The organism is Enterobacter bugandensis, assembly GCF_900324475.1.
Classification (GTDB): Bacteria; Pseudomonadota; Gammaproteobacteria; order Enterobacterales; family Enterobacteriaceae; genus Enterobacter; species Enterobacter bugandensis.
Window position 1 is genome coordinate 1 of record NZ_LT992502.1, and the last position, 56,387, is coordinate 56,387.

General features: G+C 56.6%; 55 protein-coding genes and 1 other annotated feature (1 of these 56 running past the window's edge). Of the genes, 39 read left to right on the forward strand and 16 right to left on the reverse strand.

Annotation, left to right across the window (positions count from 1 at the left end):
- Positions 1-446 precede the first annotated feature (446 nt).
- From dnaA to gyrB, 4 genes are read left to right on the forward strand one after another with little or no spacing between them, the layout of a single operon-like run.
- The gene (gene dnaA, locus DG357_RS00005) at positions 447-1,841 is read left to right on the forward strand and encodes a chromosomal replication initiator protein DnaA (protein WP_032644944.1); all 1,395 of its coding nucleotides are present in this window, start codon (positions 447-449) and stop codon (positions 1,839-1,841) included.
- A gap of 4 nt (positions 1,842-1,845) precedes the next feature.
- Positions 1,846-2,946 carry a DNA polymerase III subunit beta gene (dnaN, locus tag DG357_RS00010; RefSeq protein ID WP_008500170.1) on the forward strand — a complete coding sequence of 367 codons (1,101 nt, stop codon included), beginning with the start codon at positions 1,846-1,848 and terminating at the stop codon, positions 2,944-2,946.
- Positions 2,946-4,019: a DNA replication/repair protein RecF gene (gene recF / locus DG357_RS00015; RefSeq protein ID WP_045260850.1), complete on the forward strand. Its 1,074-nt coding sequence runs from the start codon at positions 2,946-2,948 to the stop codon at positions 4,017-4,019. Before dnaN ends, recF begins: the two co-directional genes overlap by 1 nt.
- A gap of 28 nt (positions 4,020-4,047) precedes the next feature.
- Complete coding sequence (gyrB, locus tag DG357_RS00020) at positions 4,048-6,459, forward strand: DNA topoisomerase (ATP-hydrolyzing) subunit B (protein ID WP_028014934.1); 2,412 nt, start codon at positions 4,048-4,050, stop codon at positions 6,457-6,459.
- Between the two features lie 34 nt (positions 6,460-6,493).
- On the opposite strand, the gene DG357_RS00025 is transcribed toward gyrB, so the two are convergent.
- On the reverse strand, positions 6,494-7,429 hold the full coding sequence (locus DG357_RS00025) for a LysR family transcriptional regulator (protein ID WP_045630889.1): 936 nt from the start codon (positions 7,427-7,429) through the stop codon (positions 6,494-6,496).
- Positions 7,430-7,538: 109 nt separating this feature from the next.
- Between DG357_RS00025 and DG357_RS00030 the strand changes: the two genes are divergently transcribed.
- The 8 genes from DG357_RS00030 to DG357_RS00065 all read left to right on the forward strand — a co-directional run bounded on the left by DG357_RS00030 (position 7,539) and on the right by DG357_RS00065 (position 15,726).
- On the forward strand, positions 7,539-8,564 hold the full coding sequence (locus tag DG357_RS00030; RefSeq protein WP_088204439.1) for a zinc-dependent alcohol dehydrogenase family protein: 1,026 nt from the start codon (positions 7,539-7,541) through the stop codon (positions 8,562-8,564).
- Between the two features lie 115 nt (positions 8,565-8,679).
- Positions 8,680-9,492, forward strand: coding sequence for a sugar-phosphatase (gene yidA, locus DG357_RS00035; RefSeq protein ID WP_047363227.1), 813 nt, complete (start codon positions 8,680-8,682; stop codon positions 9,490-9,492).
- 226 nt (positions 9,493-9,718) lie between these two features.
- The gene (gene dgoR / locus DG357_RS00040) at positions 9,719-10,408 is read left to right on the forward strand and encodes a D-galactonate utilization transcriptional regulator DgoR (protein WP_003861109.1); all 690 of its coding nucleotides are present in this window, start codon (positions 9,719-9,721) and stop codon (positions 10,406-10,408) included.
- On the forward strand, positions 10,405-11,283 hold the full coding sequence (locus DG357_RS00045; RefSeq protein WP_088204440.1) for a 2-dehydro-3-deoxygalactonokinase: 879 nt from the start codon (positions 10,405-10,407) through the stop codon (positions 11,281-11,283). The genes dgoR and DG357_RS00045 overlap by 4 nt, the downstream gene beginning before the upstream one ends.
- The gene (locus DG357_RS00050) at positions 11,267-11,884 is read left to right on the forward strand and encodes a 2-dehydro-3-deoxy-6-phosphogalactonate aldolase (protein WP_028014939.1); all 618 of its coding nucleotides are present in this window, start codon (positions 11,267-11,269) and stop codon (positions 11,882-11,884) included. The genes DG357_RS00045 and DG357_RS00050 overlap by 17 nt, the downstream gene beginning before the upstream one ends.
- On the forward strand, positions 11,881-13,029 hold the full coding sequence (gene dgoD, locus DG357_RS00055) for a galactonate dehydratase (protein ID WP_028014940.1): 1,149 nt from the start codon (positions 11,881-11,883) through the stop codon (positions 13,027-13,029). The genes DG357_RS00050 and dgoD overlap by 4 nt, the downstream gene beginning before the upstream one ends.
- Positions 13,030-13,107: 78 nt before the next feature.
- Positions 13,108-14,445 carry an MFS transporter gene (locus tag DG357_RS00060; protein WP_080351169.1) on the forward strand — a complete coding sequence of 446 codons (1,338 nt, stop codon included), beginning with the start codon at positions 13,108-13,110 and terminating at the stop codon, positions 14,443-14,445.
- 51 nt (positions 14,446-14,496) lie between these two features.
- Positions 14,497-15,726 (forward strand): DUF3748 domain-containing protein, encoded by a 1,230-nt coding sequence (locus tag DG357_RS00065; RefSeq protein ID WP_197710697.1) that lies wholly within the window; start codon positions 14,497-14,499, stop codon positions 15,724-15,726.
- On the opposite strand, the gene DG357_RS00070 is transcribed toward DG357_RS00065, so the two are convergent.
- Positions 15,723-16,055, reverse strand: a complete 333-nt coding sequence (locus DG357_RS00070) for a YceK/YidQ family lipoprotein (protein ID WP_014881914.1) — start codon at positions 16,053-16,055, stop codon at positions 15,723-15,725. The two genes, DG357_RS00065 and DG357_RS00070, sit on opposite strands and share 4 nt — an antisense overlap.
- Before the next feature lie 250 nt (positions 16,056-16,305).
- Positions 16,306-16,377: a sequence feature (ROSE (Repression Of Heat Shock gene Expression) occurs in the 5'-region of heat shock genes and acts as an RNA thermometer to modulate expression.), on the forward strand.
- Between DG357_RS00070 and ibpA the strand changes: the two genes are divergently transcribed.
- The 3 genes from ibpA (at position 16,371) to DG357_RS00085 (ending at position 19,137) form a co-directional block, all read left to right on the forward strand.
- Positions 16,371-16,781 carry a small heat shock chaperone IbpA gene (gene ibpA / locus DG357_RS00075; protein WP_008500162.1) on the forward strand — a complete coding sequence of 137 codons (411 nt, stop codon included), beginning with the start codon at positions 16,371-16,373 and terminating at the stop codon, positions 16,779-16,781. (Overlaps the previous feature by 7 nt.)
- Positions 16,782-16,917: 136 nt before the next feature.
- Positions 16,918-17,346, forward strand: coding sequence for a small heat shock chaperone IbpB (gene ibpB / locus DG357_RS00080; RefSeq protein ID WP_028014943.1), 429 nt, complete (start codon positions 16,918-16,920; stop codon positions 17,344-17,346).
- A gap of 129 nt (positions 17,347-17,475) precedes the next feature.
- Positions 17,476-19,137 carry a putative transporter gene (locus DG357_RS00085; RefSeq protein ID WP_047366728.1) on the forward strand — a complete coding sequence of 554 codons (1,662 nt, stop codon included), beginning with the start codon at positions 17,476-17,478 and terminating at the stop codon, positions 19,135-19,137.
- Here DG357_RS00085 and DG357_RS00090 read toward each other — a convergent pair.
- On the reverse strand, positions 19,105-19,851 hold the full coding sequence (locus DG357_RS00090; protein ID WP_088204442.1) for a GntR family transcriptional regulator: 747 nt from the start codon (positions 19,849-19,851) through the stop codon (positions 19,105-19,107). The genes DG357_RS00085 and DG357_RS00090 overlap by 33 nt on opposite strands.
- A 221-nt stretch (positions 19,852-20,072) precedes the next feature.
- Here DG357_RS00090 and DG357_RS00095 point away from each other — a divergent pair, with 221 nt between their 5' ends.
- The 4 genes from DG357_RS00095 (at position 20,073) to DG357_RS00110 (ending at position 23,791) form a co-directional block, all read left to right on the forward strand.
- Positions 20,073-21,695, forward strand: a complete 1,623-nt coding sequence (locus tag DG357_RS00095) for an alpha-glucoside-specific PTS transporter subunit IIBC (RefSeq protein ID WP_108780309.1) — start codon at positions 20,073-20,075, stop codon at positions 21,693-21,695.
- Complete coding sequence (locus DG357_RS00100; protein ID WP_045260840.1) at positions 21,692-23,014, forward strand: 6-phospho-alpha-glucosidase; 1,323 nt, start codon at positions 21,692-21,694, stop codon at positions 23,012-23,014. Before DG357_RS00095 ends, DG357_RS00100 begins: the two co-directional genes overlap by 4 nt.
- A gap of 92 nt (positions 23,015-23,106) precedes the next feature.
- Positions 23,107-23,454: a YidH family protein gene (locus DG357_RS00105; RefSeq protein WP_088204444.1), complete on the forward strand. Its 348-nt coding sequence runs from the start codon at positions 23,107-23,109 to the stop codon at positions 23,452-23,454.
- Positions 23,444-23,791, forward strand: a complete 348-nt coding sequence (locus DG357_RS00110) for a DUF202 domain-containing protein (RefSeq protein WP_023309822.1) — start codon at positions 23,444-23,446, stop codon at positions 23,789-23,791. Before DG357_RS00105 ends, DG357_RS00110 begins: the two co-directional genes overlap by 11 nt.
- A 17-nt stretch (positions 23,792-23,808) precedes the next feature.
- Here DG357_RS00110 and dsdA read toward each other — a convergent pair whose 3' ends face one another.
- Together dsdA and dsdX are read right to left on the reverse strand one after the other, a co-directional pair.
- Entirely contained in the window at positions 23,809-25,095 is a 1,287-nt protein-coding gene (gene dsdA, locus DG357_RS00115) for a D-serine ammonia-lyase (RefSeq protein WP_088204446.1), read from the reverse strand.
- A 17-nt stretch (positions 25,096-25,112) separates the two neighbouring features.
- Positions 25,113-26,450 carry a D-serine transporter DsdX gene (gene dsdX / locus DG357_RS00120; RefSeq protein ID WP_028014951.1) on the reverse strand — a complete coding sequence of 446 codons (1,338 nt, stop codon included), beginning with the start codon at positions 26,448-26,450 and terminating at the stop codon, positions 25,113-25,115.
- A gap of 204 nt (positions 26,451-26,654) precedes the next feature.
- Here dsdX and dsdC point away from each other — a divergent pair, with 204 nt between their 5' ends.
- Complete coding sequence (gene dsdC / locus DG357_RS00125) at positions 26,655-27,581, forward strand: DNA-binding transcriptional regulator DsdC (RefSeq protein WP_039024536.1); 927 nt, start codon at positions 26,655-26,657, stop codon at positions 27,579-27,581.
- Between the two features lie 84 nt (positions 27,582-27,665).
- Positions 27,666-28,754 (forward strand): glycoside hydrolase family 5 protein, encoded by a 1,089-nt coding sequence (locus tag DG357_RS00130; RefSeq protein ID WP_041911718.1) that lies wholly within the window; start codon positions 27,666-27,668, stop codon positions 28,752-28,754.
- Here the strand turns inward: DG357_RS00130 and emrD are convergent.
- The 7 genes from emrD to DG357_RS00165 form a co-directional block, all read right to left on the reverse strand.
- Complete coding sequence (gene emrD / locus DG357_RS00135) at positions 28,657-29,841, reverse strand: multidrug efflux MFS transporter EmrD (RefSeq protein WP_039024559.1); 1,185 nt, start codon at positions 29,839-29,841, stop codon at positions 28,657-28,659. The genes DG357_RS00130 and emrD overlap by 98 nt on opposite strands.
- A 175-nt stretch (positions 29,842-30,016) precedes the next feature.
- Entirely contained in the window at positions 30,017-30,850 is an 834-nt protein-coding gene (locus tag DG357_RS00140; RefSeq protein WP_028014955.1) for an EamA family transporter, read from the reverse strand.
- Between the two features lie 62 nt (positions 30,851-30,912).
- Entirely contained in the window at positions 30,913-31,359 is a 447-nt protein-coding gene (locus tag DG357_RS00145) for a GNAT family N-acetyltransferase (protein ID WP_028014956.1), read from the reverse strand.
- Between the two features lie 64 nt (positions 31,360-31,423).
- The gene (gene tisB, locus DG357_RS00150; protein ID WP_045260836.1) at positions 31,424-31,513 is read right to left on the reverse strand and encodes a type I toxin-antitoxin system toxin TisB; all 90 of its coding nucleotides are present in this window, start codon (positions 31,511-31,513) and stop codon (positions 31,424-31,426) included.
- Between the two features lie 399 nt (positions 31,514-31,912).
- On the reverse strand, positions 31,913-34,321 hold the full coding sequence (locus DG357_RS00155) for a T6SS phospholipase effector Tle1-like catalytic domain-containing protein (protein ID WP_088204447.1): 2,409 nt from the start codon (positions 34,319-34,321) through the stop codon (positions 31,913-31,915).
- On the reverse strand, positions 34,309-34,920 hold the full coding sequence (locus DG357_RS00160) for a DUF3304 domain-containing protein (protein ID WP_088204448.1): 612 nt from the start codon (positions 34,918-34,920) through the stop codon (positions 34,309-34,311). Before DG357_RS00160 ends, DG357_RS00155 begins: the two co-directional genes overlap by 13 nt.
- A complete protein-coding gene (locus DG357_RS00165) occupies positions 34,908-35,504 on the reverse strand; it encodes a DUF3304 domain-containing protein (RefSeq protein WP_088204449.1) in 597 nt (198 codons plus the stop codon). Before DG357_RS00165 ends, DG357_RS00160 begins: the two co-directional genes overlap by 13 nt.
- A gap of 321 nt (positions 35,505-35,825) precedes the next feature.
- Here DG357_RS00165 and ivbL point away from each other — a divergent pair, with 321 nt between their 5' ends.
- From ivbL to DG357_RS00210, 9 genes are all read left to right on the forward strand, one after another.
- Positions 35,826-35,924: an ilvB operon leader peptide IvbL gene (ivbL, locus tag DG357_RS00170; protein WP_057979964.1), complete on the forward strand. Its 99-nt coding sequence runs from the start codon at positions 35,826-35,828 to the stop codon at positions 35,922-35,924.
- Between the two features lie 106 nt (positions 35,925-36,030).
- Complete coding sequence (ilvB, locus tag DG357_RS00175) at positions 36,031-37,719, forward strand: acetolactate synthase large subunit (RefSeq protein WP_059353827.1); 1,689 nt, start codon at positions 36,031-36,033, stop codon at positions 37,717-37,719.
- A gap of 3 nt (positions 37,720-37,722) precedes the next feature.
- Positions 37,723-38,010, forward strand: a complete 288-nt coding sequence (ilvN, locus tag DG357_RS00180; RefSeq protein WP_088204450.1) for an acetolactate synthase small subunit — start codon at positions 37,723-37,725, stop codon at positions 38,008-38,010.
- Positions 38,011-38,092: 82 nt separating this feature from the next.
- Positions 38,093-38,686, forward strand: coding sequence for a transcriptional regulator UhpA (gene uhpA, locus DG357_RS00185; protein WP_041911714.1), 594 nt, complete (start codon positions 38,093-38,095; stop codon positions 38,684-38,686).
- Positions 38,683-40,188, forward strand: coding sequence for a signal transduction histidine-protein kinase/phosphatase UhpB (gene uhpB / locus DG357_RS00190; protein ID WP_088204451.1), 1,506 nt, complete (start codon positions 38,683-38,685; stop codon positions 40,186-40,188). The genes uhpA and uhpB overlap by 4 nt, the downstream gene beginning before the upstream one ends.
- Positions 40,181-41,491, forward strand: coding sequence for an MFS transporter (gene uhpC / locus DG357_RS00195; protein WP_063943316.1), 1,311 nt, complete (start codon positions 40,181-40,183; stop codon positions 41,489-41,491). The genes uhpB and uhpC overlap by 8 nt, the downstream gene beginning before the upstream one ends.
- A gap of 132 nt (positions 41,492-41,623) precedes the next feature.
- Positions 41,624-43,015 (forward strand): hexose-6-phosphate:phosphate antiporter, encoded by a 1,392-nt coding sequence (gene uhpT, locus DG357_RS00200; protein WP_028014963.1) that lies wholly within the window; start codon positions 41,624-41,626, stop codon positions 43,013-43,015.
- Positions 43,016-43,176: 161 nt separating this feature from the next.
- A complete protein-coding gene (locus DG357_RS00205) occupies positions 43,177-44,181 on the forward strand; it encodes an alpha/beta fold hydrolase (protein ID WP_045630908.1) in 1,005 nt (334 codons plus the stop codon).
- Between the two features lie 151 nt (positions 44,182-44,332).
- Positions 44,333-44,785, forward strand: a complete 453-nt coding sequence (locus tag DG357_RS00210) for a DUF1198 domain-containing protein (protein WP_045260830.1) — start codon at positions 44,333-44,335, stop codon at positions 44,783-44,785.
- Here DG357_RS00210 and DG357_RS00215 read toward each other — a convergent pair.
- Positions 44,782-45,702 carry a LysR family transcriptional regulator gene (locus DG357_RS00215; RefSeq protein WP_063943310.1) on the reverse strand — a complete coding sequence of 307 codons (921 nt, stop codon included), beginning with the start codon at positions 45,700-45,702 and terminating at the stop codon, positions 44,782-44,784. The two genes, DG357_RS00210 and DG357_RS00215, sit on opposite strands and share 4 nt — an antisense overlap.
- Before the next feature lie 187 nt (positions 45,703-45,889).
- Here DG357_RS00215 and DG357_RS00220 point away from each other — a divergent pair, with 187 nt between their 5' ends.
- The 8 genes from DG357_RS00220 to DG357_RS00255 are packed head-to-tail and all read left to right on the forward strand — an operon-like array spanning position 45,890 to position 51,814.
- Positions 45,890-46,501, forward strand: a complete 612-nt coding sequence (locus DG357_RS00220) for a hypothetical protein (protein ID WP_045260828.1) — start codon at positions 45,890-45,892, stop codon at positions 46,499-46,501.
- 10 nt (positions 46,502-46,511) lie between these two features.
- Positions 46,512-47,288: an AfsA-related hotdog domain-containing protein gene (locus DG357_RS00225; protein WP_028014968.1), complete on the forward strand. Its 777-nt coding sequence runs from the start codon at positions 46,512-46,514 to the stop codon at positions 47,286-47,288.
- The gene (locus tag DG357_RS00230) at positions 47,281-48,114 is read left to right on the forward strand and encodes a hypothetical protein (protein ID WP_088204452.1); all 834 of its coding nucleotides are present in this window, start codon (positions 47,281-47,283) and stop codon (positions 48,112-48,114) included. Before DG357_RS00225 ends, DG357_RS00230 begins: the two co-directional genes overlap by 8 nt.
- A 7-nt stretch (positions 48,115-48,121) precedes the next feature.
- The gene (locus DG357_RS00235; RefSeq protein ID WP_041911708.1) at positions 48,122-48,346 is read left to right on the forward strand and encodes a 2-hydroxymuconate tautomerase; all 225 of its coding nucleotides are present in this window, start codon (positions 48,122-48,124) and stop codon (positions 48,344-48,346) included.
- A gap of 3 nt (positions 48,347-48,349) precedes the next feature.
- The gene (locus tag DG357_RS00240) at positions 48,350-49,000 is read left to right on the forward strand and encodes an HAD family hydrolase (RefSeq protein ID WP_047366714.1); all 651 of its coding nucleotides are present in this window, start codon (positions 48,350-48,352) and stop codon (positions 48,998-49,000) included.
- Between the two features lie 21 nt (positions 49,001-49,021).
- Positions 49,022-50,242, forward strand: coding sequence for an MFS transporter (locus DG357_RS00245; protein WP_088204453.1), 1,221 nt, complete (start codon positions 49,022-49,024; stop codon positions 50,240-50,242).
- Positions 50,229-50,642, forward strand: coding sequence for a carboxymuconolactone decarboxylase family protein (locus DG357_RS00250; protein WP_028014973.1), 414 nt, complete (start codon positions 50,229-50,231; stop codon positions 50,640-50,642). Before DG357_RS00245 ends, DG357_RS00250 begins: the two co-directional genes overlap by 14 nt.
- A complete protein-coding gene (locus DG357_RS00255) occupies positions 50,639-51,814 on the forward strand; it encodes an acetyl-CoA C-acetyltransferase (protein ID WP_028014974.1) in 1,176 nt (391 codons plus the stop codon). Before DG357_RS00250 ends, DG357_RS00255 begins: the two co-directional genes overlap by 4 nt.
- A 62-nt stretch (positions 51,815-51,876) precedes the next feature.
- On the opposite strand, the gene DG357_RS00260 is transcribed toward DG357_RS00255, so the two are convergent.
- Complete coding sequence (locus DG357_RS00260; RefSeq protein ID WP_047366712.1) at positions 51,877-52,875, reverse strand: aldo/keto reductase; 999 nt, start codon at positions 52,873-52,875, stop codon at positions 51,877-51,879.
- A 207-nt stretch (positions 52,876-53,082) separates the two neighbouring features.
- On the opposite strand from DG357_RS00260, the gene nepI reads away from it, so the two are divergent.
- Positions 53,083-54,273 (forward strand): purine ribonucleoside efflux pump NepI, encoded by a 1,191-nt coding sequence (gene nepI / locus DG357_RS00265; RefSeq protein WP_049000261.1) that lies wholly within the window; start codon positions 53,083-53,085, stop codon positions 54,271-54,273.
- Positions 54,274-54,321: 48 nt separating this feature from the next.
- On the opposite strand, the gene DG357_RS00270 is transcribed toward nepI, so the two are convergent.
- Complete coding sequence (locus tag DG357_RS00270) at positions 54,322-55,227, reverse strand: EamA family transporter (protein WP_028014977.1); 906 nt, start codon at positions 55,225-55,227, stop codon at positions 54,322-54,324.
- A 147-nt stretch (positions 55,228-55,374) separates the two neighbouring features.
- Positions 55,375-56,387: the 3' portion of a carbohydrate porin gene (locus DG357_RS00275; protein ID WP_041911699.1), read on the reverse strand. Its footprint extends 367 nt past the window's final position; the window shows 1,013 of its 1,380 coding nt (coding positions 368-1,380); its start codon lies beyond the right edge, outside the window — the gene reads right to left on this strand; its stop codon occupies positions 55,375-55,377.

Below are 56,387 nucleotides of genomic sequence, written 5' to 3' on the forward strand. Positions count from 1 at the left end.
ATTTCCGCACGATTTCGCGTGGAAAATGAGCAACGGACGACGCAGGAAGATGAGCATCACGCGCCGGGTCGAGGATTATACGGCCTCGCCAACAAAGCGCAAGGATCGTCCCGGATCTTCGTTAGATCATTTAAGCAATAAATTGTCGCTGCTCATTAAATTTTCCAATATGCGGGCTAAATCGCGGGGCACTCGCGCCAGGATCGTTTACACTTACCCGGTTTCGGATCTTCCTGTGGATAAATCGGGAAGAATCTGTGAGAAACAGAAGATCTCTGGCTCAGTTTACGCTATGATCCGCGGTCCCGATCGGGATCCCAGGATCCTGGTCAGGATAAATTGCAGATAGCAATTCGCACGTCCCCCTTTACACAGGGTCATGTCGATGTGCGCCAACAATCATGAATATTCAATAGTTTTCTTTTATTGTTCGAGTGGAGTCCGCCGTGTCACTTTCGCTTTGGCAGCAGTGTCTTGCCCGATTGCAGGATGAGTTACCAGCCACAGAATTCAGTATGTGGATCCGCCCGTTGCAGGCGGAGCTGAGCGATAACACGCTGGCTTTGTATGCGCCAAACCGTTTTGTGCTCGATTGGGTAAGAGACAAGTATCTTAATAACATCAATGGCCTGCTGAACGATTTTTGCGGGTCAGATGTCCCACAGCTGCGTTTTGAAGTGGGCACAAAGCCGGTCACCCAAACCGTTCGTGAAACCGTAAATGTAGCCGCGCCCGCTCAGGCTGTTCCGGCTCCGGCGCCTCGCGTTGCACCTGCTCGTCAGGGCTGGGATAACGTCCCAGCCCCCGCAGAGCCAACCTACCGCTCTAACGTTAACGTGAAACACACGTTCGATAACTTCGTTGAAGGTAAGTCCAACCAGCTGGCGCGCGCGGCAGCCCGTCAGGTTGCCGATAACCCCGGCGGTGCTTACAACCCGCTGTTCCTGTATGGCGGCACGGGTCTCGGTAAAACCCACCTGCTGCATGCGGTAGGTAACGGCATTATGGCGCGCAAGCCCAACGCGAAAGTGGTGTATATGCACTCCGAGCGCTTCGTTCAGGACATGGTAAAAGCCCTGCAAAACAATGCGATCGAAGAGTTTAAACGCTACTACCGTTCCGTTGACGCGCTGCTGATCGATGACATCCAGTTCTTTGCCAATAAAGAACGATCGCAGGAAGAATTTTTCCACACCTTCAACGCCCTGCTGGAAGGTAATCAGCAGATCATTTTGACCTCGGATCGTTATCCTAAAGAGATCAACGGCGTTGAAGATCGTCTGAAATCCCGCTTCGGCTGGGGCCTCACCGTGGCGATCGAGCCACCGGAGCTGGAAACCCGCGTCGCGATCCTGATGAAGAAAGCCGATGAGAACGACATCCGCCTGCCGGGTGAAGTGGCGTTCTTCATCGCCAAGCGCCTGCGCTCCAACGTGCGTGAGCTGGAAGGGGCGCTGAACCGCGTTATCGCCAATGCCAACTTCACCGGTCGTGCGATCACCATCGATTTTGTGCGTGAAGCACTGCGCGATTTGTTGGCATTGCAGGAAAAACTGGTCACCATCGACAATATTCAAAAGACGGTGGCTGAGTACTACAAGATCAAAGTGGCAGATTTACTGTCTAAACGTCGTTCCCGCTCGGTGGCGCGTCCGCGTCAGATGGCGATGGCGCTGGCAAAGGAGTTAACCAACCACAGTCTGCCGGAAATCGGCGATGCGTTTGGTGGCCGTGACCATACGACCGTGCTGCACGCCTGTCGCAAGATTGAGCAGTTACGCGAAGAAAGCCACGACATAAAAGAAGATTTTTCCAATCTAATCAGAACATTATCATCGTGACGCTATGAAATTTACCGTTGAACGTGAACATTTATTAAAACCGCTGCAACAGGTGAGTGGCCCATTAGGCGGCCGCCCAACGCTGCCTATTCTCGGAAACCTGCTGCTTCAGGTCGCGGACGGTACGCTGTCGCTGACCGGTACAGATCTGGAAATGGAAATGATCGCGCGCGTTACGTTGACGCAGCCGCACGACGCGGGCGCGACCACGGTTCCGGCACGTAAATTCTTTGATATCTGCCGCGGGTTGCCGGAAGGCGCTGAAATCGCCGTGCAGCTGGAGGGCGACCGCATGCTGGTGCGCTCTGGCCGCAGCCGCTTCTCCCTTTCCACGCTACCCGCTGCGGACTTCCCGAACCTGGACGACTGGCAGAGTGAAGTTGAATTCACTCTTCCGCAGGCGACGATGAAGCGTCTGATTGAAGCCACGCAGTTCTCCATGGCGCATCAGGACGTTCGTTACTACTTAAACGGCATGCTGTTCGAAACCGAAGGTGAAGAGCTGCGTACCGTCGCCACAGACGGCCACCGTCTGGCGGTCTGTTCCATGCCGATTGGCGACTCGCTGCCGAACCATTCGGTGATCGTGCCGCGTAAAGGCGTGATTGAACTGATGCGTATGCTCGACGGCGGTGACACGCCGCTGCGGGTGCAGATTGGCAGCAATAATATCCGTGCCCACGTGGGCGATTTTGTCTTCACTTCGAAGCTGGTTGATGGCCGTTTCCCGGATTATCGCCGCGTATTGCCGAAGAACCCGGACAAAACGCTGGAAGCGGGCTGCGATAGCCTCAAGCAGGCGTTTGCCCGCGCGGCCATTCTCTCGAACGAGAAATTCCGCGGCGTGCGCCTGTACGTGAGTGAAAACCAGATCAAAATCACCGCCAACAACCCGGAGCAGGAAGAGGCAGAAGAGATTCTGGACGTCACCTACGCCGGGGCTGAGATGGAAATCGGCTTCAACGTCAGCTACGTGCTGGATGTGCTCAATGCACTGAAATGCGAGAATGTGCGCATTCTGCTGACCGACTCCGTTTCGAGCGTACAGATTGAAGATGCGGCCAGCCAAAGCGCGGCTTATGTTGTCATGCCAATGAGACTGTAATGTCGCTCACCCGTCTGTTGATCCGCGACTTTCGCAATATCGAAAGCGCGGATCTCGCATTATCCCCCGGCTTTAACTTTCTGGTTGGCGCGAACGGCAGCGGCAAAACCAGCGTGCTGGAAGCCATCTATACGCTCGGCCATGGCCGGGCGTTTCGCAGTTTGCAGATTGGTCGCGTCATTCGCCACGAGCAAGAATCCTTTGTTCTGCACGGGCGTTTGCAGGGCGCAGAGCGGGAAACCGCCATCGGCCTGACCAAAGACAAGCAGGGCGATAGCAAGGTGCGCATCGACGGCACCGACGGCCATAAGGTGGCGGAGCTGGCGCTGCTGATGCCAATGCAGCTGATTACGCCCGAGGGGTTTACTTTACTCAACGGCGGCCCCAAATACAGAAGAGCGTTCCTCGACTGGGGATGCTTTCACAATGAAGCCGGTTTCTTTAACGCCTGGAGCAACCTGAAGCGTCTGCTTAAACAGCGTAACGCCGCGTTGCGCCAGGTCACGCGCTACGCCCAGCTGCGTCCGTGGGACATGGAACTCATCCCTCTTGCGGAACAGATCAGCCGCTGGCGTGCCGAATACAGCGCGGGTATCGCCGAAGATATGGCTGACACCTGCAAACAGTTTTTACCCGAGTTCTCTCTCACCTTCTCCTTCCAGCGTGGCTGGGAGAAAGAGACGGATTATGCCGAGGTGTTAGAGAGAAGCTTCGAGCGCGACCGGATGTTGACCTACACCGCGCACGGCCCGCACAAGGCGGATTTCCGCATTCGTGCCGACGGTGCGCCGGTGGAAGACACGCTGTCGCGCGGGCAGCTCAAGCTCCTGATGTGCGCGCTACGCCTGGCGCAGGGGGAGTTCCTCACCCGCGAGAGCGGACGGCGCTGCCTGTACCTGATAGATGATTTTGCCTCGGAACTTGACGACGCGCGGCGCGGGCTGCTTGCCAGCCGCTTAAAAGCCACGCAGTCGCAGGTTTTCGTCAGCGCCATTAGCGCTGAACACGTTATGGACATGTCGGACGAAAATTCGAAGATGTTTACCGTGGAAAAGGGTAAAATAACGGATTAACCCAAGTTGAAATGAGCGAGAAACGTTGATGTCGAATTCTTATGACTCCTCCAGTATCAAAGTCCTGAAAGGGCTGGATGCGGTGCGTAAGCGCCCGGGTATGTATATCGGCGACACGGATGACGGCACCGGTCTGCACCACATGGTATTCGAGGTGGTAGATAACGCTATCGACGAAGCGCTCGCGGGTCACTGTAAAGACATCGTGGTCACCATCCATGCGGACAACTCCGTCTCCGTTACCGATGACGGCCGTGGCATCCCGACCGGTATTCACCCGGAAGAGGGCGTCTCTGCTGCGGAAGTGATCATGACCGTACTGCACGCAGGCGGTAAGTTCGACGATAACTCCTATAAGGTTTCCGGCGGCCTGCACGGCGTAGGCGTTTCCGTAGTAAACGCCCTGTCGCAAAAGCTGGAGCTGGTTATTCAGCGCGAAGGCAAAATTCACCGTCAGATCTATCAGCACGGCGTGCCTGAAGCCCCGCTGGCCGTTACCGGTGATACCGATAAAACCGGTACCATGGTGCGTTTCTGGCCGAGCCTTGAAACCTTCACCAACGTCACTGAATTCGAGTACGACATCCTGGCGAAGCGCCTGCGTGAACTGTCGTTCCTGAACTCCGGCGTCTCTATTCGCCTGCGCGACAAACGCGACAACAAAGAAGACCACTTCCACTACGAAGGCGGTATCAAGGCGTTTGTTGAGTATCTGAACAAGAACAAAACGCCAATTCACCCGAATATCTTCTATTTCTCCACCGAAAAAGACGGTATCGGCGTGGAAGTGGCGCTGCAGTGGAACGACGGTTTCCAGGAAAACATCTACTGCTTCACCAACAACATTCCGCAGCGCGACGGCGGTACTCACCTTGCGGGCTTCCGCGCGGCGATGACCCGTACTCTGAACGCCTACATGGACAAAGAAGGCTACAGCAAGAAAGCGAAAGTCAGCGCCACCGGTGACGATGCCCGTGAAGGCCTGATTGCCGTGGTTTCCGTGAAGGTGCCGGATCCGAAGTTCTCCTCACAGACCAAAGACAAGCTGGTCTCTTCCGAGGTGAAATCGGCGGTTGAGCAGCAGATGAACGAACTGCTGAGCGAATACCTGCTGGAAAACCCGAACGACGCGAAAATCGTGGTGGGCAAAATTATCGATGCGGCACGTGCTCGTGAAGCAGCGCGTAAAGCCCGTGAAATGACCCGTCGTAAAGGCGCGCTGGACCTGGCAGGCCTGCCGGGCAAGCTGGCTGACTGTCAGGAACGCGACCCGGCACTGTCCGAACTGTACCTCGTGGAAGGGGACTCCGCGGGCGGTTCTGCGAAGCAGGGCCGTAACCGTAAGAACCAGGCGATCCTGCCGCTGAAGGGTAAAATCCTCAACGTTGAGAAAGCGCGCTTCGACAAGATGCTCTCTTCTCAGGAAGTGGCGACGCTCATCACCGCGCTCGGCTGCGGCATTGGCCGCGACGAGTACAACCCGGACAAGCTGCGCTATCACAGCATCATCATCATGACCGATGCGGACGTCGACGGCTCGCACATCCGTACGCTGCTGTTGACCTTCTTCTATCGTCAGATGCCTGAAATCGTTGAGCGTGGCCACGTCTACATTGCGCAGCCGCCGCTGTACAAAGTGAAGAAAGGTAAGCAGGAACAGTACATCAAAGATGACGACGCGATGGATCAGTACCAAATCGCGATCGCCCTTGATGGCGCGACCCTGCACGCGAACTCCAGCGCGCCGGCACTGGCAGGCGAGCCGCTGGAGCGTCTGGTCTCCGAATTCAACGCTACGCAGAAAATGATTGGCCGTATGGAACGCCGCTATCCAAAAGCGCTGCTGAAGGAGCTGGTCTATCAGCCAACCCTGACCGAAGCCGATCTGAGCAACGAGCAGGCCGTAACCCGCTGGGTGAATACCCTGGTGAGCGAGCTGAACGAGAAAGAGCAGCACGGCAGCCAGTGGAAGTTCGACGTTCAGCAGAATGCGGCACAGCAGTTTGAGCCGATTGTTCGCGTGCGTACTCACGGCGTCGACACCGACTACCCGCTGGAGCACGAATTCGTGACCGGCCCGGAATACCGCCGCATCTGCACCCTCGGCGAGAAGCTGCGCGGCCTGATCGAAGACGATGCCTTCATCGAACGTGGCGAGCGTCGTCAGCCGGTAGCAAGCTTCGAGCAGGCGCTGGACTGGCTGGTGAAAGAATCCCGTCGCGGTCTGTCTATCCAGCGTTATAAAGGTCTGGGCGAAATGAACCCGGATCAGCTGTGGGAAACCACCATGGATCCGGAAAGCCGTCGCATGCTGCGCGTCACCGTTAAAGACGCGATTGCAGCGGATCAGCTGTTCACGACCCTGATGGGCGATGCGGTAGAACCACGTCGTGCGTTCATTGAAGAGAACGCACTGAAAGCGGCGAATATCGATATTTAACAGTCGCTATCCCGCATGAAAACTGGCCGCGCTTTTAGCGCGGCTTTTTTATGGGCGCAGGAATGTCCAGCGACATCGCCGCCGGTAAACGGCTCGCCAGCGCATCTATGGCCATTCTTACCCTCAGGGGCAGGTACGGCGTCTGTTGCCAGACGGCATGGACGTCAAAATGGACATCCGGCGCCTGCTTAAAGAGCGGGACAAGCTTTCCCTGATGAATTTCTTTGATGGCCATCCAGCAGGGGAGCCAGGCAATGCCGTGCCCGGTCACCGCCGCGTCGCAGATGGCCTGCAAATCATCCATATTGAGTGATGACCGCGGCGTAAACGTGCGCGGCGTTCCGTCGCTGTCCATAAGCTGCCAGGATAGCACGCGGCCTGCGCGCAGATAGTTAATGGCCGCGTGCCGGGATAAATCATCCACAGCGTCTGGATGACCTCTTTTTTGCAGATAGTCGGGCGAGGCGCACAGGACCATGCGGTGTTCTCCCAGCTTTCTGGCCACCAGCACGCTGCTGTCCTGCAGCGTGCCGTTACGTACCGCCATATCGAAGCCTTCCTCGACCAGATCCACCACGCGGTCGCTGAACGACATTTCAAGCTCAAGCCCAGGGTGTTCCTGCGCCAGTTCAATCAGCAGCGGCGCGACGCACTGGCGTCCAAACAGCACCGGCATGGCAACACGCAGCCGACCGTTGATCTGATGTTTCCCCGTTTCCAGCAGGGATTCCGCGCTCCTGATCTCCTCCAGCGCGCGCAGGCAGCGCTCGTAGAACAGGGCGCCGTTATCGGTGAGCCGCTGGCTGCGGGTGGTGCGCTGAAACAGCCGCACTCCCAGACGTTCCTCAAGTCGAGCAATACTTTTACCCACCGCAGAGCGCGACAGGTGCAGGCGAACTGCGGCCTGCGCAAAGCTTCCTGCCTCCACGGCAGCGACAAAAACAGGAATATCTTTCAGCGTATCGGTCACGGTTTGTATCCATTCAGGCGTCAATGAAGAGAAAACTTATCGCCACTGGTGACGAGGAGTCAACGGTAGACTGTCATTACTGAAGCTTATCTGATGGCAGGAGAAAAAAATGACAGAGACAATGCAGCGCTGGTCAATGAACGCCCTCGGGCGCGAGCATCTCAAACTCATTCATGAATCGGTTCCACAGCCAGGCCCCGGTGAGGTTCGCGTACGGGTAAATGCCGTTGCGCTCAACTATCGCGATAAAATGGTCATCGAAGGCACGATGCCGATTCCGCTTTCCTTCCCGTTCACCCCGGCGTCTGACATGGCGGGCGTGGTGGACAGCGTAGGTGAAGGTGTCACGCGTTTCAAACCCGGTGCTCGCGTCATTTCAACCTTCTTCCCGGAGTGGATCGACGGCAAGCCGCAGGCAGACGCGCGTGATTTGCCCTACAAAACGTCCGGCGGCTATTTCCAGGGAATGCTGGCCGAATATGTGGTTGTAAATGAAAACGCGCTGGTGGCCTCTCCGGAAACTCTGAATGACGCAGAGGCCAGCACGTTACCCTGCGCAGGGCTTACCGCCTGGTTCGCGCTGGTGGAGCGGGGTCAGCTCCGCGCCGGGCAATCGGTGCTGGTACAGGGGACGGGCGGCGTGGCGATTTTCGCCCTGCAAATTGCAAAATCGCACGGCGCAGAGGTTATTGTCACGTCCGGGAGCGATGAAAAGCTGGCGCTCGCCAAAAAACTGGGCGCCAGTCAGGGCGTCAACCGCCTGAAAAGTGACTGGGCTGAAGAAGCATTGGCGCTGACTCAGGATCGCGGCATCGACCATATTATCGAAACCGTAGGTGGGGAAAACCTGAAGCATTCCCTGCGTGCCGTTGCCGTTCATGGGCGTATCTCCGTCATTGGCGTGCTGGCCGGGACTGACATTTCGCTGCCTGCTGCTGAGCTGCTGCTGAAATCCCCCGTCATTCAGGGGATTGGCGTGGGACACCGCCGGGCGCTGGAGGATTTCGTCCGCGCTGTTGACGTCACGGGACTGAAGCCGGTGATTGAGCATCGCTACCGTTTTAACGAGCTTGAACAGGCCCTTGAACATCTGGATCGCGGCGCATTCGGTAAAATCGTTCTCACCCGCGAGTAAGTCGTCGTTCCCCAGGATAAGCGTAAAAGGGGGGGGGCTGTTGCGCAATGTAGCTCTATTTTTGTGTGCTTAATCGCGTTAGCATGAGGTAGCACTCATTTATCCCGGGGAACTCATGGCTATCAAACTCATTGCAATCGATATGGACGGCACGCTGCTGCTGCCAGACCACACTATCTCTCCTGCCGTTAAAAACGCGATCGCCGCCGCACGAGCGAAGGGCGTGAATGTGGTTCTGACCACGGGGCGTCCGTATGCGGGCGTACACAGCTACCTGAAAGAGCTGCACATGAATCAGCCGGGCGATTACTGCATCACCTATAACGGCGCGCTGGTGCAGAAAGCCGCAGACGGCAGCACGGTTGCGCAAACTGCGCTGAGCTATGATGACTACCTGTTCCTCGAAAAACTGTCCCGTGAAGTGGGCTCCCACTTCCACGCGCTCGATCGCAATACGCTCTACACCGCCAACCGCGATATCAGCTACTACACGGTGCATGAATCCTACGTTGCGACCATTCCGCTGGTGTTCTGTGAAGCCGAGAAAATGGATCCGGCGACGCAGTTCCTGAAGGTGATGATGATTGACGAGCCGGAGATCCTGGATAAAGCCATCGCGCGCATTCCGGCGGAGGTAAAAGAGAAGTACACCGTGCTGAAAAGTGCGCCGTACTTCCTCGAAATCCTCGATAAACGCGTCAATAAGGGCACCGGCGTGAAATCACTTGCTGATGCGTTAGGGATTAAGCAGGAAGAAATCATGGCGCTCGGCGACCAGGAGAACGACATCGCGATGATTGAATTCGCGGGCGTTGGCGTGGCAATGGATAACGCCATTCCTTCGGTGAAAGAGGTGGCTGATTTCGTCACCAAATCTAACCTCGAAGACGGTGTTGCCTACGCGATCGAGAAGTTTGTGCTGCAGTAACGCTTATTTTTAATCATCAGCCCCGGTTATCAACCGGGGCTTTTTTTTGCCCTGTATTTATCGAATTGTTCTTTTTGTGATCTTGATTGTAGTACAACATTAAATGATTGTACTACATTGTCACCACGGCAAAGACGAATGGCCTCACGTTTGTACTGCAAAAGTGAGGCGAAATTCAGCGGTCGCGGTAAAGTAGTGATGGACATACAGAGCACAAGGACTCTCCATGACTCTCAATAAAACCGATCGCATCGTTATTACGCTGGGCACTCAGATTGTGGGCGGTAAATACGTTCCCGGTTCGCCGCTCCCCGCAGAGGCTGAACTGTGCGAGGAGTTTGAAACCTCGCGCAACATCATCCGGGAAGTGTTCCGCTCGCTGATGGCGAAGCGGCTGATTGAAATGAAGCGCTATCGCGGCGCGTTTGTTGCTCCGCGCAACCAGTGGAACTACCTCGATACCGACGTGCTGCAGTGGGTGCTGGAAAACGACTACGACCCGCGGCTTATCGGCGCGATGAGTGAAGTTCGAAACCTGGTGGAGCCGGCAATTGCGCGCTGGGCGGCGGAACGCGCGACCTCCGGTGATTTGGCCCAGATTGAATCGGCTTTAAACGACATGATCGCCAATAACCAGAACCGGGAGGCGTTCAACGAGGCGGACATTCGCTACCACGAAGCGGTGCTGCAGTCGGTGCATAACCCGGTATTACAGCAGCTTAGCGTGGCGATCAGCTCGCTACAGCGAGCGGTATTTGAACGTACCTGGATGGGTGATGAGGCCAACATGCCAAAAACGCTCCAGGAACATAAAGCGCTGTTCGATGCGATACGGCATCAGGACGGCGATGCGGCAGAGCAGGCGGCGCTTACCATGATTGCCAGCTCGACACGAAGGCTGAAGGAAATCACATGACATCTCGCTACATCGCAATTGACTGGGGATCGACCAATCTGCGCGCCTGGCTTTATCAGGGCGAGCAGTGCCTGGAGAGCAGGCAATCAGAAGCAGGCGTGACGCGCCTGAACGGTAAATCCCCCGAGGCGGTGTTAGCAGAGGTCACACAAAACTGGCGCGACAGCGCCACGCCGGTGGTAATGGCGGGAATGGTGGGCAGTAACGTAGGCTGGAAAATTGCACCTTATCTGCAGGTTCCCGTCCATTTCTCCGCTATTGGCGAGCAGTTAACGTCCGTTGGCGACAATATCTGGATTATTCCCGGTTTGAGCGTCTCTCGCGACGATAACCACAACGTGATGCGCGGCGAAGAGACGCAGCTGCTTGGCGCGCGCTCTCTCTCTCCTTCTTCTGTCTACGTCATGCCCGGCACGCACTGTAAGTGGGTCCAGGCTGACGCTGAGCAAATCCACGATTTTCGCACCGTAATGACCGGCGAGTTGCACCATTTGCTGCTCAACCATTCGCTGGTCGGGGCCGGTTTACCTGAGCAGGAATCCTCGTCAGAGGCGTTTGCCGCCGGGCTTGAACGTGGGATCGCCTCCCCTGATGTGTTGCCGCAGCTTTTTGAGGTTCGCGCCTCGCACGTGCTGGGACTTCTCCCGCGCGAGCAGGTCAGCGAGTTTCTCTCCGGCCTGCTGATTGGCGCAGAGGTCGCCAGCATGCGTGAGTTCATCGCGCACGAGCAGGCCATTACGATTGTCGCAGGCGCATCGCTAACGTCGCGCTACGAACAGGCATTTCGCGCCGTTGGGCGTGATGTTTCGACGGTATCCGGCGACACGGCATTTCAGGCAGGAATAAGGAGCATCGCTCATGCAGTGGCAAACTGATCTTCCCCTTATCGCGATTTTGCGCGGCATCACGCCCGATGAGGCGTTAGACCACGTCGGCGCGGTTATCGACGCCGGATTCGACGCGGTAGAAATCCCGCTCAACTCGCCCGACTGGGAAAAAAGCATTCCGGCCGTGGTGGAGGTTTTCGGCGATAAGGCGCTGATTGGCGCAGGCACCGTGTTACAGCCTGAGCAGGTCGATCGGCTGGCAACGATGGGCTGCAGGCTTATCGTCACGCCCAATATTCAGCCTGAGGTGATCCGCCGCGCGGTGGGTTACGGCATGACGGTCTGCCCGGGCTGCGCCACTGCCACGGAAGCCTTTACTGCCCTTGATGCGGGCGCGCAGTCGCTCAAAATTTTCCCGTCATCGGCTTTTGGACCGGACTACATCAAGGCGTTGAAAGCGGTATTGCCCGCCAGCGTACCGGTCTTTGCCGTGGGCGGCGTAACGCCAGAAAACCTGGGCCAGTGGATGAGCGCTGGCTGTGTGGGCGCAGGGTTGGGTAGCGATCTTTATCGTGCCGGCCAGTCCGTGGAACGTACCGCACAGCAGGCGGCAGCATTTGTGAAAGCGTATCGAGAGGCAGTGAAATGAAAATAACCAAACTCACCACGTACCGTTTACCCCCGCGCTGGATGTTCCTGAAAATCGAAACCGATGAAGGGGTTGTAGGCTGGGGCGAACCGGTGATTGAAGGGCGCGCGCGCACCGTTGAAGCGGCAGTACACGAGCTGGGCGAATACCTGATTGGTCAGGATCCGGCGCGCATTAACGACCTGTGGCAGGTGATGTACCGCGCGGGCTTCTACCGCGGTGGTCCGATCCTGATGAGCGCCATCGCCGGTATCGACCAGGCGCTGTGGGATATCAAAGGTAAAGTGCTTAACGCGCCGGTCTGGCAGCTTATGGGCGGCCTGGTGCGCGACAAAATCAAAGCCTACAGCTGGGTAGGCGGCGACCGTCCTGCGGAAGTGATCGACGGCATCACGCAGTTGCGCAATATCGGCTTTGACACCTTCAAGCTCAACGGCTGCGAAGAGATGGGTGTTATCGACAATTCGCGTGCGGTAGACCGGGCGGTCAATACCGTGGCGCAAATTCGTGAAGCCTTCGGCAACGAGATTGAGTTTGGCCTGGATTTCCACGGCCGCGTCAGCGCGCCGATGGCCAAAGTGCTGATTAAAGAGCTGGAGCCGTATCGCCCGCTATTTATCGAAGAGCCGGTGCTGGCCGAGCAGGCGGAGTACTATCCGAAGCTGGCTGAACAGACCCACATTCCTATCGCGGCGGGTGAACGTATGTTCTCGCGCTTCGAGTTTAAACGCGTACTTGAAGCGGGCGGCATAGCGATCCTACAGCCGGACCTTTCTCATGCGGGCGGCATCACCGAATGCTACAAAATTGCCGGGATGGCAGAAGCTTACGATGTGGCGCTGGCACCGCACTGCCCGCTCGGCCCAATCGCGCTGGCGGCCTGCCTGCACGTCGACTTCGTCTCCCGCAATGCGGTGTTCCAGGAACAGAGCATGGGGATTCACTATAACAAGGGCGCGGAACTGCTCGATTTTGTGAAAAATAAAGAAGACTTCTGCATGGAAGGCGGTTTCTTTAAACCGCTTACGAAGCCGGGCCTTGGCGTGGAAATTGACGAAGCTAAAGTCATTGAGCTGAGTAAGAATGCGCCGGACTGGCGAAACCCGCTGTGGCGTCATGAGGACGGCAGCGTAGCGGAATGGTAATCGCCATCCCGTAGACCCGGTAAGCCTCCGGGCAAAAATCATACATACAAAAATATAACCCTCTGTAAATTACAGGGCATGGTGAGCGGCTTCGCTATGCCCAAAATCTGGAGACAGATTGCGATGGATATTCCAGTTACCGCTACAAAAATCGGGCGTCGCCGCTACCTGACGCTGATGATGATCTTTATTACCGTGGTCATTTGCTATGTCGACCGCGCCAACCTTGCCGTGGCATCGGCCCATATTCAGGAAGAGTTTGGCATCACCAAAGCGGAAATGGGCTACGTCTTCTCGGCGTTTGCCTGGTTGTATACCTTATGCCAGATCCCCGGCGGCTGGTTTCTTGACCGCGTGGGTTCACGTCTGACCTACTTTATCGCCATATTAGGCTGGTCCGTGGCGACCCTATTCCAGGGCTTCGCCACCGGGCTGATTTCGCTGATTGGCCTGCGTGCCATCACCGGGGTTTTCGAAGCGCCCGCGTTTCCGACCAACAACCGTATGGTGACCAGCTGGTTCCCGGAACACGAGCGCGCGTCCGCCGTTGGTTTTTACACCTCTGGCCAGTTTGTCGGCCTGGCGTTCCTGACGCCGCTGCTGATCTGGATCCAGGAGCTGCTGAGCTGGCACTGGGTGTTCATCGTCACCGGCGGGATTGGCATTATCTGGTCGCTAATCTGGTTCAAGGTCTACCAGCCGCCGCGTCTGACCAAAAGTATCACCAGGGCCGAGCTGGACTACATCCGCGACGGTGGCGGTCTGGTGGATGGTGATGCGCCGGTGAAAAAAGAGGTGCGCCAGCCGCTGACCAAAGCGGACTGGAAGCTGGTCTTCCACCGTAAGCTGGTGGGTGTTTATCTGGGTCAGTTCGCGGTTACTTCTACGCTGTGGTTCTTCCTCACCTGGTTCCCGAACTACCTGACCCAGGAAAAGGGGATCGCGGCGCTAAAGGCGGGCTTTATGACCACCGTGCCGTTCCTCGCCGCATTTTTCGGCGTGCTGCTCTCCGGCTGGCTGGCCGATAAGTTGGTGAAAAAAGGGTACTCGCTGGGCGTGGCGCGTAAAACGCCGATTATCTGCGGCTTGCTGATCTCAACCTGCATCATGGGTGCCAACTACACCAACGATCCGGTGTGGATTATGGCCCTGATGGCGGTGGCGTTCTTTGGTAACGGTTTCGCCTCTATCACCTGGTCGCTGGTGTCGTCCCTTGCGCCGATGCGGCTGATTGGCCTGACCGGCGGTGTGTTCAACTTTGTCGGCGGACTGGGCGGGATCACCGTACCGCTGGTTATCGGCTACCTGGCGCAGGACTACGGCTTCGGCCCGGCGCTGGTCTACATCTCTGCCGTGGCGCTGATCGGGGCACTCTCCTACATCCTGCTGGTGGGCGATGTGAAACGAGTAGGCTAATCCCTGCGGATGTTTTACCCTGATGCACTCACCGTGCATCAGGGTATCCTCATGAAACAAATTACCTTCGCCTCCCGCAACCACCAGCTGACCAACATCAATACCTGGACGCCGGACAGCCAGTGGCTGGTCTACGACGTGCGCCCGTCAGGCGCGTCATTTACCGGCGAAACCATTGAGCAGGTCAACGTCGTTACGGGTGAGGTGGAGGTGGTCTATCGCGCCACTGACGGCGCGCATGTCGGCGTGGTGACCGTTCATCCGGCACAGGACAAATACGTCTTTATCCACGGTCCGAAAAACCCGGATGCTGGCTGGCACTACGATTTTCATCATCGTCAGGGTGTGATTGTGCATCACGGTCAGGTGAGCAACCTGGACGCGATGGATATCACCGCGCCTTATACCGCAGGCGCGCTGCGCGGCGGCAGCCACGTGCACGTCTTCAGCCCGAACGGGCAGTTCGTCAGCTTCACCTATAACGACCATGTTTTACATGAGCGCGATCCGAAGCTCGATTTACGCAACGTCGGCGTGGCGGCACCGTTTGGCCCGGTGAACCCGCAGGGGAATCATCCACGTGAATATTCAGGCACGTTCTGGAGCGTGCTGGTCAGCCGCACAACACCCAACCCGCAACCGGGCAGCGATGAAATCAACCGCGCCTACGAAGAGGGCTGGGTGGGCAACAACAGGCTGGCGTTTATCGGCGACACCCTCTCCGCGCAGGGCGAAAAAGTGCCTGAACTGTTTATTGTTAACCTGCCAGAAGGCGAGCAGGGCTGGAAACAAGCGGGCGATGCGCCGCTGCAGGGCACCCCAGACACCCTGCCAGCGCCGCCTGCCGGGGTGAAGCAGCGTCGTCTGACCTTTACCCACCAGAGGGCCTACCCGGGTCTGGTGAACGTGCCGCGTCACTGGGTGCGCAGTAACCCCCAGGGGACGCAAATCGCGTTTCTGATGCGGGATGATAACGGCATTGTGCAGCTGTGGCTGATCTCTCCTGAGGGCGGCGAACCGCGCCAGCTGACGCGCTCCGGGAGCGGTATTCAGTCTGCGTTTAACTGGCACCCTTCCGGGAACATGCTGGGATTTGTGCTTGAAAACCGAATCGCCTGCTGTGACGCGAAGACTGGAGAAGTGACGTTTTTGACGTCCGATCACGGCAATCCGCCGTCTGCTGATGCGGTCGTGTTTTCCCCGGACGGGCGCTTTATTGCGTGGATGCAAGAGACGGGCGGTTTCCGTCAGCTTTGGGTAACGGAAACCGCGAAGGACTAGCGCGGCGGCATCTCGGCGGGCGGGATAACGGCGTTTGTCGCCAGATTTTCCTGCTCGCTTTTCTCTACCCGTGAGCGCACGGAATCGTCTTTACGGAATACATCCCACGGCAGCAGAAGCGTATCCGCCACTGCTGTAAAGGGCATATCCAGGATGACCAGGGATTTGGTGCCCCAGTTCGTATCGTCATCGGAGATCATCGCCGCGCTGGCGCGCGTCCCCGGATATGTTCCTTCTTTACCGCCGGTGTGAGACATCACGCTCGAACACCCGCAAAGTAAAACCACCCCGCTGAACGTCGTCAGCTTTATCAGAACATTTTTCATCATCACTCAGTCATCGTTAATGGCACTGCATAGACCTGCAACTCAGGGTTATAGCGAGCCTTATCCGAAATGAATAGCCCGATAACCCCGCACTGTGGCAGCCATCGCAATTTAACCCTTTGTGCTGTTGTCCCAGAGTCTATGCGACAACCAGCAAAGTGCAAAAAAATCTCGCCTAAATAGTCTTGAAAAGCTCGGTTCCAGACCCATTTTAAGAATGTGACCCGATAACGAACACGCCTGATGGGTGCTCGGGGGCGCAAAGGCCTGTCCATGGTGGAAGGCTACAATTTCTCGCTGATTTCAGGAGTATTATCTATGCGTAACTTCGATCTTTCTCCGCTATACCGTTCTGCAATTGGTTTTGACCGCCTGTTTAACCATTTAGAAAATAACCAAAGCCAGAGCAACGGCTACCCTCCATACAATGTTGAGCTGGTTGACGAAAACCACTACCGCATCGCCATTGCCGTCGCCGGTTTTGCAGAAAACGAGCTGGAAATCACCGCGCAGGACAACCTGCTGGTGGTGAAAGGTTCCCATACGGCCGAGCAGAAAGAACGTACCTACCTTTACCAGGGCATCGCCGAGCGCAACTTTGAACGCAAGTTCCAGTTAGCCGAGAACATTCACGTTAAAGGCGCGAACCTGGTTAACGGCCTGCTGTTTATCGAACTGGAACGCGTGATTCCGGAAGAGAAAAAACCGCGCCGTATCGAAATTAACTAATTACGCGGGTCGCGCGAGCGGCCCACCCGGACTTGCTTGCCGTAACGGGAGCATATGCGAATCCATCAGGATTTGCAGGAACAACTGTGCACAAAATTAAACTGTGCCGAACTCGCTTCTCAGAAGGAGATTTAGTATGCGTAACTACGATTTATCCCCCCTGCTGCGTCAGTGGATTGGTTTTGACAAACTGGCTAATGCCCTGCAAAGCACCACCGAGCAACAGACATTTCCGCCGTACAACATCGAAAAAAGCGACGATAACCACTATCGCATCACCCTTGCGCTGGCCGGGTTCCGCCAGGAAGATCTGGATATCCAGCTCGAAGGCGCGCGCCTGACCGTGAAGGGTACGCCGGAAAAACAAGAGACCGAAACCCGGTGGCTGCATCAGGGTCTGGTTAATCAGCCGTTTAGCCTGAGCTTTACCCTGGCAGACCATATGGAAGTGTCCGGTGCGACGTTTACCAACGGGCTGCTGCATATCGATCTTATCCGTAACGTGCCGGAAGCCATCGCGCCGCAGCGTATCGCCATTAGCGAGCGGCCGGCGTTGAACAGCTAATCCGCTTTACTCACAGACTGCACAAAGCCCTGCTCCGGCAGGGCTTTTTTGTGCGCCATCGCCCATACAACCGCATCCGGCTCTGAGAAAATCCTTGTTATAACTAAGGTTATGCCAAGGATGTGGATCATGAGTGATATCGCGTTAACCGTAAGCGTGTTGGCCCTGGCCGCGGTTGTAGGGCTATGGATTGGCAATATCAAAATCCGTGGCGTCGGGTTTGGGATTGGCGGGGTGCTGTTTGGCGGCATTTTTGTCGGGCATTTTGCTGACAAGCTCGGGCTGGTTCTCAGCGCCGATATGCTCCACTTTATTCAGGAGTTCGGCCTGATTCTCTTCGTCTACACCATCGGGATTCAGGTAGGGCCGGGCTTTTTCGCTTCCCTGCGCGTCTCCGGGCTACGGCTCAATCTGTTTGCCCTCGGCATTGTGGTGATGGGCGGGTTGGTCACCGCAATCCTGCACAAAATCTTTGCTATCCCGCTGCCCGTGGTGCTGGGCATTTTCTCCGGGGCGGTCACCAACACGCCGGCGCTCGGTGCCGGGCAGCAAATCCTTCGCGATTTGGGCATTGAACCCGGCATTGTTGACCAGATGGGGATGAGCTACGCCATGGCCTATCCGTTTGGGATTTGCGGCATTCTGCTCTCCATGTGGCTGGTCCGCGTCCTGTTTCGCGTTAACGTCGACAAAGAGGCGAAAGATCACGAAACCACGCTCACCAACGGCCACATGCCGATCAAAACCATCAACATTCGCGTCGATAACCCCAACCTGAACAATATGGCGATTCAGGACGTACCGATCCTGAACAGCGCCAATATTATCTGCTCCCGCCTTAAGCGCGACGACGTGCTGATGGTGCCTGCGCCCGGCACGATGATCCAGCAGGGTGACCTGCTACACCTGGTCGGCCAGCCGGGGGATTTAAACAACGCGCGGCTGGTGATTGGTCAGGAAGTGGATACCTCGCTTTCAACCCGCGGCACCGATATGCGCGTGGAGCGTGTTGTGGTGACCAACGAGCACGTTCTGGGCAAGAAAATACGCGATCTGCAGGTAAAAGAGCGCTACGACGTGGTCATCTCCCGCCTCAACCGTGCGGGCGTCGAACTGGTTGCCAGCCCGGAGGCCAGCCTGCAGTTCGGGGATATCCTCAACCTGGTCGGACGCCCGTCGTCCATCGATGCCGTGGCGGATATGGTAGGCAACGCCCAGCAAAAACTGCAGCAGGTGCAGATGCTGCCGGTGTTTATCGGCATCGGGCTTGGCGTGCTGCTCGGCTCTATTCCGCTGTACGTGCCGGGCTTCCCGGTGGCGCTCAAGCTCGGCCTCGCGGGCGGGCCGCTGATTATGGCGCTGATCCTCGGGCGTATCGGCTGTATCGGGAAGCTCTACTGGTTTATGCCGCCGAGCGCTAACCTGGCGCTGCGCGAGTTGGGCATCGTGCTGTTCCTGGCGGTTGTCGGGCTGAAGTCCGGCGGGGATTTTATCGATACCCTGGTCAAGGGCGAAGGGATGAGCTGGGTCGGCTACGGCATCTTTATCACGGCGATCCCGCTGCTGACGGTGGCAATCCTGGCGCGGATGTTCGCCAAAATGAACTACCTGACGCTGTGCGGCATGCTGGCGGGCTCCATGACCGACCCGCCAGCGCTCGCTTTTGCCAACAACCTGCACGCCACCAGCGGCGCGGCCGCGCTCTCCTATGCCACCGTCTACCCGCTGGTGATGTTCCTGCGCATCATCACCCCGCAGCTACTGGCGGTGCTGTTCTGGGGGATGGGCTAACAGCTCTTCCGGGTGGATGCGCCGCAGATGGTAGTCCACCTGGTAATCGCTGGTATTTCGGAACATCACGGAATAATTGAGGAACTCGCCGCTGTCGCTGTAGGAGAGAGAGGTAATTCGCAGCAGTGGCGTCTGTTCCGGCAGATTCATATAACCGGCCAGCTGTTTATCTGCCAATACCGGCGTCAGGCTCTCGTAGTTGCCGCTGATGGTGATCCCGCACTCCTTCTCAATGTAATCAAACTTAGACCCCTCAAGATGCGCCAGCGACAGGTTGCGGAACAGCTTCACCGGCATAAAGCTGTCTTCCAGCATCAGCGGCTTTCCGTCCACGTAGCGCACCCGCCGTGAAAAGTAGAGCCGCTCATCCACCTGGATCCGCAGCTGGCTGGCGATGGCGGGCGGGGCGGGCATCACTTCGAACTGCAGCACCTTGCTCTGCACCTCTTTTCCCTGCTGACGCAGTACCTCCACCAGCCCGGTCAGGTTAGTGGTTTCGTGGTGAACGTCTTTGCGCGAGACAAACGTTCCGCTGCCGTGCCGGCGCTCAACCAGCCCCCAGCTCACCAGCAGATCCAGCGCCTTGCGGATGGTCATGCGCGCCACGCCAAACTCCTGCGCCAGCGCTTTTTCACCAGGCAGCGGGCTGCCGATGTTGTAGTCCGATGAATTCAGCCGCAGCCGCAACCTGTCAGCAATTGATTTGTAGATCACCAGTAGACCTCTCTGCCCTTATCAGGGCGTGGAATGCGTCCTGACATGTCCATATTTACCGCAAGAAGTAGACCTGACTGGTCAAAATAAAACCATGAATGCGATCACGAATCGCAGCGGCACGCCATGTTCGTACATCATTAAGTTCTTATGCTCACCTCAGGCCAGCACAAAACCATAAAGGCCTCTACCCCTACAGGTTGTTACGTGAGGATTTAAAAATGCTCAGTCAAATACAACGTTTTGGCGGTGCCATGTTTACCCCGGTGTTGCTGTTTCCGTTTGCCGGGATCGTGGTGGGAATCGCTATCATGCTTCGCAACCCGCTGTTTGTCGGCGAAGCCTTAACCGCCCCCGATCATCTTTTCGCGCAGATCGTTCACATCATTGAAGAGGGCGGCTGGGCGGTGTTTCGCAATATGCCGCTGATTTTTGCCGTCGGCCTGCCGATTGGGCTGGCGAAGCAGGCGCAGGGCCGCGCCTGCCTGGCGGTGCTGATTAGCTTCCTGACCTGGAACTACTTCATTAACGCGATGGGGATGACCTGGGGCCACTTCTTTGGCGTCGACTTCTCCGCCGAACCAACGGCGGGAAGCGGGCTGGCGATGATTGCCGGGATCAAAACACTCGATACCAGCATCATCGGTGCCATCGTGATCTCAGGCATCGTCACCGCCATCCACAACCGCTATTTCGACAAGCCGCTGCCGGTCTTTCTGGGGATTTTCCAGGGCAGCTCGTTTGTCGTTATCCTCGCGTTCTTCGTGATGATCCCCTGTGCCTGGCTGACGCTGCTGGGCTGGCCGAAAGTGCAGATGGGCATCGAATCCCTGCAGGCGTTCCTGCGCTCTGCCGGTGCGCTGGGCGTGTGGGTGTATACCTTCCTGGAACGCATTCTGATCCCAACGGGGCTGCACCACTTCGTCTACGGCCCGTTCATCTTCGGCCCGGCGGCGGTGGAGGGCGGTATTCAGGTCTACTGGGCGCAGCATCTGCAGGAATTCAGCCAGAGCACCCTGCCGCTGAAGACCCTCTTCCCGGAAGGTGGCTTCGCGCTGCACGGCAACGCAAAAGTGTTTGGCTCGGTCGGGATTGCCTTCGCTATCTGGTACACCGCGTCGCCAGAAAACCGCGTCAAGGTGGCGGGCCTGCTGGTTCCGGCCACGCTCACCGCCGTGCTGGTGGGCATTACCGAACCGCTTGAGTTCACCTTCCTGTTTATCTCGCCGCTGCTGTTCGCTGTGCATGCGGTGCTGGCGGCCACCATGGCGACGGTGATGTACGCCTTCGGCGTCGTGGGGAATATGGGCGGCGGCCTGCTGGACCAGTTCCTGCCGCAAAACTGGATCCCGATGTTCCATAACCACGCCTCGACGGTGTTCACCCAGATCGGCATTGGTGTCTGCTTCACCGGCATCTACTTCGTGATCTTCAAAACGCTGATTGAGCGTCTGAACCTGAAAACGCCGGGCCGGGAAGAGAGCGAAATCAAACTCTACAGCAAGGCCGACTATAAGGCGGCGCGCGGGCAAACCACCGCCCCGGCGGCGGCCAGCCAGCAGGTTGGGCAAGCCGCCGGATTCCTGCAGGCGCTTGGCGGCGCGGCCAACATCGAAAGCATCAATAACTGCGCCACCCGCCTGCGTATCGCACTGGTGGATATGGCGAAAACCCAAAGCGACGACGTCTTCAAAGCCCTGGGCGCACACGGCGTAGTGCGACGCGGCAACGGCATTCAGGTGATTGTCGGCCTGCACGTTCCTCAGGTGCGCGACCAGCTGGAATCGCTGATGAAAACTCCTTTAACAAATGAACAAACCACCCTGACAGAGGCTATATCATGAAAAAATTCTCAGTTGTCATTGCAGGCGGCGGCAGCACCTTTACGCCTGGTATCGTCCTGATGCTGTTAGCCAACCGTGACCGTTTTCCGCTGCGCGCCCTGAAGTTCTATGACAACGATGGCGCGCGTCAGGAGACCATCGCCGAAGCGTGCAGAATCATCCTTAAGGAGCAGGCCCCGGAGATTGAATTCAGCTACACCACCGATCCAAAAGCGGCGTTTACCGATGTCGATTTCGTGATGGCGCACATCCGCGTGGGCAAATACCCGATGCGCGAAAAAGATGAAAAAATCCCGCTGCGCCACGGCGTGCTGGGCCAGGAAACCTGCGGACCGGGCGGTATCTCTTACGGCATGCGCTCTATCGGCGGCGTGCTGGAGCTGGTGGATTATATGGAGCAGTACTCCCCGAACGCGTGGATGCTGAACTACTCCAACCCGGCGGCGATTGTCGCAGAAGCCACGCGCCGCCTGCGTCCGAACGCTAAAATCCTCAACATCTGCGATATGCCGATTGGCATTGAAGGGCGCATGGCGCAGATTGTCGGCCTGAAAGACCGCAAAGAGATGCGCGTGCGCTACTACGGCCTGAACCACTTCGGCTGGTGGACGTCGATTGAAGACCTGAACGGCAACGATCTGATGCCGAAGCTGCGCGAATACGTGGCGAAAAACGGCTATGTTCCGCCTTCGGAAGATGCGCATACCGAAGCGAGCTGGAACGATACCTTTGCCAAAGCTAAAGACGTGCAGGCGCTGGATCCGGACACCATGCCGAATACCTACCTGAAGTATTACCTGTTCCCGGACTACGTGGTCGCGCATTCCAACCCGGAACGGACCCGCGCCAATGAAGTTATGGATCACCGTGAGAAGCATGTGTTCAGTTCCTGTCGGGCGATTATCGAAGCCGGCAACTCCGCCGCCGGTGAGCTGGAAATCGACGAACATGCGTCGTACATCGTCGATCTGGCGACTGCGATTGCCTTTAATACCCAGGAGCGGATGCTGCTGATAGTGCCAAACAACGGTGCCATCCATAACTTTGACGCCGACGCGATGGTGGAGATCCCGTGCCTGGTGGGCCATAACGGACCGGAGCCGCTTACGGTGGGCGATATTCCGCACTTCCAGAAAGGGCTGATGAGCCAGCAGGTGGCGGTGGAAAAACTGGTGGTGGATGCCTGGGAGCAGCGCTCGTACCAGAAGCTCTGGCAGGCCATTACCCTGTCGAAAACCGTGCCGAGCGCCTCCGTCGCGAAAGCGATTCTGGATGACCTGATCGAGGCCAACAAAGAGTACTGGCCAGAGCTGCATTAATCGTCCTGACCGGCATCGCCCGATGCCGGTCTCCTTGTCCTTGTCGATTTACGCTATGCTGAAGCCTGCCCGTAGCACGACAAGGAATCTCCATGAAAATTTCCTGCCTCGGCGAAGCGCCGGACTACCGCTTCTCTCTGGCTAATGAACGCACGTTTTTAGCGTGGATCCGCACCGCGCTGGGCTTTCTGGCCGCAGGTGTCGGCCTTGACCAGCTCGCCCCCGATTTTGCCACGCCGCTGATTCGTGAAGTGCTGGCGCTGCTGCTGTGCCTGTTCGCGGGCGTGCTGGCGATTTACGGCTACCTGCGATGGCTGCGCAATGAGAAGGCGATGCGCCTGAAGCAGGATCTGCCCTATACGCGCGGGTTGCTCATCATCAGCGTGATTCTGCTGGCGGTGGCGGGTGTGGTGATGGGGCTGGTGTTCTATGGCGGATAGCCGCAAAGCGCGGCGCGAAGCGGACCCCGGCCTGCAGCCGGAGCGGACGTCACTGGCCTGGCTGCGCACGCTGCTGGGGTATGGTGCGCTGATTGCCCTGGCGATTAAGCACAACTGGCACCGAACCGGGGTGCCATTCTGGATCTCTATTATTGTGCTGGCGCTGGTGGCCATCATTTTATGGCGCTATACCCGCAGCCGTAACCTGATGGACGTGGCGCAGAACGATTTTGTACAGCCGAAAGCAGTGCGGGATAAATTCCTGATTGCGCTGGCTGTTCTCTCGCTATCGCTGCTGTTTGCGGTGACCCATATTCAGCAAATTTTGAGTTTGTAAGCCGGGTGGCGGCTTAATTACTTCCCTTTAGCCAGATACTTCGCCATCTCGTCTTCCGGCACCATGCCGCCGCCGGTTGCCCACACCAGGTGGGTAATGTTGGTATGCGAATGAACGCGCAGCGGCCCGGCCATGCCCGCCAGTGCGGACGGTTCCAGCCGAATGCCTTCCTCCTGCGCCAGCCAGCCGAGCATGTCGTACATGCTCCGATCGGAAAGGGTATAGAACCCGTCGAGCAGGCGCTCCATCGCGCGGCCCACGAAGCCGGACGCGCGCCCAACCGCCAGACCGTCCGCCGCCGTCACGTTATCAATGCCCAGATCCTGCACCGCGATTTCATCGTGCAGGCCGGTGTAAACGCCCAGCAGCATGCACGGCGAGTGCGTTGGCTCCGCGAAGAAGCAGTGCACGTTATCACCAAAGGCCAGCTTCAGGCCAAACGCCACGCCGCCAGGCCCGCCGCCTACGCCGCACGGCAGATAGACGTACAGGGGATGATCCGCATCCACCACGCGGCCCTGTTCGGTGAACTGCGCTTTCAGGCGCTCGCCCGCCACCGCATAGCCCAGGAACAGGGTGCGGGAATTCTCATCGTCAATGAAGAAGCAGTTCGGATCGCTTTCCGCCGCTTTGCGCCCTTGCTCCACCGCCACGCCGTAATCCTGCTCATATTCCACGACGATGACGCCGTGGCTGCGCAGCCTGGCTTTCTTCCACTCGCGGGCGTCGGCGGACATATGGACCGTCACCTTAAAGCCGATGCGTGCGCTCATTATGCCAATGGATAACCCCAGGTTGCCGGTGGAGCCCACGGCAATGCTGTACTGGCTGAAGAAGGCCTTAAAGCGTGGCTCCAGCAGAATGCTGTAGTCGTCTTCAACGCTCAGCAACCCGGCGTCCAGCGCCAGTTTTTCCGCGTGGGTCAGCACTTCATAGATGCCGCCGCGCGCTTTAATCGAGCCGGAAATCGGCAGGTGGCTGTCTTTTTTCAGCAGCAGCGTGCCGGGAATGGATTTGCCAGATTCTTTCTCCAGCCGCGACCGCATTGCCGGAATGGCGACCAGTTCAGATTCAATAATCCCGCCCGTTGCCGCCGTCTCCGGGAAGGCTTTCGCCAGATACGGCGCGAAGCGGTTGAGGCGCGCATGGGCATCGTCCACGTCGGCTTTGGTCAGCCCGACATAGGGCAGCCCTTCTTCAAGCGTGGTGGTGTTCGGGTTAAGCCAGGTGGTTTCTTTCAGGGCAATCAGATCCTCAACCAGAGGAAACTGTGCGGTTAAAGTGGTGATAGTTGCGTTTTCCATAATATGTCTCTTCGCGCTCAGATAATGAAAGAAAGCAGGAATGTGCCGCCAAGTGCAAGCACCGAGGCGATAAACGTCGCCGTCGTATAGTATTTGAAGGTCTCATTCAGGGTCGCGCCGCAGTATTGCTTCACCAGCCAGAAGAGAGAATCGGTCACGATCGTGCAGCCAATGGCGCCGGAACCGATGGCAATGGTGATGATCTCCGGGCTGACGTTCGGGTAGAGCGGCAGCATCGGCGCGACGATGGCCGTGGCGCCCATCATCGCGACCGTGGCGGAGCCTACGGCGGCATGCAGCACCAGCGCCACCAGCCAGGCGAGCAGGATAGGGTGCATGTGCAGATTCGAGAGAATTTGCGCCAGCGAGTCCGCCAGTCCGCTGGTTTTCAGGATGGCGTTGAACGCGCCGCCCGCGCCGATAATCAGCAAAATGTTGGCGATAGAGCCAAAGCCGTGCTCGGTGTGCGTCAGCATCGCGCCCATGCCCATGTGCTGGCGGATGCCCAGCAGGTAGTAGGCGACAAACACGGCGATAAACATGGCGGTGATCGGGTTGCCGATAAACTCCAGCAGTGTATACAGCGTGCCGTCTTTTGCCATATTCAGTTCAGCGATGGTCTTCACCAGCATCAGGGCAATCGGCAGCAGCACCGTAAACAGCGTGGCGCCCAGCGACGGCAGGGTATGCTCCTCCCGCACCTTCAGGTCTGAAAATTCCGCCGGAACCGGTTTAAACGGCAGACGATTGCCGAGCAGCTTCAGGAACAGCGGGCCGCCGACCAGAGAGGCCATCAGGCCGACCATCAAACCGTAGACAATGACCGTTCCAACGTCCGCCCCTAATTTATTGGTCACAAACAGCGCGGCCGGATGCGGCGGCACCACGCAGTGCACCGCCATCAGCGCGGTACAGAGCGGAATGGCCAGCTTGAGCAGCGACGTGTGGGTCTTTTTGGCGATGGAAAACGCCAGCGGTATCAGCAGGACCACGCCCACTTCCACGAACAGCGTAATGCCGCAGATCAGGCCCACCAGCACCATAATCACGTCTGCTGACAGCCAGCGGCAGCGCTGCAACGTAATCCCGATGCGCTCTGCCGCGCCGGAAACCTCCATCATCTTGCCGAGAATGGTCCCAAGACCAATCACGGCCGCCAGGAAGCCCAGCGTGCCGCCAATCCCACTCTCAATGGCGTTTACCATATCCAGCGGGCTCATTCCCATCATTGCGCCGACGAAAAAGCTCGCCAGCAGCAGCGCGAGGAACGGGTGAAACTTTAGCTTAACGATGGTTAAAACAATCAACACAATGCTGACCAGCAGCGTTGCCACAACCCAGACCTGAGATCCCATATCTCACCTCACCCTTATGTCATCTGGGGGTATTGGACGAAAAAGCGGCGTGGGCTGACAAACGATATAAATTGGCGTTCAGGTGAGCCAGATTGAATCAACTGAGTGACTGCGCTCTAAAAAAAGCACTTAAACCGCATTAGGTTCACATATATTCACCCTTAAACAGTATGCTGAGCGCAGAAACCACGCGTGAGAATTGTGATGACCGATGCAAATGAAGCCAGAAACCGGCTGCTCAACGGCTGGCAGCTGTCGAAAATGTACACCTTTGAAGTGGCGGCTCGACATGAATCCTTCGCGCTGGCGGCGGAGGAGCTGTCGCTCAGCCCCAGCGCGGTGAGCCACCGCATCAACCTGCTCGAAGAAGAGCTCGGTATTCAGCTGTTTGTCCGTTCGCACCGTAAAGTCGAGCTGACGCAGGAGGGAAAGCGCGTATACTGGACGCTAAAATCGTCCCTCGACACCCTGAATCAGGAGATCCTGGACATCAAAAACCAGGCGCTGTCCGGCACGCTGACGGTCTACTCCCGGCCGTCGATCGCTCAGTGCTGGCTGGTACCCATGCTGGGCGACTTTACCCGCCGCTATCCGTCGATTTCGCTCACCGTCCTGACCGGCAATGATTACATCAATATGCAGCGAACGGGGGTCGATCTGGCGCTCTATTTCGACGATACGCCGCCAAACCATCTGTCTCATCACTTCCTGATGGACGAAGAGATTTTGCCCGTCTGCTCGCCGCAGTATGCCCGCGAGCATGAGCTGTTGAAAAACCCGGATAACCTTAGCCACTGCACGCTGCTGCACGACCGTCAGGCCTGGAGCAATGATTCCGGTACGGATGAGTGGCTGAGCTGGGCGCAGCACTTTGCGGTGAATATGCCGCCATCGTCGGGTATTGGTTTCGATCGTTCCGACTTAGCGATTATTGCGGCCATCAACCACGTCGGCGTCGCGATGGGGAGAAAGCGGCTGGTGCAAAAACGGCTTGAACGGGGCGAACTGATCGCCCCGTTTGGTGACAAGACCCTGAAATGCCATCAGCACTACTATGTTTCGACGCTTTCGGGCCGACAGTGGCCGAAAATAGACGCCTTTATCGGCTGGCTGAGAGAACTGGCAGGTTGAAGAATTATTACGCTTTCGCGCTACACCAAATGTGAAAAAGCATGCTAAATACAGGTAATGCTTTCGATTTATCCAGGGTAAACCGTGTTAAAGCCTCTTATAGCGACCGCGTTACTGATCTCTTCCGGCTGGGCCATTGCCGCTGAGCCGCCGCTGACGGCTGCCCGTTATGCGCAGCAGCTTGGCGTCGGGATGGATGTGGACTGGGCGCGCACCGAGCGCGGCATACGCGAGTTCGACCCGCTGGTGGTTCGCGATTTTCGCGCAAAAGGCATTACCCACGTGCGCATTCGTGTCGCCGATGAGCCGACGGAAGCGCGGCTGATCCACCTGCGCAAGCTGGTGGAAGCCTGCGAGCAGTATGGCGTGATCCCGATTATCGCTTATCAGGCCGATGAATATAAAAACGACCCCAAAGCCGATAACGAGAAAGAGACGATCAACTGGTGGATTGCCGTGGCGCACTATTTCGGCCAGAGCTATCCGCTGCTGGGTTTTGACCTCATTTATGAGCCAGCCGACAAGCTTAACCACAACCTCGCGTCGTTAAACCGCGTGTATGAAAAAACCATTAAAGCGATCCACGACATCGACCCGCAGCGCATGATTTTCATTGCGCCGCGCCTGCGTGCCGCGCCGGAAGATTTATCCGGTCTGAAGCTGCCTGCGCACAGTCAAAACTACCTGCTGGCGGAGTGGCATATTTTCCCGTGGGGGCCGCTGAAAAATAGCGGTAAATACCCGTGGACGTCCGGCACGGCGGCGGAGAAGGCGGCTATCCGTAACCGCATCAGCACCGCGCTGCGCTGGCAGCAAAAAACCGGGCACGTCAGCTGGGTTGGGGGCTGGGGCGTGGGGGAGTCAAACCACCTCACGCCAACCGCTTCGCAAATGGCCTTCGCCACCTTTATGGCCTGCGAGCTGCAAAAGGCGAAAATCCCGTATGCGCTTAACGCGGATTTCCAGTTTTACGACGGGGAAGAGGGGGCCTGGCGGCCTGCGCCGGAGCCGTTATTGCAGGCGATGATTGCGCCCGTCTGTGAAAAGCCCGGCGAGAAGCCGGGCCATCATGCGGTTAAACCGGCTGCTCGTGATGCGGAACGCGCGACGACAGCGGCAGCCAGCACAGTAAAATCAGCAGCCCCATTAGCGTCATCAGCAGGCCCAAACTAGCCTGCCCGGTCTGCGGCATCATGGCCGAGAGCCAGGCCAGCGCGCCGGAACCGATGTTCTGCAAACCGCCCACCAGCGCGCCCGCCGTGCCGGCGAGGAACGGGAACGGCTCCATCGCGCCGCTGGTGGCGAGCGGGAACAGCATTCCCGCGCCGAAGAAGAACAGCGCCGCCGGAATCAGCAGCGTCCAGACGGTCATCACGCCAAACAGCCCCGGGATCCACATCATCAGACCCGCCAGCAGGCAGCTGATCACGGCCTGCCACATCAGGGTTGAAAAGCGCTTGTTCTGACGCCCGGCAAACCAGGCGCCAAAGAACGCCGCCGGGATTGGCAGAATAAACAGAATGCTCACCACCATGCTGCTCAGGCCAAGACCCGCGCCCAGCAGCACGCCGGAGCAGGCTTCGAACACTGCAATACCCGCCAGGCCGCCGATCAGCATCAGCAGGTAGCAGGTAAACGCGCCGTTGCCGAACAGCGTCTTATAGCTTGTGAGAAGCTTCGTGCGCGGCGCGTCTTTTGGACGGGTTTCCGGCATCCAGCGCGCCATACTGAAGGTGACAATTACGCAGAGCACCAGCAGAAAGGCGTAACAGGCGCGCCAGGACCACATTGTGTCCAGCAGGCCGCCAATCAGTGGAGCGAGAAGCGGGCTGACCAGAATGCCCATATTTAACAGGCTGTTGGCGTGGCGGAGCTGGGTGCCCTGATACATATCGCGCGGTAAGGTTCGCGCCATCACCCCGCCGACACCCGTCCCAACGCCCTGCAGGGCGCTGGCGGCAATCAGTACGGTCAGGCTGTGGGTGGTAATGGCAATCACCGTCGCTACCATGAAAATGCTCATGCCCACCAGGATCACCGGGCGACGCCCGACGCGGTCGGAGAGCGGGCCGTAGAAGAGCTGTGAAACGCCATAGGTCAGCAGGTAGGCTGCCATCACGCTCTGCACCGCGCCTTCGCGGACGTTCAGTTCCTTTGCCATGTCGGCAATCGCCGGAATGTAGATGGTTTGCGCCATCTGACCGACGGCCACCAGTAACACCAGCATCAACAATAAGTTAACGTTCCTTTGCTTTTTCATGTCGCTGAATACTTTTGCCAAAAGAGAGAAATAAAGAATAAGTGACTACGCATTCCCATAAATGCGCGAGGAATCTACCACAGACAGATGACAATTTAAGCATTGTTGCGGTGAATGAAAAAACCGGGAAAGGCAGGATTTGTAAACAAGAACGGCAACTAATGTTGCCAGCGATTTACGCCAGACGCAGCAGAATAGCGCCGACAGCAATACCCAGCGCTGCCGCGATGCGCAGGCCCGCAACCTTCTCTTTTAAAAGGACAAAGGCGATCAGCGCCCCGAAAAGAATTGAGGTTTCACGCAGCGCGGCGACCACCGCCAGTGGTGCCTGCGTCATCGCCCAGAGGGCCAGACCGTAAGAGCCCATGGTCCCCACGCCGCCGAGCAGCCCTTTTTTCCAGTGCAGGCGCAGGTAGCTGGACGCCTCGCGCCGACGCGCCACCATCGCCCAGCCCAGCAGGCAGAAGCCGTTCATAAAGAAGGTCCAGAGCGTGTAGCCCAGCGCGGTGTCCGACAGCCGCACGCCGGTGCCGTCCACCAGCGTATACCCGGCGATAAAACAGGCGTTCAGCAGCGCCAGCCAGATCCCCCTGCGTGACTGCATGCGGCCATTCATCGCCATCGCCAGAATCGACAGGCAAATGACTCCGATACCGGACCAGGCGAGCCAGGAGAGATGGTCGCCGAGCGCCAGCACGCTGATCAGCGCCACCAGCAGCGGGGCGGTGCCGCGCATCAGCGGATAGGTCTGGCTCATGTCCGAGACCTGATAGGTCTTCGCCACCAGCACGGTGTAGACCACCTGTAAGGCGCAGGAGACGATCAAAAACGGCCAGCTTGCCGCAGAAGGCTGTGGTGAGAAGGGCAGTAAAATCAGGGCAATAATCGCGGCTGAGCCGCTAACGCCGATCGCAGAGTAGAGTTTATCCGTTCCGGCTTTAACGATAGCGTTCCAGCTGGCATGCAGCAGTGCGGCGAAAAGCAAAATGCAGAAAACGGTGATGGTCATGGCGTATTGGGTGATGAATTGTCACTCAACTGTAACATTCACATCCTGATGCCGCCAGCCGGTTACACCGCACAAAAAAGGCGGTGCGTCACCCGCGGTTCGTCTGAGACCAGCGTAAAACCGGCTCGATTGTAAAATCCGTACGCGCTGTCCGGCGCGTGAGTATTCAGAAAATCAAACCAGATGCTGGCATCCGCCATCACTACGGTTAAAAGCTGTTTTCCAATGCCCAGCCCGCGGCACTTCTCGCTGACGTAGAGATGGCGAATGCGTCCGGCACGCGGCTGCTGGCTGAACGGATCGCGGTTGAGGCCACACACGCCCACCAGCTTGCCGTTAAGAAACGCACCCAGCAGCTTTTCACCCGGCGCGTTAAAGCGGTTCTCACCCCGCAGCCAGTTCTCTTCCAGCCTGCGCAGCATGTTGAAATTCAGCGCGATACTTTCCGCCTTCAGGGCGATATACCCCGGCTCATCCGGTGTGACAGGCTCAATTAACAGACGCGACATAGCATTCCCTCGTTATTAAAGAGGGGCGGTTGCCCGCCCCTCTCAGGTGCGACTTGAACCTGAATTACCGAACGTATTTCAGGACAGCATCAAGCAGTTGCAGTACTGCAACAATGAGTTTGAGGATAAGTATCACCATATCCACTACGCTCATACGCGTCTCCTTTTGGTTAAAAGGAGCACGATGCTGGCGTACCTTTCCGCCGCCTGTTGCCAGCACCTGGATTGACGTAACACAGTGTGCTCACTTCAGGGGTTAAGGCACTGACGGCACCACCCGTTTCAGCCAGGACTTCGTTGCGCCGGTAAACTGCGGCCCCCTCGCTCACTGCGAACACCCTCAGTATAGATAAATACTGTATGCATGAACAGTATTTTTTGGACAAAATTTGGAAGGTGATCCATACTCAAAAACGTCAAAATCCGTGCCGGAATTGCGCGTTCGAGTTCTATCGCGTATACTTTTCGCGTTGACGTAACACAGTGTGTTCTGCGGCGACCAACCGCAAAACCCTGATAAAAACCTCGCTTAGGCGGGGTTTTTTGTTTTCTGTCAGTCTGAATAATTCATATTTTCAATGTAAGACTGTATTGCGGCTCTCTTTTGTTCAAAGGCCATTTCATCCGCCTTTTGACACTCTGCCAGGGCTGAGGCAGGGTAGTGAACGCAGGGTATTTGCCGGGTTTTATCCTGCAACACCCCCAGCGGATATCCCGTGCTGGCATCAAGGACAGAAATGCGTTGTTCGACGGGGGCAGATGGCCCCCGCCCGGTATTTTGCAATTCAATAAGAAACTGGACCTCGTGCGTTGAGATGGGGTAACCCAGGCCTGCAACATAGCCCAGCATGGAGAGTGGCTTAACCTGTTTACTCGTCGCTTCGCCGAAATAGATCATACGGTAGATAAAATAACTGCCCCAGGGTTCGCGCGAACCCAACGCGCTGTGCATAAACCAGGCGCGGGAATCATGGATTTGATCATCAAAAAGCGCTCTTGTTAGTCCTGAGGGTTGATTGGCATTGCTCTGTTCCCCTTGTGGTGGAAACAGTGTTTCCAAATGTTCTTTCCCCGCCTCTTTGATCTTTTTAAACTCAACGAGAATGTCATCCTGGTTAAAGGCAAAAACAAAACCTTTGAAGTAATCGAGTACGGCGTAGGTTGTGCTTTTTGCCTGAGTACGAGAAACGCCATGATAGTCTTCTTTAAACTCTAATGCTGCCTGTAAAAGCTGTGTTTGCCCGAGTAAAGCGTCAAAGTCTTTTGGGCCTGTCTTAAGCATCACAAACTGACCCCGCGGGTAGTTACCGAGCTGTTTAATTCGCTCTCTTTCTGCATCTTTTTGTATTTTTTCGCGTTCTCTTTCCCGTTCCGCCCTTTTACCAGGATCGTTATCCTGATTTTGATTATTGGCTGCGGCGTCGTGATAAAAGCGCTGGCTCCGGAATGTTTCCTGGGCGTAGCGATTGATGCGCCAGGCGGTTATCCAGCCGATCTGGTTTTCAAGCGCTTCGATGATATTGACCCGAGCGCGAACGGGGGAGTAGTGGGTTGCCTGTTCGTCTGGAATGCCAGTTTCGGAAAGAGGTAAATCAAGAGTGAGCTGGCGCCAGGCGTTGAAGCGTTGGACTATTGAGGTTTCAACATAAAATTCATCTCTTAAACTAGTAGGCATGATGCGCCATACATCTTTTTTCATCTCATCTGGGATGGATTCTTCAAGTATTTTTAATGGTGCGCCTGCATTAAAAGCCGCTGAAAACATCTCATTTAATGGTATTTGCGACAGTAAAAAACGATCATCATTACCGGTCGCTTTACCCTGATCCCCTGGTGGATACCCGCCCCCAATATCAGAATGCATCCCAGGATAAACCACCTCTACGGCGTATTCAGGATATCGCCCGTCCGCACGACAGATTGAATCGAGTGGGAAGCACAACCGCTGATCGTGAGCCGAAACCAGATGCACGCAGCGCTTAATCAGCGCATTGTCCGGCAATTCCATCGTTCCGTCGGCCCAGGCCATATGACCTTCCGCTACTGGGGCGATATGGGCAATCCCAACGGAAGCGACCGTATCCAGCAGACCCAGAAATTCAATGCTAATCGGAATTTCACCCTGCTTTGTCGCCAGGCAAAAAGGTTGTAAGGCCCCTTCCCGGGAGGGAGAAAGCAGGGCGTTAAGCCAGTTAACAAAGGCCCGGGCGGAGGCCGCTCCGCGAGAGAAACCGTAAACATAGAGTTTGATTCCCAGCAGCTTAGAGGTGCCCGGCGTTGGCTGCGTTAAGGCAATCTCCAGCGTTTTACCCAACCCGTTCAGCAGTCGGAAAAGCTCTGTGTAACGGAGGTATTCTCCATGAGCGTTGGATTGAGAATAGCTGGAGTTCATGGCCTGGATGGAGTGCCAGTTTTCCTCATCGCTCAGCTTGCCAAGCCCAAGCGTTCGTCGCAGGGCGTCTACCAGCCGAAGCAGACCCCAGTTGATGCGCTCCTCGCCGTAAGCAGCGTATTTCAGGCCTGCATCACTGAAGTCGAGATCCAGCACCTCCGGAAAAGGCGTCCCCACGCCGGGAATATAGTATTTGTAATACTCGTTGTGCGCGACGCCGTCCTGATCGACCAGCTCTGCGTTATGCGCGCCGGTTCCCCCTGCATAGCCTTGTCCTATGGTGGCACGGAACAGGCGAGCGATATTGGTCGGATGAGGCGGGGTCGATTCATAGAGGTCATGATTCAGGTTGTTGCCCGTACCGTCAAAGAAAAGGCTGATATGCAGCGTCTTACAGCAGGGAGGCAAGACGCGTCGGTTGGCAGCTGTGCAAAGCTGGTTATGGTATTGCCTTTCCAGACTGCCTTGTTCCCTGCAGTTTTGCCCAAAGTGAGATCTAGTACTAGGTAATCTACCTCTTTCCGGAAACTCAGGAGGGTACCAGACATTATCAGGGTTCAGTTTGGACATACTTTGGGCTTCTCCATATGCACGGGGTCTTTGATAGGATAATCAGGGCTGCCATAGTCGGCGCAGCTGGTAGTGACCTTCACCTGCTCACAGGGCAGGAAGTGAACGGTGATACCGCAGGTTTTTTGTCCGGTATAATCGGGGACAGGCACCGTTAGGGAATGTGTTTTACTGATGGCTTTAATTTTTTCGTACCAGTCGTGATATTTATCTGAGTAAGCCTGCCATGCTTTGTAATAATCCTGCTCGTCCATTCCTTTGGTTTTTGGCCGCTCAGGCTGCGGGATCTCCGGCACATCGCTGGGAAACGCGACGCCCGTTTCCCAGTCAACCTGCACCGTCATTCCTGGCTTCCACGGCCCGCTCACGCCAAAGCAGCATCCTCCACCTCCACCTGAATACGGGCCGATAATATCGAGGCCGGACTGCCCGTTAACGCTGAAGCGGTTGATAGCCCAGCTGGTGTGGTTAATGGCTTCAATGGTCCCGCCACCGCCGGGCGGGGCTGGTTCCGTTTTAACGGGCTGGTCGCACCCGGCCAGCAGCAGGCCTGCAGCCAGCAAAATGCGGGTATGCCATACTGCACTCACTGAGGACATACTGTCGGCTTCTCCATATGCACGGGGTCTTTGATGGGATAATCAGGGCTGCCATAGTCGGCGCAGCTGGTAGTGACCTTCACCTGATCACAGGGCAGGAAGTGAACGGTGATACCGCAGGTTTTTTGTCCGGTATAATCGGGGACAGGCACCGTTAGGGAATGTGTTTTACTGATGGCTTTAATTTTGCCATACCATTCGTGATATTTATCTGAATAAGCTTGCCATGCCCTATAACGCTCATCCCGGTTCATCCCGGTGGTATCTGGTTCATCAGGCTGCGGAATCTCAGGCACATCGCTGGCAAACGCGACGCCCGTTTCCCAGTCAACCTGTACCGTCATTCCGGGCTTCCACGGCCCGCTCACGCCAAAGCAGCAGCCCCCACCGCCACCCGAATACGGGCCGATAATATCGAGGCCGGACTGCCCGTTAACGCTGAAGCGGTTGATGGCCCAGCTGGTGTGGTTAATGGCTTCAATGGTTCCGCCCCCGCCGGGCGGGGCTGGTTCTGTTTTTACAGGCTTGTCGCACCCTGTTAGTAAAAGCAAAGCAGCGAAAAGCATTGTGTAAAACTTGTTCATGCTGTCTTCCTTAACACCCGCCTGTATCCCTCGGCACGCTCTAGTATTTTTGTACTTGTTCTTAGGTTCGAAGAAATCATAACCACATAAAGCCTGCGACAATACCCTCGAGCCGCTATTTTCAGATTTTCATAAGAAATTAATATGTGACTGAACCTAATAGCGTTTAGGGCAAATTTGAGAGGTGAAAACGGAGAGCAAATCCAACAAACGAAACGTGATCCCTGACGCATTTTTGCGCAGATGAAAATATTTCCATTGTCACGCCCGAAAACCTGTGTTTGTATAAATTCAATCAATGATTCCAAACACAGGTCCCCAATGACTTCATCCATCTTCACTTCGACCCTACTAAAAACTGCGCAACCAGCCGCAGTGGTCGTCGTGCGTGTGGTGGTGGTCGTCGGCAATGCGCCGTAGGGACTGGATCAACACACGAATCCAAAACCCCGCCGGCGCAAACCGGGCGGGGTTTTTCGTTTAGGACCCTCCCCGGAAAGTCGGCCCAGAAGAAAAGGACTGGAGCATGGCAAGTTCGGGCACAACATCCACAAAGACGCGTTTTACAGGCGCGCAGCTGATTGTTCATTTACTGGAACGACAGGGCATCACCACGGTTGCGGGTATCCCGGGTGGAACCGTGCTGCCGCTGTACGATGCGTTGAGCCAAAGCACGCAGATCCGCCATGTGCTGGCGCGTCACGAGCAGGGGGCAGGCTTTATCGCTCAGGGCATGGCGCGTACGCAGGGCAAACCGGCGGTCTGTATGGCCTGCAGCGGCCCCGGCGCAACCAACCTGGTCACCGCCATCGCCGACGCGCGCCTCGACTCCATTCCGCTGATCTGCATTACCGGCCAGGTGCCGTCCTCGATGATCGGCACCGATGCGTTCCAGGAAGTGGACACCTACGGCATCTCTATCCCCATCACCAAACATAACTATTTAGTTCGCGATATCAGCGAGCTGCCTCAGGTTATCAGCGATGCGTTCCGTATCGCCCAGTCTGGCCGCCCGGGCCCGGTGTGGATAGACATTCCTAAGGATGTCCAGACCGCAGAGATCGAGATCGACGTGTTGCCGGAGCCGGGCGAGCGCGCCCCCGCGCCGGAATTCAGCGCTGAAAGCGTGCGCGACGCCGCCGCCATGATTAACGCCGCCAAACGCCCGGTGCTCTATCTGGGCGGCGGGGCGATTAACGCTGCGGATGAAATCCGCCAGTTTGCGGAAAAGGCCAACCTGCCGACCACCATGACCCTGATGGCGCTGGGTATGCTGCCTAAAGCGCATCCGTTGTCATTAGGCATGCTGGGCATGCACGGTGCGCGCAGCACCAACTACATCCTGCAAGAAGCGGATTTGCTGATTGTTATGGGCGCACGTTTTGATGACCGGGCGATTGGCAAAACCGAGGAGTTCTGCCCGAACGCCAAAATCATTCACGTGGATATCGACCGCGCCGAGCTGGGTAAAATCAAACAGCCGCACGTGGCGATTCAGGGCGACGTAGCCGAAGTGCTGGCGCAGCTGATCCCGCAGACGGACGCAACTGACCGGGCCGACTGGCGTCAGCTGGTGGCCGATCTGCAGCGCGAGTTCCCGGGCGCTATCCCAGCTGAGGGCGACCCGCTGAGCCACTACGGGCTGATCAACGCCGTGGCCGCCTGCGTGGACGACAGCGCGATTATCACCACTGACGTGGGCCAGCACCAGATGTGGACCGCGCAGGCGTATCCGCTGAACCGTCCGCGCCAGTGGCTGACCTCCGGCGGCCTCGGCACCATGGGCTTCGGCCTGCCGGCGGCAGTAGGCGCGGCGCTCGCCAACCCGGACCGCAAGGTTATCTGCTTCTCCGGCGACGGCAGCCTGATGATGAACATTCAGGAGATGGCGACTGCAGCCGAAAACCAGTTAGACGTGAAAATCATCCTGATGAACAACGAGGCGCTGGGTCTGGTGCACCAGCAGCAGAGCCTGTTCTACAAGCAGGGCGTGTTTGCGGCGACCTATCCGGGGATGATTAACTTTATGCAGATTGCCGCCGGCTTTGGCCTGCACACCTGCGATCTGAACGCGGAAGAAGACGCCCACGCGGCGCTGCAGGCGGCGATCTCGCGTCCCGGCCCGGCGCTGATCCACGTGCGTATCGACCCTGAACAAAAAGTGTATCCGATGGTGCCGCCGGGTGCGGCCAATACTGAGATGGTGGGGGAATAAGCCATGCAGAAACAATATGATAACGTCATTCTGGAACTCACCGTCCGCAACCACCCTGGCGTTATGACCCACGTCTGTGGGCTGTTTGCCCGCCGCGCGTTTAACGTGGAAGGTATTCTCTGCCTGCCGATTCAGGGCAGCGAGCACAGCCGCATCTGGCTACTGGTCAACGACGATCAGCGTCTGGAGCAGATGATAGCGCAGATCGACAAGCTGGAAGACGTCACCAAAGTGGCGCGCAACCAGTCCGATCCCACCATGTTTAACAAAATTGCGGTGTTTTTCGAGTAAATCGCTTAAGGTAAGCGTCTTTCGCTCTTGTAGGCCGGATAAGCGCAGCGTCATCCGGCTTTTTAAGACCGCAGGAACACACATGACCACCATCGCTCTCATCGACGACCACCTTATCGTCCGCTCCGGCTTTGCCCAGCTTCTTAACCTCGAACCGGATTTCCAGGTCGTGGCCGAGTTTGGCTCCGGTCACGAGGCGCTGGCGGGCCTGCCGGGGCGCGGGGTGCAGGTCTGTATCTGTGACATCTCGATGCCGGATCTCTCCGGGCTGGAGCTGTTGAGCCAGCTGCCGAAAGGGATGGCGACGATCATGCTCTCGGTTCACGATAGCCCGGCGCTGGTCGAGCAGGCGCTCAACGCGGGGGCGCGCGGCTTCCTCTCCAAACGCTGTAGCCCGGACGAGCTGATCGCTGCCGTGCGCACCGTCTCCACCGGCGGCTGCTACCTGACGCCGGATATCGCCATCAAGCTGGCGGCCGGACGTCAGGATCCGCTCACCAGACGCGAGCGCCAGGTGGCGGAGAAGCTTGCCCAGGGCATGTCGGTGAAAGAGATTGCCGCCGAGCTGGATCTGTCGCCGAAAACCGTGCACGTCCACCGCGCCAACCTGATGGAAAAACTCAACGTCAGCAACGACGTCGAGCTGGCGCGCCGCATGTTCGACAGCTGGCAATGAGTCCCGTGTTTTCGCGGCTGATCGCCGTCGTTGCCAGCTTTTTTATCTTCTCCGCCGCGTGGTTTTGCCTGTGGAGCATCAGCCTGCATCTGGTGGAACGCCCTGAGCTGGCGGTGCTGCTGTTTCCCTTCGGCCTGCGTCTGGGGTTAATGCTCCAGTGCCCGCGCGGCTACTGGCCCGTGTTGCTGGGTGCAGAGTGGCTGCTGCTGGTCTGGCTGGCGCAGGAAGTCGCTCTGGCGCATCTGCCATTATTGATGATCGGAAGCCTGCTTACGCTTCTCCCCGTTGCCCTGATTTCCCGCTATCGTCACCAGCGCGACTGGCGCACGCTGCTGCGGCAGGGGACGGCGCTGATTGCCGCCGCGCTGCTGCAGTCCCTGCCGTGGGTCGGCGACAGGGAGATGCTCAACGCGCTGCTGCTCACCCTCACCGGCGGCCTGACGCTCGCGCCGACCTGCCTCGTTATCTGGCACTACCTCTCAAGCACCGTCTGGCAGCCGCTTGGTCCGGGGCTGGTGTCTCAACCGGTGAACTGGCGCGCCCGGCATCTTATCTGGTATCTGCTGCTGTTCGTGGTGAGCCTCTGGCTTCAGCTGGGTTTACCTGCCGAGCTTTCACGTTTTACCCCGTTTTGCCTGGCGCTGCCGATTATCGCCCTGGCCTGGCACTACGGCTGGCAGGGGGCGCTGATCGCGACCCTGATGAACGCTATCGCGCTGATTGCCAGCCAGACCTGGCACGACCATCCGGTGGATCTACTGCTCTCGCTGCTGGCCCAGAGCCTGACCGGGCTGCTGCTCGGGGCGGGCATTCAGCGCCTGCGCGAGCTGAACCAGTCCCTGCAAGCAGAGCTGGCGCGCAACCGGCGTCTGGCGGAGCGTCTGCTGGAGACCGAGGAGAGCGTGCGTCAGGAGGTGGCTCGCGAGCTGCACGATGATATCGGCCAGACCATTACCGCCATCCGCACGCAGGCGGGCATCGTCCAGCGTCTGGCGGCGGAAAACGCGGTGGTGAAGCAGGGCGGGGCGCATATCGAACAGCTTTCGCTGGGTGTCTATGACGCCGTTCGCCGCTTGCTGGGACGGCTGCGTCCGCGCCAGCTTGATGACCTGTCGCTGGAGCAGGCGATACGCTCCCTGATGCGCGAGATGGAGCTGGAAAGCCGCGGCATTGTCAGCCATCTCGACTGGCGCATTGATGAATCATTGCTCAGCGAAGGCCAGCGCGTGACGCTGTTCCGCGTCTGCCAGGAGGGGCTGAACAACATCGTCAAACACGCCAATGCCAGCGCGGTGACGCTCCAGGGCTGGCAGCAGGACGAGCGCCTGATGCTGGTGATTGAAGACGACGGCTGCGGCCTGCCGCCGGGCTCCGGCCAGCAGGGCTTTGGCCTGGCGGGCATGCGCGAGCGCGTGAAGGCGCTGGGCGGCACGCTGAACCTTTCCTGCACTCACGGGACGCGCGTCAGCGTCAGTTTGCCGTTAAGGACGTACCATGTTTAAAACCCCAACCAGCGCGGCTCCGTTGCGCGACAAGGCGGAAATCGACGCCCGCTACCGCTACTGGCGTCGCCATATCCTGATTACCATCTGGCTCGGCTACGCGCTGTTCTACTTCACCCGCAAAAGCTTCAACGCCGCCGCGCCGGAAATCCTCGCCAGCGGCGTGATGACGCGCACCGATATCGGCCTGCTGGCGACGCTGTTTTACATCAGCTACGGGCTGTCGAAGTTCTTCTCCGGCATCGTCAGCGACCGCTCGAACGCGCGCTATTTCATGGGCGTTGGGCTGATCGCCACCGGCGTGGTGAACATCCTGTTTGGCTTTTCCACTTCGCTGTGGGCCTTTGCCCTGCTGTGGGCGCTGAACGCCTTTTTCCAGGGCTGGGGCGCGCCGGTCTGCGCCCGCCTGCTCACCGCCTGGTACTCGCGCAACGAGCGCGGCGGATGGTGGGCGATCTGGAACACCGCGCATAACGTCGGCGGGGCGCTGATCCCGATGGTCGTGGGAGCCGCAGCGCTGCACTACGGCTGGCGCACGGGGATGATGATTGCTGGTGGCCTCGCGATTGTCGCCGGGCTGTTCCTCTGCTGGCGCCTGCGCGACAGGCCGCAAACCGTCGGCCTGCCGGCGGTGGGCGACTGGCGGCACGACGAGATGGAGATCGCCCAGCAGCAGGAGGGCGCCGGGCTGTCCCGCCAGGAAATCCTCACCAAATACGTGCTGAAAAATCCGTACATCTGGCTGCTGTCCCTCTGCTACGTGCTGGTCTACGTGGTGCGCGCGGCGATCAACGACTGGGGCAACCTGTACATGTCCGAGACGCTCGGCGTGGACCTGGTGACCGCCAACTCTGCGGTGACGATGTTCGAGCTGGGCGGGTTTATCGGCGCGCTGGTGGCGGGCTGGGGCTCGGACAAGCTGTTCAACGGCAACCGCGGCCCGATGAACCTGATTTTTGCCGCCGGGATTTTGCTCTCCGTGGGCTCGCTGTGGCTGATGCCGTTCGCCAGCTACGTGATGCAGGCGGCGTGCTTCTTCACCATCGGCTTTTTTGTCTTTGGCCCGCAGATGCTGATCGGCATGGCGGCGGCGGAGTGCTCGCACAAGGAGGCGGCAGGCGCGGCAACGGGCTTTGTCGGGCTGTTTGCCTACCTCGGCGCATCGCTCTCCGGCTGGCCGCTGGCACGGGTGATCGACGTCTGGCACTGGAGCGGGTTCTTCGCGGCGATCGCCATCGCGGCGGGCATTTCCGCCTTGCTGCTGCTGCCGTTTTTGCACGCCCAGGCGCCGCGCGAAGCGTGACGTGCCTCACCTTTTGTTGCCGAATGGCGCAAAACTAAGAAATTTTCCCGGTTTTACCTGGACGCTGTCTCAGGCATCTCTCCCGGCTGGTTTTTACAATGCTGCAAAAATCAGCTCAGGAGTAAACCAACCATGCTGGCCTTCCTCAATCAGGTGCGCAAGCCGACCCTGGATCTGCCGCTCGACGTGCGGCGCAAAATGTGGTTCAAACCGTTCATGCAGTCCTATCTGGTGGTCTTCATCGGCTACCTGACCATGTACCTGATCCGCAAAAACTTTAACATCGCGCAGAACGACATGATCTCCACCTACGGGCTGAGCATGACGCAGCTGGGGATGATTGGCCTGGGCTTCTCCATCACCTACGGAGTGGGGAAAACGGTTGTGTCCTACTACGCGGACGGCAAAAACACCAAGCAGTTCCTGCCGTTTATGCTGATCCTCTCCGCCATCTGTATGCTCGGCTTCAGCGCCAGCATGGGCGCGGGCTCCGTCAGCCTGTTTCTGATGATCGCCTTCTACGCCCTGAGCGGTTTCTTCCAGAGCACCGGCGGGTCGTGCAGCTACTCCACCATCACCAAATGGACGCCGCGCCGCAAGCGGGGTTCGTACCTCGGCATGTGGAACATCTCCCACAACCTCGGCGGGGCGGGTGCGGCAGGCGTGGCGCTGTTTGGCGCGAACTATCTGTTCGACGGCCACGTGATCGGCATGTTTATCTTCCCGTCGATTATCGCCCTGATCGTCGGCTTTATCGGCCTGCGTTTCGGCAGCGACTCCCCGGAATCCTACGGCCTCGGCAAAGCGGAAGAGCTGTTCGGGGAGGAGATCAGCGAAGAGGACAAAGAGACCGAAGAGAACGAGATGTCCAAATGGCAGATCTTTGTTGAGTACGTGCTGAAAAACAAAGTGATCTGGCTGCTGTGCTTCTCAAACATTTTCCTGTACGTGGTGCGCATCGGCATCGACCAGTGGTCAACGGTGTACGCCTTCCAGGAGCTGAAGCTCTCTAAAGAGGTGGCGATTCAGGGCTTCACCCTGTTCGAAGTGGGCGCGCTGGTCGGCACGCTGCTGTGGGGCTGGCTCTCCGACCTCGCCAACGGCCGTCGCGCGCTGGTGGCCTGCGTCGCGCTGGCGCTGATTATCGCCACGCTCGGCATCTACCAGCACGCCAGCAACCAGTACGTTTACCTGGCGTCCCTGTTCGCGCTCGGCTTCCTGGTGTTTGGCCCTCAGCTGCTGATTGGCGTGGCGGCCGTAGGGTTCGTGCCGAAAAAAGCGATCGGCGCCGCCGATGGGATTAAAGGCACCTTCGCCTACCTGATCGGCGACAGCTTTGCCAAGCTTGGCCTGGGGATGATCGCCGACGGTACGCCGATTTTCGGCCTCACCGGTTGGGCGGGCACCTTCGCGGCGCTGGATGCGGCAGCGATTGGCTGTATCGTCCTGATGGCGATGGTCGCGGTGCTGGAAGAACGTAAAATTCGCCGCGAGAACCGCGCGCAGAAATTAAAAGCGGCCTGAGTGTGCAGGTAACTTCTTTGCCCGGCTGACCGCCGGGCTTTTTTTATTTGCTCGTCCTACCTTTACCCCGCTTTACACACCCACTCCTCTCCATGCTCTACAGTGTTTTTTGCTGCCGCCTTTCGTGCAGCCTTAGCCCCTTTTGCTAACGGAGAGCTTGCATGTTAACCCGACGATTGTCCTGCCTGGCGCTGCTGATGGCGCTGGCGTCCCCCGCAATGGCCGCGGATGCCCCCACCTACGGCGAGAAGCTGGAAGGTTTCGACTACGGCTGGCAGGTAAAACACTTTACCTTTACCTCGCAAAACCAGTCTCTGGATATGGCTTACCTGGACGTGAAGCCGGAAAAACCCAACGGACGTACCGTGGTGCTGATGCACGGCAAAAACTTTTGCGCCGGCACCTGGGACGGCACAATCCGTGCGCTGTCGGCCAGCGGGTATCGCGTGATCGCACCCGACCAGATCGGCTTCTGTAAATCCACCAAGCCGGACCATTATCAGTACACCTTCCAGCAGCTGGCGGACAATACCCACGCGCTGCTCACATCGCTTGGCGTCGATCGCGCGACGGTTATCGGCCACTCGACCGGCGGCATGCTGGCAACCCGCTACGCGCTAATGTGGCCGCAGCAGGTAGAGCAGCTGGTGATGGTCAACCCGATAGGGCTTGAAGACTGGAAAGCGCGCGGCGTGCCGCACATTACGGTTGACCAGTGGTACCAGCGCGAGCTGAAGGTCAGCGCCGACGGCATTCGCCAGTACGAGAAAAACACCTACTACGCCGGGGAGTGGAAGCCGGAATACGAGCGCTGGGTGACCATGCTTGCCGGGCTGAACAACGGGCCGGGCAAAGCGCGCGTGGCGTGGAACTCGGCGCTGCTCTACGACATGATCTACACCCAGCCGGTTATCTACGAATTTAGCGACCTGAAGATGCCGGTATTATTGATGATCGGCACGAAGGACAACACCGCCATCGGGAAAGACCTCGCCCCGCCGGAGGTCCGCAAGACGCTCGGCAACTATGCGGTGCTGGGCAAAGAGACGGCGAAGCGCATCCCGCACGCGACGCTGGTGGAGTTTAACGACATGGGCCACGCGCCGCAGATGCAGGATCCCGCACGCTTTCACGAGGCGCTGTTGAAGGGGCTTCAGGCGCGCTGACGGGTCTCCAGCAACAGCCCGCGCAGCCACGCCTGCGCGGGATTGCTTACATCGCATTTATCCAGCTTTTTTCGGTTCACTATTCTGGCCGTAGCCGCTGTCGACACGCTGCGTTTCCCGCTATGATGAGCGGCTAGTCTAAGGAGAACGCATGGTCTGGATAATGCTGGCAACGCTTGCCGTGGTGTTTGTGGTGGGATTTCGTGTCCTGACCTCAGATTCCCGCCGCGCCATCAAACGTTTAAGCGAACGGCTGGGGATTACCCCGATGCCAATCGAGTCGATGATTGACCAGTTCGGTAAAACACCGGGCAATGAATTTATCCGCTACCTTGAGCGGCCTGACGAGGCGCATCTGCAAAACGCCGCGCAGGTGCTGCTCATCTGGCAGGTCTGTATTGTCGACGGTAGCGAAGAGAATCTGCATACCTGGCACCGTATGCTGCGTAAAGCCCGCCTTGCCGCACCCATTACCGATGCGCAAATTCGTCTGGCACTTGGCTTTATGCGCGAAATGGAGCCCGATCCGCAGGAGCTGAACGTCTTCCAGCTGCGCTATAACCAGCTATTTCTGCCGGAAGAAGGTGTGTTTTATCTGCATTAAGCCTTTTTGCCGCACAAGATATTCTGAGCGTTCAGGATCTCCTCTCTGTTTTCATTGAGGCGAGTTGCGGCATAGATATCAATATTTAATCTCTTTGCCTCATCGTCCGTTAGTTCGCGATAGCATAGCCCCTCCTGATTGAAGGTGCATTTTGACTGAGGCAGCAGCGCAAACCCTTTCCCTCTTGCGATACGGCTTAGCATCACGAGGGAATCATCCGGCTCTTTAATACGCTTCAGCGGCGTTTTCAGCGTGTCAAAGTAGCTTTCGCATTTGTCATAGAATGACGGATTAGCGCTTCTCGAAAACCAAAAAAGTGGAAGATCGCTAATGTCTTCCAGCGAGACTTTCTCTTTCAGACTGGCAGGATGTAAAGAAGGCATTGCGATGAGCAACGGTTCCTGGCAGACCCAGCGGTATTGAACAATATCTTCATGACCCGTTCCTCTTTCCCCGGTCAGCACCAGATCCAGCATATTTTTAGACAAGCTTTGCAGCAGCTGTGCTGACGTCAGGTCGGGCGTTTCAACGTCATCTCCGGCGTTCATTTTTTGAAGCTGGGTATTTACAGGTTCAATATATTCAAAATTAAGCGTGCGCGTGAGACCGATGCGCAGATTCGTTTCTGAAGAGTGAGGATCTTCTTTTAAGCTGCTGATGTCTTTGAGTATTTTTTCTGCCTGAACGACCAGCGCTCGGCCTGCTTCAGTGAGGCTAACGTCATGCGTACTGCGACTGAACAACTGACGTTTCAACACCGCTTCAAGGCATTTTATCTGACGCGTCAGAGGCGGTTGAGTCATGCGCAGACGTTCGGCAGCCTTACGAAAGTTCAGTTCATGTGCAACAGCGAGAAAGCATTGTAATTGTTTGATACTGGGCAGGTTATTGCTGATTAAATGTTCTGCTGTAGCCATACGTGGGTCCTAAATGCGAAAAGGTATTTCGTCTTTTTTCCATTTCGATATTACACGCTAAATGCTGGCAGCAAAACCCGTTTTAACAGTAATACAAAAAATATATTACAAATTTAACAATTCCAATAGTTTCCTGTATTGATAAATTTCTATCCGAATCCTCACTTAATCAATACTCGGAGTAATTATGTCGTCCAAATATGTACTGGTATCACGCTTCCCATTAAAAAACACTTTTTCTGAAAAAGAATTTACTTCCTTAAAAAGCAATGAAAACGTTCGCTACTATACCTGTGAAGAAAACGGCGTTAATGAATTGCTGGAATTACGCGCATTCAACGATATTAAAGAAATTGCATGGGTTGAAAGTGAAATGGAATCCATGTTCCATCGTTTCTCTGAAGTTCTTTCTGCCGATATCCGTCGCGAACTGCTTAAGTTTGTTGAATCCCCAATTGATAATAAAAATAGCTTGCCACAATCAAATTATATTCAACTCCGACACGTCGAAGTGCCTGCGCATAACTATCAGCAGTACCGTCAGTGGCGCGATGAAACCATTTTTAATGTTGTAAGAGATAACAAAGATAAGATTGAAAGTTTCGAAGCATTTCATTCACTGATCAGCGGCGTTCCGGGTGTAATGTTTATCTCCTCATTCAACGGCGATAAAGCAGCATATAAAGAAGCATTTACCAATGCACGTTATCAGGAAATCATTCAACAGGCCGGCGATAACTTTATTACTGGCGGTAATGACGGCCTTTATACACGTATCTATCGTGCTTGCTGTTGTTGAGGGACAATGAATGAACTGTAAAAAGTTGGTAGTTGTTGGCGATAAATTTAATGAATTTGCTAATGGTAAAGATGTACTGACTATATCTCAGCTAGAATTATTGACTCAAATCCCTGCGAATATCATTGATAAAGAACATGAAATTATTGTTGGGCAGGGCGTGCGCAAGGATTTTGCCGGAAAGGTAATTTCAAATCAGGCAAGAAATGCGATTCATGGTAATAAGTTAAAAATGTGCTCTCTGGAAAAACTGGTTAGCGACAAAAAAAATGCTTATTGCCATAAAAGACTGGAACAGAATGTACTTATAGGACCTGCGGAACAAGCTGAGCATAACCACGATCTTTATGCGATGCCGCTGTTAATTGATGAGCGTTGCGAATTGATGGCGGATCATCAGACGGGGCAGCATATTCAGGGAATGCTCTTGGTTGAAGCCAGCCGACAGGCCTTTATCGGCGTCACCGAAGAATTTATTTACCAGCAGGAAAGTGGACGCTATTACGTCATTAATAGCATGGCAATCAATTTCGCCAGTTTCCTGTTCCCTTTACCGGCGCTGGTCCACTTTGAATTTCTTGAAAAAGATATTAACGACCGCCGGGGGCGTTTCAAGGCTCAGGTTCGCGTCACTCAGCACCAAACGCTTTGCGCGACAATGGATGTCTCGTTCACCGTCTATCCTTCCGCCCTGATTACAGAGAAAGAGAAATCTCTGGCTGAGGTTGCCATGCAGGCGACCATTGTTGAGCAGCAAGGGGTGACTCAGGGGGTAACGCATGCCTGAATTACGTAGCCAGAAATACCGTCTGGCTGCGACCACGCAGGGGCCGCTTTACCCCCCTGCGGAGGTCATGGACGGGAAGGGTAATTTTGTCGTGGTGGGCATGGTGCCAGGGGATAACGGACTGCAGTGGCGAAGCGTCATTGTCTCTCCGGACAGCCCGCTTCCGGCATTTGGGGAAGTCGCACCCTATAACATTCTGTGCGATCTGGACAAGATGCCTCAGGACGCGTTGAAGGACATCATTCTTCATACTCTTCCTTTACCCATTCCGATGAACAACTATCGGATGATTTTCGCACCAGAACAGCGGCCGCAGGCCAATAATGAAATAAGGCCTGGCCTGCCACTTCATGAAGGCTATATCGCGGATTATCGCAGCAGCGATGGAAAGCGAGAGATCGAGCCAGTGACCCTCGCTGCCTGGCTCGAGGCAGAGGGCACCTTTGAGGTCACATTGTCCGAAGATAAGAAACGAGCCCGGTTCACGTTTTCGTTCCGGAGCCTTGTTCCGGATAGCGTTTACACCGTGATGAGTCTCAGGGAAAACGATCTAGCCTCGGAGGATCCGAGCAGGCCAGGTCCGCTGGGAATACCCAACGTATTTATAACCGATAGCGAAGGTAATGCCGAATATTGGGCAGAGTTAACCGATCCTTTCCCGGCACCGGCGAGGAAAGGAAACAGAATTATTAACGTAGTCGTACTTTATATGAGCTCGCGTCAGAGCTACGGCGGTGCAATTGGCTTTTATGGTCTTGGAGGCGATATCCATGCCCATTTAAAACTCAAAGGCCGTTCCTTCGATGAATTTACAACTATAGAGTGAGAAAAATATGCCATTTGTTCATGTTATGACCTGGCCTGCGAAAGATGAAAATCAAATCATCAGACTCCAGGAAGATATTACATTTGCCGTTCACAAAAACACGGGTGCGCCGCTGGATAAAATTTCCGTGGTGGTTTCTGAAATTGCGCCTTCCCGCTGGGCGGATGCAGGCGTGTCTGGTACGGATAGAGATTTTCCGGTTAAGAGTCGAAGAAAAAACTACGAGGAATAAAGTTTGCGTAAACATGCCGCTTTTTTTGATGTTGATGAAACGCTTATAAATATTAAAAGCATGTTTGATTTCTATGATTTCTGGTGCAGGGAAAATAATCAAAACGATCGTCTTCAACGCTATATGTCTCGTTTTCGCACCGACGTGAAAAACGGCGTGCCAAGGGAAGCTCTGAACAGAGATTATTATCGTCAGTTTAAAGGTGTGTCTTGTCGTTATCTGGAAGAAATGGGTGAGAAGTGGTTCAGGCGTAAGCTGGAAAGCAATTTTTTTATTGAGAGTGCTGTTTCAGCCCTTAAAAAACATCAGAACCAGAACATGTATACCGTATTTATATCGGGCTCTATGCTTCCGATTCTTTCACCCATTGCAAAATATCTTGGAGTAACGGAAGTACTCTGTGCGCCGGTGATAATAAATGACGAAGGTGAGTTGACGGGTGAAATCGGCCTGCCTCAAACAATTGGAACAGGTAAAAAAGACGCGCTTATCGCCTTTTGCGATGATAAAGAGATTAACCCCGTGGATTGTTATGCATACGGCGACGATCTTTCGGATATTCCAATGCTGGAAGCCACTGGCCATCCCGTCTGTGTGGGAGAGCATTCCGCGCTTACCAGATATGCAACTGAAAAAAATTGGCACATTATTTAAATCCTTATTGAGGTAAGTAGTATGACTTCAGAACTCACTCCGCAGAATATGACGTTAAGGTCATGGCTAGCTTTATTCATTCTGGCTATTTCAACCTTTACTATTGTCACCACCGAACTGGCGCCAGTCGGATTATTAACGCCAATCGCAGAAGGGCTACAGTCTTCGGAATCTGCGGTGGGCATGACCGTGTCGCTTTATGCCTGGGTGGGGGCGTTGAGTGCGCTGTTTGCCTCCGTCTTTTTAGGGAATGTGTCCAGGAAGCGGCTTTTACTTGTGCTCACTGTGGTACTTCTGATCTCTAACGTTATGGCTGCAACGGTAAACGTCTATAGCATGCTGCTTAGCGCCCGCGTACTGGGAGCGCTCGCTCACGGCGCATTCTGGGCGATGATCGGCGCAACGGCGGTGGCTATGGTCCCTGCCAGATATATAGGGGCGGCGACGTCAATCGTATTTGGTGGTGTTTCCGCAGCAAGCGTTTTTGGCGTACCGGTATCCAACTATATTGGTATTCACTTCGGCTGGCGGCAGGCATTTTGGCTGATGGCCGCGCTGAGCGTAATTGCCTTTGTGGGTATTAGCGTTCTTGTTCCCAGGATTACCAGCAAAAGTGCGCTCGGGCTGGATGCGCTTAAAGGCGTGCTGAAATCGTCAACATTATGGAAAATTTACTCAGCAACCTTGCTGGCTGTGACGGCTCACTTTGCTGCCTTTACGTACATTGAACCCTGGCTACACACGCAGAGTTTACTGTCCACCACCATTATTCCTGCTGTGCTTTTTGTTTACGGCATCGCGGGTCTGGCAGGTAATTTCCTGACCGGCGTGTTGATTGATAAGTATCTCAAGCTGACGGTCTCTTTGTCTGTACTGCTGATCTGTGCAGTGCTGCTGTTCCTGGGCCTGTCTGGTTCCTCGCTCTCTGCTGCGTTGATATTTACCAGTATGGTTGTCTGGGGTGTCGCCGTATCAGGAATATTTGTCGGTTTCCAGACGTGGGTTTTACGTATGGCAGAGGATAAAGCCTTCCCGGCCTCCGCAATCTACGTTTCATTTTTCAATACCGCCATTGGTATCGGTGCGTCAGTCGGTGCCTGGATGGTTTCATCATTTTCAATGCCGCTCCTGTATATCGTCGCCGGTACGGCCATCGGTCTGTCCGTTCTGCTTGTCGCGGTTATTCCGGCAACGTTGACCGCAAAACAATCCCGTATGGAGAAATCTTATGAGTCAAATTAATGACCGCACGCGCTATGGCAGAGAGATTATGGACCGTCTTGAAGCGGGGCTCGCGGATAAAGTCACCCGCCGCCTGAGCGAGCTGGACCCGGGGCTGCCCGCCCTGATTACCGACTATGCGTTCGGGGATGTGGTGGGTCGTCCGGGACTGGATCTCAAAACGCGCGAAATGTTGACCGTCGCCTCGCTTGTGACGCTGGGTAATGCCATGCCGCAGCTAGAACTGCATATGCGAGGCGCGCTGAATACCGGCGTGACGCCGGAAGAGCTGCTTGAAATTGTGATACAGATGGCGGTATATGCTGGCGTTCCCGCCTGCATGAATGGTCTTACTGCATACCGCGCGGCAATGGCCGCGACGGGCCATACTTTGCCAGGACTGAAGGGAAGTGACGCATGAGCGAGATTGTTATTATTGCAGCCCGCCGCACGGCGACGGGCGCATTTCAGGGCGCGCTTGCGGAGCATTCAGCCTCTGATCTGGGAAGCCGCGTTATTCAGGCGCTCCTGAAAGAATCTGGCGTAGAAGCCAGTGATATCTCTCAGGTCATTATGGGACAGGTTCTTACTGCGGGGTGCGGCCAGAACCCGGCCCGACAGTCGGCACTGAATGCTGGGTTGCCCGTAGATACGCAATGTCTGACGGTAAACAAAGTGTGCGGGTCCGGGCTTAAGGCGGTCCATCTTGGCATGCAGGCGCTGCAGACGGGGGAGGCTGAGTTTGTTATCGCCGGTGGTCAGGAGAGTATGTCCAACGCGCCGCATATCGCCACGACGTCGCGTAGCGGAACGCGGCTGGGTGATATTACTCTCAAAGATAGCCTGGTTTCTGACGGGCTCTGGGATGCCTTCAACGATTATCATATGGGTATCACTGCAGAGAATGTTGCGACGGAGTTTGGTATCAGCCGCGAAATGCAGGATGAATATGCCCTTGTCTCTCACCACAATGCGCTTGAAGCGCAGGCGCGTGGCATTTTTGAGCGTGAAATTGTCCCGGTTGAGTGGCAGACGCGAAAAGGTGAAACGATCAGCGTGGAGAGGGATGAAGGACCCCGTGCAACCAGTATCGAAAAATTGACGAAACTGAAGCCTGTCTTCCGAAAAGAGGGTACGGTGACGGCGGGAAATGCTTCATCGTTGAATGACGGTGCCGCGGCGGTCCTGCTTTGTACGCGTGAGACTGCCGAAGCACGTGGTTTGCCGGTTCTGGCATCGCTGGGCGTATTTTCCAATTCCGGTATCCAGCCGGCATTAATGGGTGCAGCCCCGATTCAGGCCATTGCCGACTGTCTTTCCCGCTCGGGATGGAAGCCTGAGGATGTCGATCATCTCGAATCCAACGAAGCGTTTGCCGCCCAGGCGCTGGCCGTGATTCAGCGGGCCGGGATTTCCCCGGATCGTATCAATCCATACGGCGGGGCAATCGCGCTTGGGCATGCGATAGGTGCATCCGGCTGCCGAATTTTGGTGACGCTGGTTCATTCCCTGATCCGTAATGATGCCAGGCGTGGCGTTGCCGCACTGTGCGTTGGCGGCGGGGAAGGCGTCGCGTTGAGCGTTTATCGCTAACGGCATATCCGTAGATATAAAAAAACCGGGGAAACCCGGTTTTTTATTTTCAAGATGCTGTATCAGGCATTCACGCCCTTCATACCCTCGGCAGAATAACGATCGCCTTTAATCGCTACCCGGCGATGAAGGTTGTTCAACGATTCGATATCGCTCTTCTCAAGCACAATATCGGCAGCGCGCGCGTTCTCGGCCAGATAGCTGACGTGCTTAGTACCCGGAATGGGAACCAGCCGATCGTATTGTGCTAACAGCCAGGCAAGCGCAATCTGACCTGCGGTACAGCCGTATTTTGTCGCCAGCGGGGTAATGATATCAAGCAACTGGCGATTATGATCGAGGCTGGACTGAACAAATCGTTCGTTATTCTTGCGGAAATCACCTTCTGCAAAATCGTTGTTGTTCAGGTATTTTCCCGTCAGGAAGCCTCTGCCAAGAGGTGAGTAGGGCACCAGGCCGATACCTAGCGCTTTCACGACCGGCAAAATGTTTTCCTCAATGTCTCGTGTCCACAGAGAATATTCTGTTTGCAATGCGGTGACCGGATGCACCGCATGCGCCCGTTGCAGCGTTGAAGCCGACACTTCGCAAAGGCCGATGTGGTTGATCTTGCCCTCTTTAACAAGGGTGCGCAGACAATCCATACTCTCTTCGATCGGGGTTGCGTTACTCACTCTGTGAAGATAAAAGAGGTCGATTCGCTCCACACCAAGCCGCTTAAGGGATTCGTTACAGCAGCGGATGATATAGTCCGGCGTATTGTTGATGGTGCGGGCGTAGGACTCGTCAGGAGAACGATCGATGCCGCACTTCGTGGCGATTTTGAACTGGTCGCGAGTGTTTTTATCCAGCCCGGCAAGAAAGTGACCGATTAGCCTTTCATTATGGCCACGGCCATATAAATTTGCGGTATCAATAAACGTCACGTTCAGATCGATGAGGTTATGCAATACCTGCAGTGAGCCTTTGTCATCAGTCTGGCCATAAAATTCACTCAGACCCATGGCACCGTAGCCGACGGCACTGACGGTAAGATTTTGAGATAAAGTACGTGTTTTCATAGTTTCTCCTTTTCAGACGCTATGATTGTTTCACCTCAATTGTGGTTACTGAATTTTCATTTTCGTTATGCTGAAAAGGTATCAGTCACCGCCGCTCTGCCTTCCGAATCATTAAAAACGACAAAAGTTGTCTAAACGTTAAATTCGTCACACTTTTGATGATAAACTGCGCGACTTTTCCGCACGTTTTTATCTTCAGGTGATGCCATGACAGAACATATCCAGCCCACAACCAGACCGCAGACCAAAGAGGTGTCGCGCCCCAACTGGTCGGCGGTTTTCTCCGTGGCGTTCTGCGTCGCCTGCCTGATTACCGTTGAGTTTCTGCCGGTGAGCCTGCTGACGCCGATGGCGCAGGATCTGGGCATTTCCGAAGGCGTGGCGGGGCAGTCCGTTACCGTCACCGCCTTTGTGGCGATGTTCGCCAGCCTGTTTATCACTCAGGTGATTGGCGCGATTGATCGCCGCAAAGTGGTCATTCTGTTCAGCGTGCTGCTGACGCTCTCCTGCCTGCTGGTCTCTTTCGCGGAAAGCTTCACCCTGCTGCTGCTCGGTCGCGCCTGTTTGGGGCTGGGATTAGGCGGCTTCTGGGCGATGTCGGCCTCGCTGACCATGCGCCTGGTGCCCGCGCGCACCGTGCCAAAAGCGCTGTCCGTTATCTTCGGCGCGGTCTCTATTGCGCTGGTGATTGCCGCGCCGCTGGGCAGCTTCCTTGGTGGGATTATCGGCTGGCGTAACGTCTTTAACGCGGCGGCAGTGATGGGTGTGCTCTGCATTATCTGGGTGTGGAAGGCGCTGCCGTCCCTGCCGGGCGAAGCGGCGCACCACAAACAGAACATGTTCGCGCTGCTCAAGCGTCCGGGCGTGCTGGCGGGGATGACCGCCATCTTTATGGCCTTTGCCGGGCAGTTTGCCTTTTTCACCTACATCCGCCCGGTGTTTATGACCATGGCGGGCTTTGACGTGGACGGCCTGACGCTGGTGCTGCTGAGCTTCGGTATCGCCAGCTTTATCGGCACGTCGCTGTCGTCCCAGTTCCTGAAGCGCTCCCTGAAGGTGGCGCTGGCGGGTGCGCCGTTGCTGCTGGCGGTGAGTGCCACGGTGCTGATTTTGTGGGGTAGCGACAAATGGGTTGCCTCGGCGATTGCGATTATCTGGGGCTTTGCCTTTGCGCTGGTACCGGTGGGCTGGTCGACGTGGATCACCCGAACGCTTGCCGATCAGGCGGAAAAAGCCGGGTCGATTCAGGTGGCGGTGATCCAGCTGGCGAACACCTGCGGTGCGGCCATTGGCGGCGTGGCGCTCGACCATCTGGGGCTGACGTCACCGCTGGTGATTTCCGGCACGCTGATGCTGCTGACCGCGCTGCTGGTGGCGGGAAAGGTTAAGGCGAAGTAGTGTTTTTCTCCCTCTCCCGTGGGAGAGGGTTGGGGTGAGGGCATCAGGCTACGCCGATGCCTTAACCCTTCTACGCGAATCCATCGAAATCAGCACCACCGACGACACGATCAGCAGCGTCCCCAGCCAGTCCGGCAGCGTAAACGCCACGCCAAGCAACACCACCGACAGCAGCGCGCTGCTCAGCGGCTCGGCGCAGCTCAGAATGCTCGCCTTCGGCCCGCCAATCATCTGCGCGCCCTTCAGGTACAGGCTGAACGTCAGCGCCGTGCCGATCACCACCAGGTAGAAAAACGCCAGCAGCAGGCCGCCGTCAATCACGAAAGTGGTGCCGCGCCCGGCGTAGAACGGCGTCAGCATTAACCCGGCAATCAACATGCTCCAGCCGACAATCGGCAGCGTGCCGTAGCGGGCAATCAGCGCTGACGGATAGGTGGTGTAAAACGCGGCGGCAAACGCCGAGGCGATGCCGAAGAACAGCGCGGCAGGGGAGATGGAGAGCGAGGTTGGGTCGCCGTGGGTCACCAGCAGGAAGGTGCCGATCAACGACGTAAAAATCGCTGACAGGACAAACACGCCGGGACGCGTTTTCCGCGCCAGGGCGAACCACGCCACAATGATGGTCGGCGACAGGAACTGGAGCACGGTCGCCGTAGCGGCGTTGGATTTTTCAATCGTCAGCAGGAAGGTGAGCTGCACGGTGAGCGCGCCGACCAGCGAGAAAAACAGCAGACTGAGCGCGTCTTTACGATGCTTGATGATCGAGAAAATCTTGTCGCCGTGAACGAAGGAGAGCGTCAGCAGGATCACGCCGGTAAACAGCAGGCGAACCATGGTCAGGTAAGGCGAAGAAATGTGGCTTTTCTCCATGATGTACTGCGCGCAAACTCCGGAACTGCCCCATAAAACGGCGGCGATCAGGACGTTCAGCATCCCTTTGCGTGTGGAACCCATTTTCTCCCCTGCTATGTTGTCGTTAATTGGCCAACAGCATAGCATGGTTGTGTGCGGCCTGATGCCCTCACCCCGGCCCTCTCCCACGGGGAGAGGGGGAAAACCGTAGGCCGGGTAAGCGTAGCGCCACCCGGCATGTTGTTGACCTTAGAACCACGCCTCCCACATCGCGCCGACGTTGAAGTCGTCGAGCGTCTCGTCTTTGGTATTGTTCACGCGCGCGGTGCGTTCATTATCCACTTTGCCGCCGGTGACGTAGAAGCGCAGCATCGGACGGAACTCAGGCCCCATGGCGATAGACATGTTCTGCGACAGGGTCAGCTTCCAGCCCTTGTTGTCGCCGCCGTTGTCGTAGTCAACGTGCTGCCAGCCTGCTTCCAGCCAGGTGGAGTGAACATCGTTCCACCAGTGCATCGGGCGCACGATGGCGTTGTAGTTCTTGCGGTTGTCGGTCTTATCGCGGCTGTTGTCGTAGTCGTGGAAGGCGAGGATGTACTCCACCTGCGTGGCCTGGGTGAATTTATACAGCCCTTCGAAGCTGGCGTAGACCGTGGTCAGATCTTCGGTTTTGTTGAACACGCTGTTATCCGCGTTATCGGAGTAGCGGGCGATCACCTTGTTCACGCCGCTGTCGTTGGTGTGGCTCAGCACCACGCCGCCCTGCCAGGCGTTCAGACGCTCGTCGCTCTCCACCGCTTTGGAGTCAAAGCCGTAGTTGGCGTACAGCTCCATGTCGATCGGGCCGAGCTTCATGCCGTGGATTTTGGAGGTCGCGGCGTAGTTGCCCTTGTCGCCCGTGCCGGAACCGCCGGTACAGGTGATGCGCGACGGGTTCGCTTCATCTTCCATCACTTCCGGGCTACAGGATTCGACTGCCGCCACGGCAGCCACGTCAAACTGCACGCCGCCGATGTCGAAGTTCTTCACGCCTGCGCCCTGGCCGTCGTGGTTCATCCAGAAGTAATCGTTGATGCCCTGCTGCGGACGCTGGTGGAAGTCACGACCGGCCCAGAAGTAGGCATTTGGGTTGGAGGCCATAATGTTGGTCACCCCCGCGTAGGCTTTTTTCAGGTTAACCTCGTCGCCCCAGTGGTCGATCATCACGTTGATGTCCCAGATGGCGCCGTTGTCCCCTTTGAAGGCCTTGGAAAGCTGGAATT

Bases quoted from the DNA above. Each gene is read 5' to 3' on its own strand.
- dgoR (WP_003861109.1), top strand. From the start codon at position 9,719: ATGACTCTCAATAAAACCGATCGCATCGTTATTACGCTGGGCACTCAG.
- DG357_RS00160 (WP_088204448.1), bottom strand. From the start codon at position 34,920: ATGTCCTCAGTGAGTGCAGTATGGCATACCCGCATTTTGCTGGCTGCA.
- dgoD (WP_028014940.1), top strand. From the start codon at position 11,881: ATGAAAATAACCAAACTCACCACGTACCGTTTACCCCCGCGCTGGATG.
- ilvN (WP_088204450.1), top strand. From the start codon at position 37,723: ATGCAGAAACAATATGATAACGTCATTCTGGAACTCACCGTCCGCAAC.
- DG357_RS00085 (WP_047366728.1), top strand. From the start codon at position 17,476: ATGAGTGATATCGCGTTAACCGTAAGCGTGTTGGCCCTGGCCGCGGTT.
- DG357_RS00030 (WP_088204439.1), top strand. From the start codon at position 7,539: ATGACAGAGACAATGCAGCGCTGGTCAATGAACGCCCTCGGGCGCGAG.
- yidA (WP_047363227.1), top strand. From the start codon at position 8,680: ATGGCTATCAAACTCATTGCAATCGATATGGACGGCACGCTGCTGCTG.
- dsdA (WP_088204446.1), bottom strand. From the start codon at position 25,095: ATGGAAAACGCAACTATCACCACTTTAACCGCACAGTTTCCTCTGGTT.
- recF (WP_045260850.1), top strand. From the start codon at position 2,946: ATGTCGCTCACCCGTCTGTTGATCCGCGACTTTCGCAATATCGAAAGC.
- DG357_RS00105 (WP_088204444.1), top strand. From the start codon at position 23,107: ATGAAAATTTCCTGCCTCGGCGAAGCGCCGGACTACCGCTTCTCTCTG.
- uhpB (WP_088204451.1), top strand. From the start codon at position 38,683: ATGAGTCCCGTGTTTTCGCGGCTGATCGCCGTCGTTGCCAGCTTTTTT.
- dsdC (WP_039024536.1), top strand. From the start codon at position 26,655: ATGACCGATGCAAATGAAGCCAGAAACCGGCTGCTCAACGGCTGGCAG.
- DG357_RS00095 (WP_108780309.1), top strand. From the start codon at position 20,073: ATGCTCAGTCAAATACAACGTTTTGGCGGTGCCATGTTTACCCCGGTG.
- DG357_RS00260 (WP_047366712.1), bottom strand. From the start codon at position 52,875: ATGAAAACACGTACTTTATCTCAAAATCTTACCGTCAGTGCCGTCGGC.
- DG357_RS00100 (WP_045260840.1), top strand. From the start codon at position 21,692: ATGAAAAAATTCTCAGTTGTCATTGCAGGCGGCGGCAGCACCTTTACG.
- DG357_RS00060 (WP_080351169.1), top strand. From the start codon at position 13,108: ATGGTGAGCGGCTTCGCTATGCCCAAAATCTGGAGACAGATTGCGATG.
- DG357_RS00255 (WP_028014974.1), top strand. From the start codon at position 50,639: ATGAGCGAGATTGTTATTATTGCAGCCCGCCGCACGGCGACGGGCGCA.
- DG357_RS00215 (WP_063943310.1), bottom strand. From the start codon at position 45,702: ATGGCTACAGCAGAACATTTAATCAGCAATAACCTGCCCAGTATCAAA.
- DG357_RS00220 (WP_045260828.1), top strand. From the start codon at position 45,890: ATGTCGTCCAAATATGTACTGGTATCACGCTTCCCATTAAAAAACACT.
- ivbL (WP_057979964.1), top strand. From the start codon at position 35,826: ATGACTTCATCCATCTTCACTTCGACCCTACTAAAAACTGCGCAACCA.
- DG357_RS00070 (WP_014881914.1), bottom strand. From the start codon at position 16,055: ATGATGAAAAATGTTCTGATAAAGCTGACGACGTTCAGCGGGGTGGTT.
- ibpA (WP_008500162.1), top strand. From the start codon at position 16,371: ATGCGTAACTTCGATCTTTCTCCGCTATACCGTTCTGCAATTGGTTTT.
- DG357_RS00245 (WP_088204453.1), top strand. From the start codon at position 49,022: ATGACTTCAGAACTCACTCCGCAGAATATGACGTTAAGGTCATGGCTA.
- DG357_RS00250 (WP_028014973.1), top strand. From the start codon at position 50,229: ATGAGTCAAATTAATGACCGCACGCGCTATGGCAGAGAGATTATGGAC.
- DG357_RS00110 (WP_023309822.1), top strand. From the start codon at position 23,444: ATGGCGGATAGCCGCAAAGCGCGGCGCGAAGCGGACCCCGGCCTGCAG.
- DG357_RS00270 (WP_028014977.1), bottom strand. From the start codon at position 55,227: ATGGGTTCCACACGCAAAGGGATGCTGAACGTCCTGATCGCCGCCGTT.
- emrD (WP_039024559.1), bottom strand. From the start codon at position 29,841: ATGAAAAAGCAAAGGAACGTTAACTTATTGTTGATGCTGGTGTTACTG.
- DG357_RS00205 (WP_045630908.1), top strand. From the start codon at position 43,177: ATGTTAACCCGACGATTGTCCTGCCTGGCGCTGCTGATGGCGCTGGCG.
- uhpA (WP_041911714.1), top strand. From the start codon at position 38,093: ATGACCACCATCGCTCTCATCGACGACCACCTTATCGTCCGCTCCGGC.
- DG357_RS00050 (WP_028014939.1), top strand. From the start codon at position 11,267: ATGCAGTGGCAAACTGATCTTCCCCTTATCGCGATTTTGCGCGGCATC.
- ibpB (WP_028014943.1), top strand. From the start codon at position 16,918: ATGCGTAACTACGATTTATCCCCCCTGCTGCGTCAGTGGATTGGTTTT.
- DG357_RS00045 (WP_088204440.1), top strand. From the start codon at position 10,405: ATGACATCTCGCTACATCGCAATTGACTGGGGATCGACCAATCTGCGC.
- DG357_RS00145 (WP_028014956.1), bottom strand. From the start codon at position 31,359: ATGTCGCGTCTGTTAATTGAGCCTGTCACACCGGATGAGCCGGGGTAT.
- DG357_RS00165 (WP_088204449.1), bottom strand. From the start codon at position 35,504: ATGAACAAGTTTTACACAATGCTTTTCGCTGCTTTGCTTTTACTAACA.
- dnaN (WP_008500170.1), top strand. From the start codon at position 1,846: ATGAAATTTACCGTTGAACGTGAACATTTATTAAAACCGCTGCAACAG.
- tisB (WP_045260836.1), bottom strand. From the start codon at position 31,513: ATGAGCGTAGTGGATATGGTGATACTTATCCTCAAACTCATTGTTGCA.
- gyrB (WP_028014934.1), top strand. From the start codon at position 4,048: ATGTCGAATTCTTATGACTCCTCCAGTATCAAAGTCCTGAAAGGGCTG.
- uhpT (WP_028014963.1), top strand. From the start codon at position 41,624: ATGCTGGCCTTCCTCAATCAGGTGCGCAAGCCGACCCTGGATCTGCCG.
- nepI (WP_049000261.1), top strand. From the start codon at position 53,083: ATGACAGAACATATCCAGCCCACAACCAGACCGCAGACCAAAGAGGTG.
- DG357_RS00230 (WP_088204452.1), top strand. From the start codon at position 47,281: ATGCCTGAATTACGTAGCCAGAAATACCGTCTGGCTGCGACCACGCAG.
- ilvB (WP_059353827.1), top strand. From the start codon at position 36,031: ATGGCAAGTTCGGGCACAACATCCACAAAGACGCGTTTTACAGGCGCG.
- DG357_RS00235 (WP_041911708.1), top strand. From the start codon at position 48,122: ATGCCATTTGTTCATGTTATGACCTGGCCTGCGAAAGATGAAAATCAA.
- uhpC (WP_063943316.1), top strand. From the start codon at position 40,181: ATGTTTAAAACCCCAACCAGCGCGGCTCCGTTGCGCGACAAGGCGGAA.
- DG357_RS00210 (WP_045260830.1), top strand. From the start codon at position 44,333: ATGGTCTGGATAATGCTGGCAACGCTTGCCGTGGTGTTTGTGGTGGGA.
- DG357_RS00140 (WP_028014955.1), bottom strand. From the start codon at position 30,850: ATGACCATCACCGTTTTCTGCATTTTGCTTTTCGCCGCACTGCTGCAT.
- dsdX (WP_028014951.1), bottom strand. From the start codon at position 26,450: ATGGGATCTCAGGTCTGGGTTGTGGCAACGCTGCTGGTCAGCATTGTG.
- DG357_RS00155 (WP_088204447.1), bottom strand. From the start codon at position 34,321: ATGTCCAAACTGAACCCTGATAATGTCTGGTACCCTCCTGAGTTTCCG.
- DG357_RS00065 (WP_197710697.1), top strand. From the start codon at position 14,497: ATGAAACAAATTACCTTCGCCTCCCGCAACCACCAGCTGACCAACATC.
- DG357_RS00225 (WP_028014968.1), top strand. From the start codon at position 46,512: ATGAACTGTAAAAAGTTGGTAGTTGTTGGCGATAAATTTAATGAATTT.